Raw genomic sequence first — 57,671 nt, 5'->3', positions numbered from 1 at the left:
CCAGGCCCCGGCGCTTGATCTGGTCGATCAGCCGCGCCTCGAGGCCCGAATAGGAATTGCCAAGCGCATCCGTCTTGATCTCGATGTGGAGCTCGAGCGTGGTTTCGCTGAACACGTCGAGCACCTCGTCCAAGGTCGGAATGCACTCATCGCCCGCATCACGAAGACGCATTGCCGTCAAGCGTCGCAAGCTGCGCTCGCCCACCGGTCCGCTCTCGAATGTGGTGCGGTCGAGCAGCGGATCATGGATCACGACGACACCGCCATCCGTGCTCTGATGGACGTCGAACTCGACTGCGTCGACCCCTTCCCTGCACACATTGCGGAAGCCCGTCAGGCTGTTCTCCGGCCAAAGATTGCGTCCGCCGCGATGCCCGGCGATGAAAACCATGATCAGTCCCTATTTGCTGCTGTCGACAAGACCCTTGATGAACCAGCGCTGCAACAATAGGACGACCAACACCGGCGGCAACATCGTGAGGAGCGCACCACTCATGGCGATGTTCCAGGCCGGCTCGCTGTCGGAGCGCGGGATCAGGCCCTTCAACGCAATGACCGCCGTTGCCATGTCCTTGTCAGTCGTGAACAGCAAAGGCCAGAGATATTGATTCCAGCCGAACAGGAACAGGATGATGGCAAGTGCCACCATGTTCGGAACGGACAGCGGCAGCAGGATGCTCCAGAAGAAGTGCAGCGGCGAGGCGCCGTCCAGCCTCGCCGCCTCGCACAGCTCCTCCGGGATCGTCAGGAAGAATTGGCGAAAAAGGAACGTGGCAGTGGCTGAGGCAATCAGCGGAAGGATCAGCCCCGGATAGGTGTTGACCATGTTCCATTCGAGCGCGATCGCGACCTCGTGCCCGCTGATCCAGCGCCAGAGATCGGCGATATGCAGCGTATCCAACAGCCATTGCAGGGGCAGCGCCGCATTTGCCACGGCTTCGAAGGTCGGCACGATCCGGACCTCGATCGGCAGCATCAGCGACGTGAAGATCAGCCAGAATGCGAGCATTCGATAGCGGAATCGGAAGTAGGTGATGGCGAAGGCCGAGAGCAGCGATACCGCGATCTTGCCGGCCGTGATGCCGAGCGCCACGATAATCGAATTAGCGAAGGTGCGGCTGAAATTGCCCTTGCTCCAGGCCAGCTGCAGATTGTCGAAGAACTGGCCTCCCGGCAGCCATGGCAACGGAACTTTCTGCACCTCGGCCACCGTGAGCGAGCCGGCCACGAATGCGAAATACAGCGGTACGCAGACCATCAGCGCGCCGGCGATCAGGATCGCGTGGCAGAGCATGTTGAGGATCGGTGAGCGTTCCACCATGCGGCTAGACCCCGTAATTGACCTTGCGGTCGAAGTAGCGGAATTGCAGCAGCGTGCAGGTCAGCGCAAAGCTCATCAACAGAACCGACTGTGCAGCCGAAGAGCCAAGATCGAGATTGACGAAGCCGTCGACGAAGACCTTGTAGACCAGAATGTTGGTTGCACCGGCCGGGCCGCCCTTGGTCACGGCATCGATGATGGCGAAGGTTTCGAAGAAGCCATAGATGAAATTCATCACCGTGAGGAAGAAGATGGTGGGCCCGAGCATCGGCAACGCGATCGAGACGAAGCGGCGGATCGGTCCCGCGCCGTCCACGGCGGCAGCCTCCATCAGGGACACCGGCACCGCGAGCAACCCCACGACCAGAAAGATATAGTCGTAGCAGATGTGCTTCCATGACGCGGCCAGCGTCACCAGGATCAGCGCATCGGCCGGATTGAGGTTGGGGTCCCATGCAATACCGAGCCCGTGCAGCACCTGTGCGAGCGGGCCGACCGCCGGATTGAACAGGAAGGCCCACAGGATACCGGCGATCGCGGGCGCAATGGCATAGGGCAGCAGGATGATGGTGCGATAGGCGGAGCGGCCACGCACGATCCTGTCGGTGGCAAAGGCCAGCACGAGCGCGCTGCCCAACGTGAGCACATTCTGCGCCACCGTGAACCAGAACGTCACCGTGATCGACTGGCGGTAGTCGCTGCTCGCAAGCAGCGTCTTGAAATTGTCGAACCACACGAACTGAACGTTGGTGCCGAATGGATCGCTGAGCAGAACGGACTGCATCAGCGCCCGCAGCGACGGAATGAAGAAGAAGAACAGCAGGATCAGCAATTGCGGCAGCAAGAGCAGTGTCGGTAGGCCGGGACCGTCGCCGAAATTGGCGCGCTTCAGTCCGGCCTCCTCACGCGGTCGCGTTCTGCCCGACCGACGCGAGCCGCCGGCGACTGCCGCCGGCACGGCCTTGGACCCACCGCCCCCGTGCCTTCCCTGAAGCATGGGTGCGCGTGCCTCGCGCCACGGGATGGACAGGCGCAACGTCATGGACGCTCGGTTTCCGGAGTCTTCCCGGCATTCAGCTTTTCGAACTGCCGCAGGATCTCGTTACCCCGCTTGACTGCGTCATCCATGGCCTGCTGCGGCTGCTTCTGACCGGCAAACACCGCCTCGACCTCCTGGCGCTGGGCCAGCATCGTCTGCACGAAGTTGCCAAAGCGGAAGCCACGCGAATTCTCGTTCGGCGTGCCGCGCGAGAGCTGCAGCACCGCGATCTCCCTGGTCGGATGATCCTTGTAATAGCCCCGCTCCCGCGCGAGCGCATAGGCGCGATTAGTGGCGGGAACATAGCCGGTTGCGCCATGCCACCAGACCTGGGTTTCCGGCTGCGCGACGAAATCCAGGAAGGCCGCGACGGCCTCGTATCGCTCCGGCGTGTGGCCCTTCATGACCCAGATGGCCCCGCCCCCGATGGTACTGTTGAGCGGCGGATTGATGTCGCTCTCGTGCGGGAGGAAGGTGGCGCTCCAATTGATGGTCGCATTGCGCTCGATGTTGCCGTGCGAGGCGGTCGAATTGACGAAGGTGGAGCACCGCCCCGACGTGAACAATTGCTCCGGACTGAAGCCCTGACCCGCGATCTGCATCACGCCGTCGTCGAGCCATTTCTTGAGCCGCGCGACTTGCGACACCACCTTCGTCTTGTTGTAGACGAACTCGGTGCCGAGCCCGTCGAAGCCGTTCGCTAGCGTACCGTAGGGCTGGTTGTTGATGGCGCTGTAGTTCTCGAGCAGGCTCCAGTAGAAATCGCCGGGCAGCACCGTGCCGCACTCGCTGATTCCCTTGGACTTGATGGTGTAGAGCTGCTTCTCCAGCTCCTGCCAGGTGTCGGCCGGCTTGTCGAAGCCGGCCTTCTGGAAGTGATCCTTGTTGTACCAGAAGATCGGCGTCGACGAGTTGAAGGGCATCGCCGACATCCGGCCCTTGTAGCTCCAGAAGCTTGCGACGGGTTTGATGAAGTCCGAGAAGTCGATCTTGTAACCCTTCTGCTCCACCAAATCCTGCACGGGGACAATGGCCCCTGAAAGCAGCATCGTCATGTAACCGCGCTCGGCGATCTGCACCATCTCCGGCGGCCGCTTGGCACGATAGGCGGCGATCACCCCGTTGGTCACCTCGTCATAGTTCCCCTTGGCGACAGCGACGACCGTGTACTTGTCCTGCGACTTGTTGAACTTCTCGACCAGCTCATTGAGCCGGTCGCCGAGGACGCCACTCATGGCGTGCCACCACTGGACCTCGACCCGTGCCTGCGCCGGACCAACCAATGCCAACGCGCCGAACAAGGCCGCAATGAATGCGACTTTCCTACCCATGGGCAGCCCTCCCTCGCCGGGCAAAAAGACCGGGATATACATTTGTATTTTTATCATGACATATGTGTCGAGATGATGAAAGAGGGTCGAATGTCCTCTCCTACGCAGGCAGCGCCGACGTTGGATGCAAGCCGTGCCTGGGTACGCTCGGTCCGCCGGTAAAGGGGCTACGAAGCGCCTCGAATTGCCCGGCCGACCTTCTGCAGCGCTTCGAAGGCTCCAAAGCGCCGATCGGCCCAATTCGCCAGAGCGGCCTGGGGTTGATGGATGTCTCCCAGAACAGACATCGCCTGCATCGCCTCGCCGAGATTGGCATGGTCGCCCGATGCAACTGATCCAAGCATCGCGGAGCCGAGCAGGACGGCCTCCGGGGATGCCGACGCAGCCACCGTCAAACCCGTCGTATCGGCGAGGACTTGCCGCACAAGGCGGCTCTTTGCGGCGCCACCGCTGACCACGATCGTATCGACCGCGATGCCCTTGTCCTGCTGGGCGCGAACGATCTGCCTGGCCCCGCAACCGAGGCCGCACAGCCCGGCAAGATAAAGCGCCAGCAGGCTCTCCAGATCCGAGCGCATATCGAGCCCGGCAATCAGCCCACGCGCGGCAGGGTCCGCGAACGGCGCGCGATTGCCGAGGAATTCGGGAACGACGTGAACCTCGCCCACCAATTGCGGAATCATTCCGTCACCGCCGCGGGATTCGGTTTCCGAGGCAAGCCAATCGGCAAGCGTCTGCTGCTTCTGGCGTGCAGCCTGCGTCGCTTGCGCGGAATGCGGATGCATCTGCAACAGGTGTTCGATGGCAGCGCCGGCGGCCGACTGCCCGCCTTCATTGAGCCAAAGCCCGGGCACCATGGCGGAGAAATAGGGTCCCCACACGCCGGGGACGAAGGACGGATCCGGCGTGGTCGTCATGGTACAGGCGGACGTTCCGAACACATAGGCCATGCGCGTCAGCACCGTGCCCGCCGTGCCGCGCGCGCCCACCGTACCAACACCGCCGGCATGTGCATCGATGAGGCCGGCAGCGACCGGCGTACCCGTCGCGAGTCCGAGATTGGCCGCAGCCTCCCCCGTCAGGCCCGCCGCCAGCCTCGTTCCGCCGGGCACGATCTCGGTGCCGATCCTGCGGAACTGCTCGTCCGCCAGCACGCCGAGGCCGACCCTGCGGAAGAATTGATCGTCCCAGCGGTTTTCATGACCCAGATAGGTCCACTTGCAGGTCACGGTACAGATGGAGCGGGACAGGCTCCCCGTCGCGCGCCAGGTAAGAAAATCGGTCAAGTCCATGAACTGCCACGCACGGGAAAACGTGTCGGGCATGTTTTCGGCGAGCCACAAAAGTTTCGGCGTCTCCATCTCGGGTGAGATCGTTCCGCCGACATAATCGAGAACTTTTTCGCCCGTCTGGTTGATCCGGCGCGCCTGATCGGCGGCGCGGTGATCCATCCATACGATGACGTTGCGAGCAGGATCGCCGGACGGGCCGACCGGCAGCGGCGCGCCCCCTTCGCCAAGCACCACCAGCGAGCAGGTCGCATCGAAGCCGATGCCGGCGATGCTGTCCGGCGCGATGCCGGCCTGTGCCACCGCGCCACGCACGCTGCGGCATACGGCACGCCAGATGTCCTCGCTTGAGTGCTCGACGATGTCGCCGGCCTCCCGCCAAAGTGCGATGGGGGAGCTGTCACTCGCCATCAGCCTGCCGGAGCGGTCGAACACGCCGGCCCGTGCGCTGCCGGTGCCGACATCGATGCCAAGAAAATGGCGGTCATCGGATTGTTTCGTCATCTGGATCGCCAATCGGAGAATGCTACAGATCGTTGCTCTGCGGCAGAATGACGAGGTCGCGGATGGTGACGTTCCTCGGACGCGTCAACATGAAAAGCACCGCCTCTGCGACCTCCACCGGCTGCATCAAGCCACCTGCCGCCATTTCTTCCTCGATCTTTTCTTTGGGCCAGTCCTTGATAAGCGCGGTCACAACCGGACCTGGCGCAACGGCACCGACGCGCAAACCGTATTTGGCGACCTGTCGGCGCACGGTATGCACGAAAGCCTGCACGGCGTGCTTGGACGCAGTATAGATCGGCTCCCAGACGACAGGGACAAGACCGGCGATCGAACTGGTGACGATGATGTCGCCGCTCTTGCGCTCAACCATGTGCGGCAGCACCGCATGAATCGACCGGAACAGCGCATTGATGTTCAAATTGAGCATGCGATCCCAGGCGTCGGGATCGCCGGCGAGCACCTCGCCGCCGACATAGGCGCCTGCGTTCGCGTGGAAGATGTCCAGCTGTCCCGCCTTCTCCAGCAACTGAGGCATCATGGCTTGCATGCTCACGGGATCGGTGAGGTCGATGCGTAACGGAATCGCCTGATCGCCCAGCTCGACGCAGGCTTTGCTCAGCGCCTCCTCCGCCCGATCGATCAGCACCACCCGCGCACCCGCGCCGATCAAAGCTCTGGCGCACTCGAGACCGATGCCCGATGCGGCGCCGGTGATTGCGGCAACTTTTCCTGCAAGTTCCTGGGCCAAGGCTTGTCCTTTTCTTGTTCGAGTTATTCAAGCTCGGCCATGGGAGAGGCGTGAGCGTCGTGCCAGCGAATCGACGATGACCGCAATGGCAAGGACCGCGCCCGTAATCATGTACCGTAGCGACGAGGAGAGATCGAGCAGCGTCAGGCCGCTCGCGATGGACTGGATGACGATGACGCCGAGCAGTGCGGAATAGGCGCTCCCGCGACCGCCGAACAGGCTCGTGCCGCCGATGACCGCGGCGGCGATCGCGTTGAGATTTACATCCCCGGTCCCGGCCTGCTGGCTGGAAGATGCCAGCCGCGCCGCGGCAAGAATGCCGCCGGCCGCCGCCAGCGTGGAGCACAGCACGAACGCGGTCAGATAGACCCGGCGAACATTGATGCCGGCCCGGCGGGCCGCCTCGCGATTGCCGCCGACGGCAGACATCGAACGGCCCCATTTGGTCCGCGTCAACGCGTAGTTCATGACCACGCACAGGCCGACGAACAGACCGAACATCCACGGAATGCCGCGGCCGAGATTGAGATAATAGACGACGAATTCGAGCATGACGGTGACCAGCAGCGCCTTCAGCACCATGCGGCCGAGCGAACTGGCCGATAGCCCCGCCTGCCGCCGGCGCAACGCTGTGCGATAGCTGGTCACGAACATCACAAGGCTCGCAACCGCCGCCAGCACGTAGGACACGATTGGCGGCATGACGAGCATCTGCCCGAAATTGACCAGTGGCGATCCGTACGGAAGGTTGATCGAGCCCGAGGAGCCGAGCAGATACAGCTGCAGGCCGAGCCACCCCAGCAGGCCGGCCAGGGTCGAGACGAAGCTCGGCATCCCCAGGCGATTGAACAAAAATGCGTAGAGCGCGCCGATGGCAGCGCCCAGCACCAACGCCGTGACGATCGCCACGGCGACCGGCCAATCCTGACCGACCCAAAGCACGCCAACCAGCGCCGAAGCGAACCCGCTCACCGAACCGACCGAGAGGTCGATCTCGCCGACCATCAGGATACAGACGATGCCCAGCGAGATCACGCCCACCGTCGAACAATCGAACAGCAAATTGACCAGGTTGTTCGGCGCCAGGAAAACAGGGTTGAGACTCTCGAACGCCGTGCAGATGACAATGAGCCCGACGACCACCGGCAGCGAGCCGAGGTCGCCCGACCGCACGCGATCCACAAACGCGCTGAACATGTTCCCAAATGTGTCCGTGTGCTTGACGCGCTCGTCACTGCGATCGAGCGGCCGCGTCATCGAAACCCGTTGTGCGTCGTCGGTCATCGGCCAAGCTCCGGCGACTGATGGGCGCGGCGCCGGCTGGCGCGGCGCGAGACCGAGTTTTCGTCAGCACCGGTGATCGCGGTGACGAGATCCTGGTTGGAAGCGTCGGGCTCGAACTCGCCGTTGTTGCGGCCGAGGCGCAGCACCACGATTCGGTCCGCGACCGCGCGGACGTCCTCCATGTTGTGACTGATCATGATGACGCCGAGGCCGCGGGCGCGAACGCGCTCGACGAGGTCCAGCACCTCGGCGGTCTGGGCGACGCCAAGTGCGGCGGTGGGCTCGTCGAGCAGGATGAGCTTCGGCTCGGTGAGCAGCGAACGCGCGATCGCCACGGTCTGGCGCTGTCCGCCGGAGAGCGACGCAACCGGCTCGCGCACGCTCGGGATCCGCGCCGACAATTCGTTGAGCAGCGTCCAGGCGCGGAGCTCCATGGAGACCTCGTCGAGCCGCATCGGATTGAGCTCGCGGCCGAGGAAGATATTTGCGACCACATCGAGGTTTTCGCAGAGCGCCAGATCCTGGAAAACGGTGGCGATGCCGAGGCCGAGCGCGGTGGACGGATCGGACAGGACGACCGGCTCGCCGCCGAAGGCGATCGTTCCAGAGCTGGGCTGGTGCACGCCGGCAAGGATCTTCACCAGCGTGGATTTTCCAGCACCGTTGTCGCCCACGAGCGCCACGACCTCGCCGGCATGCACGTCGAGATCGACATTGGTCAGGGCGGACACGGCGCCGAAATGCTTGGAAATTCCGCGAAGACTCAAGACCGGCTTGCGCGGTCCACCCTGCGCGTGATCGACATCCGAGATCGTGGTCATGTCCCAGTCCGTCCTCTCGTCGTTCGTCCCGGCCGCCGCGAGCGGCCGGGACGAACGCAGTTACTGCGTGATGCCGAGCTTCTTACAGCCGGCGGCATAGCGGCCCGTGCAGAGTTGATCGGCCGTCTGGATCTTCTTGTCGATGATCTCCGCCTTCAGGTTCTCCTGAGTGACGACCGCCGGCACGAACAGCTTCGATGGCGCATTGAAGAGCGTGGTTTCCGCCTTGGGCGTCTCGCCGGAGAGGAACTTCACCGCCGCCTGGGCGGCCGCAGCGGCCACGATCTCGCTGGGCTTGGAGATCGTGTTGTACTGATCGCCGGCGATGACGAGCTGGAGCGCGGCAATCGTCGCATCGTTGCCCGTCACCGGCGGCACCGGATCGACGCCTGCGGCCTTGAAGGCGGCAATTGCGCCACCGCCCGTGCCATCATTGGCGGCCACGACGCCGAGGATCTTCTTGCCGAAGCGGGTGATCTGGCCGCTCGCCCACTGCTGCGCCTTCGGCGGCGCCCAGTCCGGCGTGTCGTATTCGGCAAGAATTGGATAGCCGCTCTTATCAAGACCCTCGTGGATGCCCTTCTTGATGAGCCCCGCGGCGGCATCGGTCGGCGATCCATTGATTTCGAGCACGCCCTCACCTTCCTTCGCCGTGACGTTGGCGGCCTTCAGATGCTTGATGAGCGAGTCGGAGATGGCCTTGCCGATGGCTTCGTTGTCGAAGGAGACGTAGAAATCGACCTTGGCGTCGGGGACCGGCCGGTCATAGGCAATGACCTTGATGCCCTGCGACTGTGCCATCTTGACCAGGGAGGCCGCGGCGGTCGAGTCGACGGGGTCGAGTACAATGACCTTGGCGCCCTGCGAGATCACCGAGTTGAATTGCTGTTGCTGCCGCGCCGCATCTGCGCTGGCGTTCTGGTAGATCACCTTGCAACTTGCGCAGAGCTTCTTCATCTCCGCAGCGAAGCCCGGATAGTCATGTTGTTCGTAGCGGGTGGACGCCTGATCCGGCATCAGGAAGGCAACGGTCGCATCCTTCACCTCTGCGGCCTGCGAGAACATGGCCGTTGTGCCGAGCAGCGAGAGGGCCAGCGCCAGTGTGCCCGTATGTTTCGGGGAGAACCTTTTCATTCGGACTTTCCTTTCCAGAACTAGAGTGATGTGGTTGATCCTTGAAGATGGGCCTTCGCGGCTCCCGTCCCCGGCGGCGATGAGTGCCGGTGCTCCGAAGCCGCGCGGAATTCCTGGACAAGCAATTCCTGTCGCGGGCTGCCATCGGCATGCCCGCGTCATTCTTCCCGTGGTGGTCTCCTCCTTTGCTTTTCGCCGGCTAGGCCGCGCGTGCCGTATTGATGTTCTGCGCGAGCAATCGCCTAAAGCGCGAAGGCGGCATGCCTTTCTCGGCCAAGAACTGCCGGTTGAAATTGGAGAGATTGTTGAAGCCGACCTCGAAGCAGATGTCGGTGATGGACGCCTGCTCGTCGCTCATCAGGATCTGGCAGGCGAGATTGATGCGCAGGCGCTTGACGTATTGCACCAGCGACATGCCCGTGTGCCGGCGGAAGGAGCGCGAAAACGCGCTCTGCGACTGGCCGGCGATGGCCGCAAGCTCGGCTTCACCGAAAGGCTGCGTCAGGTTTTTTCGGATGAAGGCGAGTGCCTTGTTCATGCCCGCAGACATATAGCCAGACGGGTCCGGCAGATATTTCGGGCTGGAGAGCGGACGCGCATTTCGCGCGCGACTAAGTGTCCCCAAGACCATCAAGAACAGCTCGATCCGACGCACGCCGTTCGCCGTCACGATCTCCTCCATGAGTGGGGCGACCGCTTCGCTCGTGCTGCGGGTGAAAAGCGCGCCGCGGCGGGAGAATTCCAGCAGCGAGGCAAGGCCCGAAAGCTCGGGCATGACCTTTATCAGGTCGCCTAGAAATTCTTCGCTGAACTGGAGGACGCGTCCCCGCAGCGGAATGGTGGTCCCCGCCGGCAGATCGCTCACCCAATTGTGCGGCAGGTTGGGGCCGGTAAGAACAAGATTGCCCGGCTCGAATTCGCCGATAAAGTCACCGACGAAATAGCGACCGCAGGTGGCTACAACCTGATGGAGCTCGTATTCGGGATGGAAATGCCAGCGGACCGTGTGGAATGGGTAGCCGTGCGACCACGCCTTGAACGACTCGCCGCGCCGTATCTGGACAACTTCCAGGTCCGGTTCCATGTCCGCTCCCTTCGGGCCGGTGCGGCTTGCAATGATCCGCCCCTGTTCCCTTATCGGCTGAATTTGCTCAGCGTTTCCTCTCGTCGGGAGAGTAGCGACCGGTACCTAGGCACGCCACCACCATTTCAATGTGCAACTGATACTTTTTTGATGTGCCCCAGGCAGTCCCGAGCCCCGCAACCGGGTCCGCACTCTCCGCGAAACGGGCATCTCACTACAGCGGCTCTACCGAAAGTGCGGTCTCGCGCACGGTCGGTTGCGCACAGCAGGTCACGATTGCGCGGACGGATTCCGGTGATTGCGGCTGTCTGTTACCACTCGCATTCAATCCACGGAATGAGCTGCGACAACCGCGGCCCTGCTCTTCAAAACGTACGCTCACAATGATCATGACTGGATTTTTGTGGATCTCTCGGTGCACACGCCGCGCACACGCAGCCATCTAACCAATTGAAAAAATTGAACTCTCGCTCCAATCCATCATGGGCGCCACGGAAAAGAGAAAGGCTTGCGAATTCAATTGGTTATTCTTTCATCGAACCGGCAGCATGGAGATGTCCTCGCGCACTCGAACCAGCAATTTGCGTGGCGCGCACATATCATTCGCCTGAATGGGCGTCTCGCGCATCTGCAACAACAAAGTGGTCCGGACAAGAGAAGCGACAATGATCCCGCATGGCATAGGGCCAGGCAGATCGGTCCGAGCTGGACACAGCTGATCCGGCGCTTCAACAGACGGTGAATAGCCGACCCAAATTGGACAAGGGTGCCATCCAGGGCCGCATCGGCGAGATCACGGTTGAGAATGCTCATTCGACAGTTCTTCCGCTCGATCCCGTTCCGTATGATCGGCTGTACGACAGACACGGCACAACAGGCTGCGCCTGATCAGATCAGACTCGACTTGCCACGGCTCAGCACCTCGCCCGCGCCTTTGTCGCCGACGATCCTGCCTTGGTCGTAGACGACCCGGCCGCGGGCAATGGTGGTGACGGGCCAACCCGTGACATCAAAGCCCTCCCAGGGCGTATAATCCGAACCGTGGTGCAAATCGGCCTGCCGGATCGGCTTTGTCAGCTTCGGATCCCACAGCACGACGTCCGCATCGAAGCCGACACCGATCGAGCCCTTGCGCGGGTAGAGCCCGTAGATGCGCGCGTGATTGGTCGCGGTCAGCTCGACGAATTTCTGCAAGCTGATACGTCCCTTCGTGACGCCCTCGGAGAACAGGATCGGCAGCCGCGTCTCGACCCCGGGGATGCCGTTCGGCACCCAGCGGAACGAGGTGCGCGCGTTCGGCGTCAGCTTGCCCTTGGGGTCATCGTAACGGAACGGACAGTGGTCGGACGAGAAGGTCTGGAACACACCGGTCGTGATGCCTTCCCAGATGGCCTGCTGGCTTTCGGCATCGCGCGGCGGCGGCGAGCAGACATATTTCGCGCCCGTGATGTCCATGTTCAAGCCCTTCATGTCGTCGGCCGTCAGCGTGATGTATTGCGGACAGGTCTCGGCATGAACCGGTAGTCCGCGCTGTTGCGCCCAGCGGACCTGCTCCATCGCCTCGCGCCCTGAGACGTGCACGATCATGATGGGAACGCCGATCACCTCGGCGTGGCTGATGGCGCGATGCGTGGCCTCGCGTTCGACGGCTTGGGGCCGCGACACGCCGTGGTAATAGGGCGCGATGTGGCCTTCGCGCTCCAGCCTGGTCGTGAGGAAGCGAATGGCGTCGTAGCCCTCGCAATGGACCATCACCAGCGCCTCCTCGCGGCGCGCGACGTCGAACACCTCCAGCAGTTGCTTGTCGCTGAGCACGAGATCGTCATAGGTCATGAACACCTTGAACGAGGTGTAGCCGTCCTTCACCAGCGCCGGCAGCTCCTGCCCGAGCACGACCGCGGTCGGGTCGGAGATGATGAGGTGGAAGGCGGTGTCGATATAGCACTCGCCCTCGGCAAGCTTGCGATAGTTCTCGACGCAGGTGCGGAGCGACGTGCCCTTCTCCTGGAGCGCGAAGGGTAGCACCATGGTATTGCCGCCGGCCGCGGCCGCACGCGTCGCCGAGGCAAAGTCGTCGGCCATGACCACGTCAGGACCGGAGGGCTGGGAGATGTGGACGTGGCTGTCGATGCCGCCCGGCAGTGCCAGCAGACCCGTCGCGTCGATCTCGCGCGCTGCGCCCTCGAGATGATCGGCAATGCTGACGATGCGCCCGTCGCGAATGCCGATATCGGCGCTAAACTCGTCGCTGGCCGTGACGATAGTGCCGCCGCGAATAACAAGATCGAGCTGGGTCACAGGCGTCTCCGTTACTTCATGACCGCTGATGTCTGGAAGATCTGGCCCCACGGCACAAGAGCTGTGATGTCGCCGCCGGCGAGCGTCAGCGTCCTCCACAGCGTCACCGCCACCGAATCCAGCACGGCGATGTTCAATTCCCGTTCGAGTGAGGCGGCAAGCGCGGCTCCGTCGAGATTGGTGCAGAGGATGACGATCGCGTCGGCGCCGTCCGCTGCCACCGCGCGGATCATGCCCGCGATGGTCGCAGGCGCAACCTCGCCGAAGGAAAAATTGTCGCGGAGGCCGAGATGCCGTTCGGCATGCGGCGCGATGCCCTCCTCGGCCCAGACGTCGCCGATTCGCCGCTGCACGTCGTCGGTGTAGGGCGAAACGAGGCCAACGCGCTTGACGCCGAGTGCGCGGGCAGCATCGATGCATGCAAGCGTGGACGTTGTCGCCGGGACGCCGGTGCGCGCCGTGATCGCTTCGCAAAGGCTCTTGTCGCGGCCGATGCCGAGCCAGCTCGCCGAGGTGCCGTTCCAGGCGATGGCATCGACTTTTGCGTCCGCCAGCAGGTCCGCCGCCGGCAGCATCACCGAGGCGTCGAACTGGTTCAGCGCCGCGGCGTGGAGCGCAATCTCGGTGACGCGGAAACGCGAGAAATGCGCGGTAACGCCCTTCACACCCGCCAGCATGGCGCTGGTGACGGGCTCGAGCACCGAGTTGGAGGACGGCGTGATCATGCCGAGACGTTTGCGCATGGCGGTACCTTACGACGCCTGCGCAAGGCGCGTCGACTCCTCCCGGATCAGGGACAGGATGTGGCGCTTTGCGTCGTTGAATTCGGGACTGGTGATGTCGCGCGGGCGCGGCAGGTCGAAATTGACGGCCTCGCGGATCCGGCCCGGCCGCTTGGTCATCACCACGATCTTGTTGCCGAGCACCAGCGCTTCGTCGACGCTGTGGGTGACGAATACGATGGTGCAGCGCCGTTTCTGCCAGATCGCGACCAGCTCTTCCTGCAGTTCGAGCTTGGTCTGGGCGTCCAGCGCCGCGAACGGCTCATCCATCAGGATGACGCTCGGGTTCATCAGCAGCGCACGTGCGATGCCGACGCGCTGGTTCATGCCGCCGGACATCTCGGAGGGATGATGATGCTCGAAGCCGCGCAAGCCGACGAGATCGATGAACTCCATGGCGCGCTGGTGCCGCTCGGCCTTGCCGACGCCCTTGAGCTTGAGGTGGAAGGCGATATTGTCGATCGCGGTCAGCCACGGCATCAGGGTCGGCTGCTGGAACACCACGCCGCGGTCCGAGCCGGGCCGCTCCACCTGCTTGCCATCGACCAGCGTCCGGCCGGAGGTCGCCTGTTCGAAGCCGGCGATGATGTTCAGGAGTGTCGACTTGCCGCAGCCGGAGGGGCCGAGCAGGCAGACGAAATCATTGGCCTCGATGTCGAGATTGACGTTGTCCAGCGTCAGCAGGTCGCGGCCGCGCCGCTTGTCGGAAAACACTTTTACGATGTTGCGAAGCTCGATAGCCGCCATCAGCCCGCCCTGCCCTGCACCGTGGTCGTCTGCTGCCAGCGCAGCGTCCGCGCCATGATCGCCTTGATGCCGAGGTCGGAGAGATAGCCGAGCAGCCCGATCGAGATCATCGCCGCCAGCACGATGTCGTAGCGCAGGAAGTAATAGGAATCCCACAAGACGTAACCGAGGCCGCTTTTCACCGCGACCATCTCGGCCGTGACCGTCAGCATCCAGGCCGATCCGACCGCGATGCGCAGGCCTGCGAAGATCGAGGGCAGCGCCGCCGGCAGCACGATGTCGGTCAGCATCTGCCGCCCGTTCGCGCCCATCATCGCACCGGCACGGACGAGATTGTGGTCCACGGTCTTCACGCCGTGGATTGCGTTCATTAGCACGGGGAAGAAGGCACCGAGGAAAACGAGGAAGATCGCCGGCTTGTCGGCGATGCCGAACCAGATGATGGCGAGCGGAATCCAGGACACGGGCGGGATTGGGCGCAGCATCTGCAGCGTCGGCTCCAGCGTCTTCTCGAACAGGCGCGACCAGCCGATCGCGACCCCGGCGAGGATGCCGAGGAGGCTCGCCAGCGCAAAGCCGCCGAACACGCGAAGCGCGCTGGCGAGCGCATCGCGCAGCCAGTGCCCGGAATAGGTCTGCGTGGTCTCGTCGAAGCCGAACACCCAGTCGCCTAGCGCATGCAGCACCGCGCTCGGCGCCGGCAGCAGCGCGGGCGGCAGCACGCCACTGCGGGCAAAGGCCTCCCAGCCCGCGACCAGCAACGCGGGCACGACGAGGCGTTCGAGCCCCTGGAACGCCCGCGTCAGCCTAAAGGCCGTCCTTGCGGGCGAGACGTCAATAACCGAGGTCATTCTTGGCCTTTCCGGTGGCTTGCGCCAGGAACGAGTAGTCCATGTTCTTCTCCGCTTCCGCGGACACGTCCGTCGAGATGTATTTGAGGTCGCGCATCATCGCGGCGATCGCGAGCGTCTGCGACCGATGGATCGCCGGATCGGGCGAAGCGTTCTTCAGCGCTTCCGTCGCCACATTCTTGTCAAGACCGGTGAGCTTGTTGATGACCTCGATCCACGGCGCCTTGTCGGCAATCAACTTGTTGTCGAGCTCGACCACGGCGCTGACGACGCCCTGCACACCGGCGCGTTGGCTGGCGATCACGTCGGAGCGGGTAACGATGAGATTGGTGAGATTGCCGGCGGCCTGGTCATAGGGCAGCACAAAATGCTTGCCGGCGCCCGCAAGCCGGATCTGCGAGGCGAACGGCTCGACCGAGCAGATCATGTCGACCTCACCGCGCTGCAGGGCCGCGAGATGGTCGGACGGATTGGGGATGTTGATGAACTGGATGTCCTTGTTGGGATCGACGCCCTGCTTGAGGAATGCGCCGCGCATGTGGATGTCCTGCGCATTGCCGCGCGACGCCGCGACCTTCAGCGGCTGACCGTCGCTCTTCGCCTTCAGAGCGGTCGCCTTGAACGTGGCCCAGTCCTCAGGGGGAAGGTTCAGCTTCGCGGAGGAGAGACATTCAGAGCCGCCGTTGATCTGGCCGGATACGGCAACGACGTCAAAACCTTTATCGAGCGCGGTGATGTAATGGAGATACGTCACCTGCGCGACGTCGATGCTCTTGGAGATCAGCGCGGTGAGCACGTCATTGCCCGAGTTGAAGCCGGTGGCCTCGACCTCGATGCCCTTGGCCATGCCCGGGATCAGCGACATCGGCAAGCAGTGCGCACATTTGGCGTAGCCGAGCTTGATCTTCGGGGCTTGCGCGGAGGCAAAATCGCCAGCCCCCAACATCGCCGCCATCATCACGAGGCCCAGGCGCAAACTCGTCCGCATCGTTCACTCCGTTTCGAAGGCGCGAGATCTCGCGCGTCTCGCGAGATCATCCGTCGGCCTTCGCGGCAGCGCAACGGGGATTCTGCATGCTGCATACAATTTGCGCGCTATGCCATTGTTTTCAGCTACATGCGTCGGTATTTTGGGCAAGCCAAAGGGCCGGAAACGGCTAGGATGAACTGAAGCAACGAGGCGCGCGTGCAGCAGAAGTCGGAAACCCCGAAGGGCAGAAAGTCGCACAAACTCAAGAGGATGGGCCTGCACGAGCGCGCCGCCGCGCGGATGCGAACGATGATCATTCGCGGCGAGCTGGCGCCGGGATCGCAGACCCAGGAGACCAGGCTGTCGAAGGAGCTGGGCGTGTCGCGCACGCCGCTGCGCGAGGCCATGAAGGTACTCGCGGCCGAAGGGTTGATCGAGCTTCGCCCCAATCGCAGCCCGCGCATCGCCGACATCGCAGTCTCCGGCATCTCGGAACTGTTCGAGGCCCTCGCCGGCATCGAACGGCTGGCCGCAGAGCTCGCTGCGGAGCGCGCGACCGAACGCGACCTCGCCCGCCTGCGCACGCTGCAGACCCGGATGGAGGGTCATCACCGCAACGGCAAGCTCGATGAGTACTTCGCCATCAATGGCGAAATCCACAACACCATCGTTCGCATGGCCCGCAACACGCCGCTGCGCGAGGCGCACGAGACTCTGATCTCCCGCGCCGAGCGCGCACGCTATCTCGCGCTGGGTGCCGACAAGCGCTGGAGCAATTCGGTCGACGAGCACGCCGGCATCCTCGCGGCCCTCGAGACGCGAGACAGCGAGGCCGCAGGACGCCTACTCGGCGCCCATGTCCGCCAGACCGGCACCGCGCTGCTCGAGACTCTTGCTCCCAAGCCCAAACTGACGGCGGCGTGACCATGAAGCTGCTGCTGCTCAACCCCAACACTAGTGCCGCGGTCACACAATTAATGACCGATGTCGGACAGCGCGCGGCGGCGCCCGGCACTGAGCTGGTCCCCTGCACCGCGACCCGCGGCGTGCCCTATATCGCCACGCGCACCGAGGCGCAGATCGGCGGCGCCATTGCGTTGGAGATGCTGGCCGAGCAGCACATGAAGGTGGATGCCGCGATCATCGCCGCCTTCGGCGACCCCGGCCTGTTCGCCGCACGCGAGACGTTCGATATTCCCGTGGTCGGCATGGCGGAAGCGGCGATGCTGACGGCCTGTATGGCCGGGCGCCGCTTCGCGATCGTCACCTTCGCGCAGGCGCTGGGCCCCTGGTACGAGGAATGCGTCCGCGCCCACGGGCTGTGGGAACGCTGCGCCGGCATTCGCACGCTCGATACCCCGTTCAAGGCGATTTCGGAGGTCGGCACCGAAAAGGAGGATCTGCTCGTCGAACTCGCCCAGCGCGCGATCGCCGATGACGAGGCCGATGTGCTGATTTTTGCCGGCGCGCCCCTCTCCGGCCTTGCCGAGCGCGTTGCGGACCGAATTCCCGTCCCCGTCGTCGATCAGGTGATCGCCTCGGTGAAGCAAGCCGAAGCGCTTCATGCGCTACGCCTGCGCAAGGCGAGCGCGGGCACGTACCGCCGGCCCGCAGCAAAGCCCACCATCGGCCTTCCCGGAGCGCTCGCCGCCCGGCTCGAGCATCGCGACAGCTAGGGGAGCTTCGTCCGGCGATGCGAAAATCCCAATTCGTTTTCGATGGCACGGCCGAAAGCAAACAGGCGGGATTCGCAGCCCGGCGGCGCGATGATTTGGATGCCGAAGGGCAGCTCATTCTCCCCTCGCCGAACCGGCAAGGTCAGGACCGGAAAGCCGACCAGCGACACGATGAAGGTGACGGCGAGATAGTCGATCGGCGTCTCCAGCGCTACGCCGTCGATCGCGGTGACATCACTGATCTCGTTCGGCCAAGGGAAGACCGAGGCTGCGGGCGCGATCAGGAAATCGGCACGCGCGAACAGCGCGCGAAAGCTGCGGTAGATCGCGGTGCGGCGGCGCTCGGCGTTGAGATAATATTCGGCGGAAAGCTCTGCGCCCGCCTCGATGTTCCAGATCACGGTAGGTGTGAGCTCGGTGCGGCGCGTCCGCAGCAGCTCGCCATAGCTGTTGGCGATGTGTGCGGCGCGGAGCGTGCGGAAGGTCTCCATCGCACCGCTGCAATCAGGCGAAAACGGCAGCAGATCGGCAACGCCGGCGAGGACGTCGCAGGCGGCGGCAAAACGCGTACGAACGTCGCGCGAAACCGGCGCAACGCCAAAGTCGGGCGTGACGGCGATCCGGGGGCGTCCTGCGAGCGGCCGATCGTCATTGCAAACGCCGGTCGAGAGCGGATCCTTCGCGTCGTCACCAGCACAGACCGACAGCGCGAGCGCGAGGTCATCGACGCCGCGGGCAAGAAAACCGTGGGTCGCCAGCATATCCCAGCCGAGCGGGCGGCGCGGCGACGGGATGCGGCCGGGCGTCGGACGGATGGAGGCGACATCGCAGAAGCCGGCGGGCGTGCGCATCGAGCCACCGAAATCGGTACCGTGCGCCAGCGGCACCATGCCGGCTGCGACCGCGACGGCAGAGCCGCCGGACGATCCACCGGAGGTCAGCGCGGGATCGAACGGATTACGCGTCGGCCCCAACAATCTGTTGGTGCAGACCGCGCCAAAGCCAAACTCCGGCGTGTTGGTCTTGCCCAGAATGATGGCGCCGGCGCGCCGCAGTCGCGCTACGACGAGATCGTCCTCGGCCGGAACGTGGTTGCGGAACAGAACCGATCCGTAGGTGGTGGTGAGCCCGGCGGTATCGGTAAGGTCCTTGATCCCTACGGGCACGCCATGCAGCGGGCCGATCGGCGCGGGTGCCGCGTCGCAGACGTCCGCGGCATCGCGGGCACCCTCGGTATCGACAGTGACGAACGCCGCCAATTGCGGGTCCTGATCCGCGATCCGCACGAGGTGCGCCTCGACGACATCGCGCGAGGTGAGCTCCCCAGAGGCAATGGCGCGCGCAAGGGCTGCAGCAGACAGGTCGCAGATCGATGGCTTCGATGTCATCGCCCCACAATGCCAAACCTCGCATCGAAAGGCGAGCGCCGCGGGCACGAGACTTGCTTTCTCCTTTCGGGCAACGGGAGGCAACATCATGGCTGAAGCGCAAGGCGGCCGTTCGCTCGTCGTCGATGCGGTCACCCACCGCTATCCGAGTGGCGCGCTCGCGGTCGAGAACATCAATCTCGACATCAAGGGCGGCGAGATCATCGCCCTGCTCGGCCCGTCCGGCTGCGGCAAGACCACCCTATTGCGGATCATCGCCGGCTTCATCGCGCAGAGCCAGGGGCGCATCATCATCGGCGATGACATTGTCGATGCGCTGCCGCCGAACCGCCGCGCCGTCGGCATCGTGTTCCAGAACTACGCGCTGTTCCCGCATCTGTCGATCAGCGAGAACGTCTCCTACGGCCTCGCCGCGCGCGGCGTCGACAAGGCCGCGCGCCAGCGCGAGGCACAGCGCCTCCTGGAGCTGGTGCAGCTGCCTGCGATGGCCGAGCGGCTGCCGCGGCAGCTCTCCGGCGGCCAGCAGCAGCGCGTCGCGCTCGCCCGCGCGCTCGCGATCAAGCCCTCGATCCTGCTGCTCGACGAGCCCTTTGCCGCGCTCGACAAGAATTTGCGGCTCGACATGCAGATCGAGGTCAAGCGGCTGCAGCGTGTCTCCGGCATCACCACGCTGATCGTGACGCATGACCAGGAAGAGGCGTTGTCGATGGCCGACCGCGTCGCGGTGCTGAGCCATGGCAAGCTCGAGCAGTTCGGAACGCCGTCGGACGTCTATGACCGGCCGCAGACCCTGTTCGTGAACACGTTCGTCGGCTCCAGTAACCGCATGCCCGGTGTCGTGATATCGGCGGACCGCACCGCTGCAAAAGTGCGCCTCGATGCCGGCGCGGAGATCATTGCGCGGCCCGCGGCAGGCGCCCTCACCGAAGGCGGCCGCGTCACCGTGTGCATCCGGCCCGAGCACCTGCAATTCGTCGGCGACGAGACCGGCTTTGCCGGCGTGGTCGGCATGTCGCTGCCGCTGGGTGCCACCGTCGTTCACGAGGTCACGACGGCCGACGGCTCCGGCGTCAAGATCTCCCAGGCGCGCATCGGCGAGACGCGCGCACTGGAGAGCGGCGCCGCCGTGCGCCTCGCACCGCTCGCCCCATCGCTCGCCAACGCATTTCCCGCAACGCTTTAGATCCAGTCTTTGTCCAGAGGGAGTTCGACCATGATCATGAACCGCCGCAGCCTGATGACGACCGCCCTCACGCTCGGGGCCATGAAGGCGTTTCCCGGACTGAGCTTCGCCCAGGCCCGCCCGCTGGTGTTTGCGACCTTCACCGGAAGCTGGGAGGAAGCGCACAAGGCCGTGCTCGTGCCGGCCTTCCGCAAGGCCAACGCCGATGCCGCAATGGTGCTCGATCCCATGCTCTCGGTCGACCAGATCGCGAAGGTTAACGCCGCCAAGGCCAATCCGCCGATCGACGTCATGCTGCACGATCCGGGTCCGGCGCTCGTCGCGATCGGCCAGGATCTGGTCGAGCCCTATCCGGTCGAAAAGAGCGCCTATTACAAGGACCTGATCGGCGAGGCACAGGAGCCGATGGGCCCCGCCCCGTTCTTCCAGGTCGTCGGCCTCACCTACAATCCGGAAGCCGTCAAGACGCCGCCGACCTCATGGGCCGATCTCTGGAAGCCCGAGTTCAAGGGCCGCGTCGGCATTACCAACCTCAACTCGACGCTCGGCACCGGCTGGCTGGTCGAGATCGCCAAGATGCGCGGCGGCTCGGAAGCCAATGTCGATCCCGCCTTCAAGGCGCTGGAGGAGCTGAAGCCCAACCTCGCCGCGGTCGCCGCCAACCCCGGCGCGCTCGCGACCCTGTTCCAGCAGGGCCAGATCGATATCTCGCCCGGCAATTTCAACGCCATCCAGATCCTCAAAGTCCGCGGCGTGCCGGTCGAATTCGTGGCGCCGAAGGAAGGCGCCATCGCCTTCAAAACCACGATCCACATCGTCAAGAACTCGCCAAACCGCGAGCTTGCCTTCAAGCTGATCGAGGCGGCGCTGACGCCGGAGGTGCAGACCGCGCTGATGAACCCGCCTTATCTGATCGTGCCGACCAACTCCAAGGTGACGATGGGCGGCGAGATCGCGCGCGTACTGGCCAAGGACACCGCCGAGCTGAAGAAGAAGTTCGTGTTCCAGGACTGGAAGAAGATCAACGAGCAACGCTCGGCCTGGATCGACCGATTCAACCGCGAGATCAAGATCTGAACGATGGGCGCAGCACCGGCATCGCGGGACGTCATCTCCTACGGCATGGGATTGGCAGCGCCGCTGGCGCTGTTCTTCCTGCTGTTCTTCGTCGCACCGCTGCTGCAACTGTTCTGGCTCTCCCTGCACAACGACACGGCCGGGCTCCATTGGGGGCTCGGCCAGTACCTGCACTTCCTCACCGACCCCTTCAGCCTCAGCGTGCTCAGCTCGACACTGCTGCTGGGCGCCGAGGTGACGGCGGTCTGCCTCGTGCTCGGCTTTCCCATCGCCTGGCTCTATCAGCGGGTCGGACCCAAGCTTCAGACCATCATCATCCTGATCGTGCTACTGCCGCTCCTGACCAGCGTGGTGGTGCGCACCTTCGCCTGGATCGTCATCCTGGGCCGCCAGGGCATCATCAATGCAACACTGCAGTCCCTGGGGATCATCGATACGCCGATAAAACTGCTCTACACCCAGTTCGGTGTGGTGATCGCACTGGCGCAGGTGCAGATGCCGCTGATGACATTGCCGCTGATCACCGCGCTCGGCCGGATCGACCCCAATCTCGACGATGCCTCCTGCTCGCTGGGGGCCGGGAGCTGGCGCACCTTCTTCAAAATCGTGCTGCCGCTGTCGCTGCCCGGCGTGATCGCCGGATGCACGCTGACTTATGCCGCCGCGATCACGGCTTTCATCACCCAGTCGCTGGTCGGGGGCGGGCAGATGCTGTTCATGCCGATGTATCTCTATCAGCAGGCTTCGACGCTGCAGAACTGGCCGTTTGCGGCCGCGATCTCGATCATCTTCCTGCTGGCCGTGCTCGCGGTCGTCTCGGTCTTCACCACGCTCGGCCGCATGTCTCGCGGCTATGGAGGCGTGTGATGAGCGGACGCAAGCGCACCCTGGAGGCGTTCAGCTTCGAGCTGGTCATGACCGTGATCGCGATCATCGCGCTGATCTTGATCATCGCGCCATCGCTCGTGGTCCTGATCGTCTCCTTCACCAGCGGCTTCTCGCTACGCTTTCCGCCACCGGGCTATTCGCTGCGCTGGTACGCCGAGCTCTGGAATGCGTGGCAGCTGCACTTCGCGGCCAAGAACAGCTTGATCGTCGCGTTGTGGGCCACGGGCCTCTCCGTCGTGCTCGGCGTTGCGGCTGCGCTCGCGATCTCGCGGTCGCGGGCGCTGTCGGCGCGGCTGCTGGATTCCCTCTTCATGTCGCCGTTGGTGCTCCCCGCACTCGCCTTCGGCCTTGCGGCCTTGATGCTGTTCTCACTGGTCGGCCTGCCGGTGTCGCCGCTGACGCTGGTGATCGGCCACACTGTGGTTTGCGTGCCCTATGTCGTGCGCAACACGGTCGCCGCGCTTGCCCAGTTGGAGCCGACCCTGCTCGAAAGCTCGGCGGTGCTGGGCGCGAGCCGCCTCTACACGTTCCGGCGGATCGTGTTGCCGCTGATCCGGCCGGGCGTTATCGCGGGCGCCTTCATAGCCTTCATGTCGTCGTTCGACAATGTGCCGGTCTCGCTGTTCCTGCGCGATGCCGCAACCGATATGCTGCCGATCCGGATGTGGCAGGATCTCGAGGGCAAGCTCGATGTCACCATCGCCGCGTTGTCGGGCGTGCTGATCATCGCCACCGTCGCACTGGTCGCCGTCATGGAGCGCATCACCGGCCTGTCGCGGCGGCTGACCAGCTGATCAGGCCCCACGAAACAGCGAATAACCCCAGCGCGTGAATTTCAGCGGCAGATGAAAATGTTCATCGACGTTCTTGATGCGGAAGCGGAACGGCGCCACGGTCAGGAAGCCGTCGCTGTCGCCGAAGAATTCGCCGAGATGAAACAGGACCTCATACTCACCGGCCGTCACGCCTGCACCTTGCGCGCCGGAATGATCGAGCACGCCATTTGCGCCGAGCCGCCCGTCGGCGATGCGGAGCGAATCCGGATCGATCCGCCAGATCTCGACGCGCAGGCCCTGTGCCGGCCGGCCGCTCGCCACGTCGACTGCGTGAATGGAAATACCGCCTGCCACCATGTTCCTCCCGTGAGTGCAACTGCATGGTAGACGCAAACGGTACCGTTCGGCCAGCGCCCGCACTGCTGTCTGCCCTGGGGGCTATGACCTCGCTCCAGGCGCTGGTGGCGCTCGCGCTGTTCGCGCCGGGCGTGGTCGCGCCGCGCGCCCATATCGAGGTGTGGCAGCTCTCGATGTTCTCCTGCGCGGTGTTCGCCGTCGGCATCCCCGCATCGTTCTGGGGCGGCGGTTTTATCGCGCGCCTGGGCTCGCTCCGGATTGCCAGCCTCTGCGCGGCGGCGATCGTCCTCAGCATGGCGCTGGCCTCGCTCGGCTCGACGGCCGCACTGCTTGCCGCCGGCCTCTGCCTCGGCCTTGCATTCGGGCCGGAGACGCCGGCGAGCGCGGCGCTGCTGGCGCGGCTCGTGACGGTCGAACAGCGCGCCTTCGTGTTCTCGGTCCGCCAGACCGGCAACCAGATCGGCGCCGTCTGCGGCTCGCTGGTTCTGCCCGCCATCGCCATCTCGCTCGGACCCGCCTGGTGCTATGCGGCGGTGGGCACCTGTGCGCTGTTGGCGATCCTGATGTTCGAGCGGCTGCGGCCGGCCTATACCGGCAAGGCGCCCCCTCCTCCGGAACTCAGTCTCCGCGCACGGCTGGCCCTCGTCACCGCGGACCGGCGCATCGCGATGCTGGCGCTGGCCTCGATGCCGTTCAGCGCGATGCAGGTGTCGCTCAACACGGTCTTCGTCACGCTCGGCACGCGCGAGCTTGGCCTCAGCCATATCGAGGCCGGGATGGCGCTCGCCTGCGCGCAGACCGGCGGCCTGGTCGGCCGGCTCGGCTGGGGCTATGTCGCCATGCGCCTCAACGCTTCCCGCGCAGTGCTCGTCGTCATCGGCCTCGGCATGGCGTTCTGCGCTGCGCTGCTCGGCCTCGACGGCGCATCGCTGAGCCGTACCGGACAGTTCGCGATTGCCGCGCTGTTCGGCCTGACGGCCTCGGGCTGGAACGGCGTCTTCATCGCCGAGATCGCCCACCTCGCGCCACAGGACCGGATCGGCGAGACCACGGGCGCGGTGCTGACCGCATCCTATGCGGGCCTATTGGCCGCGCCGGCACTGATCTCAATGCTGGACGCCACGGCCAGTCTTGGCGCGGCGTTCGTTGCCTTGGCCTGCCTTGTGCTCTGCGGCACATTGGCGTTGATCTGGGGAGGCCATGACAAAACCAGTCAATAGCGCGCGCGGGATCGCCGCCGACGTCACGGCCGGGCGGACGAGCGCCGTCGAGACCGCCGAAGCCGCGCTCGCGCGCATCGAGGCCGCCAAGGCGCTCAACGCGGTGGTGACGATCGATCCCGCGCGAACGCTTGCCGATGCCGCGAGGGTCGACGATCGCCTGTGCGCCGGCGAGACGATGTCGCTCGCCGGCGTGCCCATCGTCGTCAAAGACAACATCTGGGCCAGTGGCTGGCGCGTGACGCAGGGCTCGCGCCTGTTCGCCGATTTCGTCGCGCCGCAAGATGCGGTTGCGATCGAGCGACTGCGCAAGGCCGGTGCTGTCATCGTCGGCATCGGCGCGACGTCGGAATTCGCCTGCAAGGGCGTCACGACCTCACAGCTCTACGGACCCACGCGCCATCCGCTCGATCCCGCGTTGACACCGGGCGGCTCGTCCGGCGGTCCCGCCGCTGCGGTCGCAGCCGGCCTCGTGCCGCTCGCGATCGGCACGGATGCCGGCGGCTCCAGCCGCAGGCCGCCGGCCCATGTCGGCGTCGCCGGCTTCAAGCCGTCGTACGGCGCGATTCCATATGGGCCCGGTTTCGCCGAGCCGTTCTTCGGTCTTTCCGTCATTGCACCGATCGCATCTGATGTGGCCGATATCGCATTGGCGTTCGAGGCCATGGCCGGCGCCGATCCGCGCGACCCGGATTCCGCCCTCTTTGCACGGCAGGCGGAAGACATCGACGGAATGCGCATGGCATTCTCGCCGCGACTTGGCTTAGACGTCGCGGTCGACGACATCGTTGCGAATGCCCTCGCCTCCACTGTTGACCGCCTCTCCGCGGCAGGCTTGCGCATCACGCGACGCGATCCCGTCTGGCCGACGGGCGCGACCGAAGACGCCATCATGCCACTCCAACATGCCGGTCTCGCTGCGCTCTATGGGGACGCGTTCCGCAAGGACCCGACCATATTTGATCCCGATGTCGCCAAGCAGATCGAGCGAGGTCTCTCCTGGTCGGGCGCCGAGGTTGCTGGAGCTCTGGTCGCGAGCGCCGCGATCGCCAATGCTTTCGCGGCCTTCCTCACCGACGTGGACCTGCTGCTGACCCCAACTGTCCCCTGCGTCGCTTGGTCGCTGACGCAGCTTGGTCCCGACATGATCGGCGGAAAGCCCGCGAGCCCACGGGGGCACGCGGTGTTTACTCCTTTTGTCAATCATGCCCGCCTGCCGGCGATCTCGATTCCGTGCGGAACAGATCCGCGCGGACTTCCATTCGGCCTGCAAATCATCGCGAGGCGCGGGCAGGACCGGACACTGCTTGGCGCCGCACACCAGATCGAGGCCATGCTGCAAGCGTGTTGAAGCCGGCTTGGCTCGTCACTATGAGCACGGGGCAGCACGCGCTAGCATGGAACTTGCATAAATTCTGGGCGACATGGACGCCGCATGAACCTCATCAGTCTCGACATCCGCATGCTCCGGTCGCTGATCTCGGTGGTCGAGACCGGCAGCATCACCGAGACCGCCCGACGGTTGGGCCGCACCCAGCCGGCGATTACCCTGCAACTGCAGCGGCTAGAGGAGCTGACAGGCAAGCAATTGTTCGAGCACGCCGGCCGCCGGCTGACGCTGACCGATGACGGCACCACCGTCCTCACCTACGCCAAATCCATCCTAAGGTTGCATGACGAGCTGATCTCGCAACTGGCGTCGCAGGAGATCGAGGGCCAGGTCGTGCTCGGCACGCCCGACCTCTATGCTGCCTTCATGCTGCCGCAGATCCTCAGCGTGTTCCGAAAATCCTTTCCGCGCGTGCAGGTCGAGCTCAATTGCGCGCTGTCGACGCCACTGGTCGGCCTCGTCAAGCGCGGCGACGTCGACATCGCGCTCGTCACCCGCATGAACGATTTCACCGGCGGCCAGGTGGTGCGGCGCGAGCAACTGGTCTGGATGACCGGTGATCAATCGGTCGCGCACCAGGAGCGCCCGATTCCGCTGGCGCTGCTGCCGCCCGGAAACATCTATCGCGACTACGCCATAGACACTCTGGAGCGTGCCAATCTGCGCTGGCGCATCGCTTGCGTCAGTGAAAGCGTCGGAGGTCTCCAGGCCGCGGCCTTCGCCGGCATGGCCGTTACCGTGCTCGGCCGCAGCGCGCTGGTGCCTGCGATGCGTGAAATCGGACCGAACGAGGGCCTCCCGCCGCTGCCGAAGATCGAGCTGCTGCTCTACAAGTCCAGCGGCGCGACCTCGAAGGCCGCGACTGCGCTACACGACTACCTCGCGCATTATCTGCGCCTCGACGAGGAGCTCAGCGGCCGCGGCGCACCGATCGAGCTGGGCTAGGCCCACAAAAACGCGAAAACAACCCCATGCACCGTAGAACGGCCTTAGTTTGCAAAGGGTTTTTCGTGCGTCACTTTACGGAGCACCGAGCCCACGATTCCGGACCGTGCCTGAGCGATCTGACACGTCGGGCAAAACACCTGCACGATCGTATCATGGCCCCTTCACCCCTTGGCGCGCTCCCCACCCGCCTGGCGTAACGCCAGCTGTGGCCAGAATTTCGCCCAGGGCTGCGCCTGCTCGAACGCCGCGGCGATGCGGAAGATCGTGGGCTCGTCGAGCCAGGGCGCGACAATCTGAAGACCGATCGGCATCCCGTCACGATCGAAGCCGCAAGGCAGTGTTGCCGCCGGAAGACCGGCGAGATTGACCGGCCAGGTAAACGGCGACCAGCCGAGATGCGGATCGACCTTGCGGCCATCGATGGTGTCGACTCCGATCCGGCCAGCTTCGAACGCAGTGACCGCGACCGTCGGCGTCACCAACACATCGACGCGTTCGAACAATTTGACGAAGGCACTGCGCGTCTGGCCGCGGCGGTAACTCGCTTCGATGTAATCCGTGCCGCTGTAGCGCCGGCCGGCGCTGACGACATTGCGATAGTCGGCCTCCGAGCTTGCAAGATCGGTTGCGGACTTGCTCGCAACCGCCGCCGCCTGTTCGGTAAAGGCGATCGGCTTCAGCGTGTGCTCCAAAATGCCGGGATCGAGACCAGGCCCGTCCATGGTGACCTGCGCACCGCAGGAATCGAGAATGGCAAGCGCCTTGCCAAATGCCGCGCACACGTCAGGGCTGACGGCGGCGTAGCCGAGATCGGCGCTGGCTCCGATACGAATGCCGTCCAGGCGCCCAGCATGCGTATTGAAGCGGCGTGCGGACGCGGGAAGGCTCGCGGCATCACGCACATCGTAGCCGGCTATGATCTCCAGCGTCAGCGCAGCATCCGCGACCGTGCGCGTGATCGGGCCGGTATGGGCGAGCGAGGCCCAGGATGGCGGCGAGAAGCCGGGCGAGCGCGGTACGAGACCAAAGGTCGGCTTCAGACCGAACACGCCGCAGAAGGAGGATGGCACCCGGATCGAGCCGACGCCGTCGGTGCCGATCGCGATCGGGCCGCAGCCGGCAGCGACACTCGCCGCCGCGCCGCCGCTCGACCCGCCGCTGGTGCGACCCGGGTTCCAGGGATTGCGCGTGATGCCGGTGACGGGGCTGTCGGCTGTCAGCTTGTAGCCGGACTCGCAGGTCGTGGTCTTGCAGGTGATGATCGCGCCGGATGCCTTCAGGGCCGAGACCACGGCAGCGTCGGCCTCAGGCACGAAACCCTTGTTCATCGGCGAGCCCGCATAGGCTGGCACGCCCGCAACGAAGACGAGATCCTTGATCGTGATGGGGACGCCCGCGAGCGATCCCTTGACCTCGCCCACACGGATCTCCCTGGTGAGCCGGTCGGCGTCCGCCCTCGCCTGCTCGTACATCGGCGTCACCACCGCGTTGCAGGTCTCGTCCGCCGCCTCCAGCGCGGCGATGGTGTCGTCAATGACATCGCGCGGGGTGAACGCCTTGCGCCGGTAACCGGCCATGATCTCGGTTGCAGAAAGCGCGCCAAGGCCAGTGGGCGCCGGCGGAAAGGCCGTTCGGCCGGAACCATCAGTCATCATCAACCCTAAGGAGCTAGTTGAGCGCCGCGTCGACGGCGCGCTTAGCCATGACCGTGACGAGATGCGCGCGGTAATCGGCTTCGGCATGGATATCGGAGGTGAGACCGTCGGTGTCGATCTTGATCGCCGCGATCGCGGACGGATCGAAATTGCCCGACAGCGCCGCCTCCATCTGCGGCACGCGGAACACGCCGGGACCCGCGCCGGTGACCGCGACGCGGACCCCATCGGCGAATTTAGCGACGAACACGCCGACCAGTGCATAACGCGACGCCGGCGCCTTGAACTTTGCGTAGCCCGCTTTCTGCGGCACGGGAAAACGGATCGCCGTAATGATCTCGCCGGGTTCAAGCGCGGTTTCGAACAGACCGAGGAAGAACTTGTCGGCGGCGATCTCGCGCGTGGTGGTTACGATGGTGGCACCGAGACCGAGCACGCCGGCGGGATAATCCGCGGCAGGATCGTTGTTGGCGACGGAGCCACCGATGGTGCCGCGGCTGCGCACAGCGGGATCGCCGATCATCGAAGCCAGCGCCGCGAGCCCGGGGATTTTCTGCTGCACCAACTTTGAAGCTCCGACCACCGCATGCGGCGTCATCGCGCCGATCGTGACAGTGGCACCGTCGTCGGCGATGCCCTTGAGATTTCCGAGCTTTGAAAGATCGACCAGCGCCGGCGGATTGGCCAGCCGCTGCTTCAGCGTCGGGATCAGCGTCATGCCGCCCGCAACAAGCTTGCTGTCTTCGATCGAGGTCAGAAGCTTAGCCGCATCTGGAATCTGGTGAGGCTGGTGATAGGCAAATGGTCTCATTGTTGTCCTCCCTATTCCGCGGCAACCGGCAACGACGCGTTTTGCAGCAAGCGCCAAATCCGGTTCGGCGTCGCCGGCATGTCAACATGGGTGACGCCCAGGTGCGACAGCGCATCGACCACCGCGTTGATGACGGCGGCGGGCGAGCCGATGGTGCCGACCTCGCCGCAGCCCTTCACACCCATCGGCGTATGCGTGCAGAGCGTGGAATGGGTTGCCACTTTCATCATCGGCAGATGGTCGGCGCGCGGCATGCAGTAATCCATCAGCGAGCCCGACAGAAGCTGGCCCGAGCCTTCGTCATAGACCGCGCTCTCGAACAGCGCCTGGCCGACGCCCTGCACGATGCCGCCATGCAGCTGGCCCTCCACGATCATCGGGTTGATGACCGTGCCGACGTCGTCCACCGCGGTGTAGTTGACCAGCGTCACCGTGCCCGTCTCGGGATCGACCTCGACTTCAGCGATGTGGCAGCCGCCGGGATAGGTGAAGTTGACGGGGTCGTAATAAGCCTGCTCTTCCAACCCCGGCTCCAATATTTCGAGCGGATAATCGTGCGGCACGTAGGCAGCGCCCGCGATCTCCTCGAACGTCTTGGCGCGATCCGTGCCCGCAACCGAGAATTTGCCGCTCTCGAACTGAATATCGACCTCAGCCGCCTCGAGCAGATGGGCCGCGATCTTCTTGCCCTTGGCGATGACCTTGTCCGTCGCCTTCGACAGTGCCGCACCGCCGACCACCAGGGAGCGCGAGCCATAGGTGCCCATGCCGAACTGCACGCGGTCGGTATCGCCGAACACGATGTCGACATTCTCGAAGGCGACCCCGAGCTTGTCCGACACGATCTGAGCAAACGTCGTCTCGTGGCCCTGGCCGTGATTGTGGGTTCCGATCATGACCGTCACCTGGCCGGTCGGATGCACGCGCACCGTGGCGCTTTCGTACAGACCGCCGCGCGCGCCCAATCTCCCGGCGAAGCGCGACGGCGCAAGGCCGCAGGCCTCGACGTAGGTGGAATAACCGAGCCCGCGGAATTTGCCCTTGCTGGCAGATGCCGCCTTGCGGATGCCGAAATTGTTGACGTTGGCCGCGACGAGGGCTCCGTCGAGGCATCCCATGGGATCGCCGGAATCATACTGCACCAGCACCGGCGTCTGATACGGATAGGCCTCTTTCGGGATCATGTTGCGGCGGCGGATCTCGACGCGGTCGATCCCCATCTCGCTGGCCGCGACATCGACGATGCGCTCCAGCACGAAGGTCGCCTCCGGCCGGCCCGCGCCGCGATAGGCGTCGACCGGTACCGTGTTGGTGAAGACCACCTTCACGTTGCAGTAGATCGCAGGCGTCGTGTAGACGCCGCCGAGCAGCGGCCCATAGAGATTGGTCGGGATGTTCGGCCCAAAGGTCGAGAGATAGCCGCCCATATTGGCGAGCGTATTGACGCGGAAGGCCAGGAACTTGCCGGTCTCGTCGAGCGCGAGCTCGGCCTCCGTGACGTGATCGCGGCCGTGACGATCGGAGATGTAACCTTCCGAGCGGCTCGCGACCCATTTCACCGGCCGTTTCACGCGTTTGGCGGCCCAGGTGATCACGGCCTCCTCGCCGTAATGGAACTGTTTCACGCCAAAGCCACCCCCGACATCGGGCGCTACCACGCGCAGCTTGTGCTGCGGGATGTTCAGCACCAGCGCGCCCATCAGGAAGCGTACGACATGCGGGAATTGGCTCGTGGTCCACAGCGTGAAGCGGTCCGTGCCTGGCTCGTATTCCGCGATCGCCGCACGCGGCTCCATCGGATTGCCGATCAGGCGGTTGTTGACGAGGCTCAGCTTTGCGACATGCGCAGCTTTCCGGAACGCGGTCTCGACGGCAGCCTTGTCACCGAGCTCCCAGTCGCAACAGATGTTGTTCGGGACGTCGTCGAACAATTGCGGCGCGCCGGGCCGGACGGCTTCGAGCACGCCGACGACTGAAGGCAGCACTTCGTAGTCGATCGCGAGCAATTCGGCTGCAGCATTCGCCTGCTCCGGCGTCTCCGCCACGACGAAGGCCACCATGTCACCGACGAAGCGCACCTTGCCCTGCGCCAGCATCGGAAACGGCGGCTCCTTCATCGGCACGCCCTTCGCATCCGAGATACCCCAGCCGCAAGGCAGTGATCCCAGGCCATCGGCCTTGACGTCGTCGCCAGTCAACACGGCAATCACGCCTGATGATGCCAGCGCCGCACTCTTGTCGATGCCGCGCAGCAGCGCATGGCCATGCGGAGAGCGCACGAACACGCCGGCCGCCATGCCTGGGCGCTTGATATCGGAGACGTAATTGCCGCGGCCGGTGAGGAAGCGCTGATCTTCTTTTCGCTTCGGTGCGGCGCCGATGCCGATGACATTGCCCATGGTCACTCTCCCTTGGCGGCGTTCATGGCGGCAGCGCCCGCCAGCACCGAAACGACGATGTTCTGGTAGCCGGTGCAGCGGCAGATGTTGCCTTCGAGGCCATGGCGGACATCGGCCTCTGTCAGGTCTGGCTTCTCCGCGGCGAGCGCGACCGCGGTCATCAACATGCCGGGCGTGCAGAACCCGCATTGCAGCCCGTGGTGCTCACGAAAGGCCTCCTGCATGGGATGCATTTGGCTCGAGCTCGGCGCGCCTTGCAGACCTTCAATGGTGAGCAGCGTCGCGCCATCGAGCGCCGGGGCCAGCAGCGTGCAGCTCTTCACCGGCAAACCGTCGAGATGCACTACGCAGGCGCCGCACTGGCTGGTGTCGCAGCCGATATGGGTGCCCGTGAGATGGAGCTGCTCGCGCAGCAGCTCGGCGACGAGCGTCGCCGGTTCGACGTCCACAGTGGTTGGCCGGCCGTTGAGTGTGAAGGATATCTGCACGGTCATACTCCTGTGCGCGATTGGTCTTTAGGCGAGAGGCAAGGCGCTGCCGGTGGCCCATGTGGCCATCACGACATCGCCGACTGTGAAGGGGTCCGCAAAGAAGGTCTTTTCCGGCACATAGGCGACGAACTCGTCGTCCGGTACGGTGTCGAGCATCACCTTGACGAAGTAGCCCTGATATTCGATCGCGAGCACCCGACTCGGCAGCGACGTGGTGCACCCGGGCGGCAGATCCCTGCCCGGCCGCACCAGCGCAACATCATCGCGGCGCACGGCGATATCGACCTTGTCGCCGACGTTGACGGTGGGGCGCGCCAGAAGCGGCACCTCGATGCCGTCAGGCGCAGCCTGCGCAAGCGTAAAGCTTGCGCCATTAACCTTCTCGACCCGGCCGGACAGCACGTTCTGCCCGCCCATGAACTCGGCGACGTAGCGGTCATGCGGATGGGCGTAGACGTCCCGCGCCGCGCCCGCCTGCTTGATCTTGCCCTGCTCCATCACCACGACAAGATCGGCGAGCGCGATCGCCTCGAGCTGGGTGTGGGTCACGTGGATGAAGGTGATGCCGAGCTCCTGCTGCATCCGCCTGAGTTCCTGGCGCATCTGCACACGCAGCTGCTCGTCGAGCGCCGACAGCGGTTCGTCCAGCAGCAGCACCCGCGGCTCGGTGATCGCCGCACGCGCCAGCGCCACGCGCTGCTGCTGGCCGCCGGAGAGCTGGGCCGGCAAGCGGTCGGCGAATTGCGTCAACCGTACCTTCTCGATCATGGCATCGGCTGCGCGCAGGCGATCGGCCTTGGATTGGCCTCGCACCCGCAAGGCAAAGGCAATGTTCTCACGCACCGTCAGATGCGGGAACAGCGCGTAGGACTGGAACATCATCGCGGTGCGGCGCTGCACCGGCGCCAGCCCGACCACGTTCTGCCCCCCGATGACGATCTCGCCTGCGGTCGGATCATCGTGACCGGCGATCATGCGCAGGATCGTGGTCTTGCCGCAGCCGGACGGGCCGATGAAGCAGCAATAGGCGCCGTCCGAGATCCTAAGATTGACGCCGTCAACCACGTAGGTCGCGCCGTCAAAACTCTTGCAGACACCCGCCAGTTCGATATCGCCGCGATCGTTCTTCATTTCCCAGCTCAACCCTTTGCGCTGCTGCCGCGCTTCTTCTGAATCAGCACGATGCTGCCTAGGCTCGCGCCGATGACGATGAAGGAGACGATGGTAGTCACGGTGCCGAGCGCATAAAGCGAGGGCGAAGTGACGTTCAGCGTCATGCTCCAGATTTCCAGCGGCAGTGTGTTTAGCGAGCCAGCGGTCTGGAGGCTGCGCGCAAACTCATCATACGACAGCGTGAAACCGAACAGGGCGACCGCGACGAGGCCGGGTGCAAGCACCGGGATCATCACCAGCCGAATCGACTGCCAACGGCTGGCGCCGAGGTCGTAGGCTGCCTCCTCCCAGACATGGTTGAAGCGCGACATCACCGCGAACATCACGAGCACGCCGAACGGTAGCGTCCAGGACAACTGCGCACCGAGCGCCGAGGTGTACCAGCTCGCATTCAGCCCGAGTGCCTGGAACAGGAGACCCGTGCCGAGACCGAGCACGAGGCCGGGCGCGACCAGGCTGCCGATCATCATGTAGAAGACGAAGGTGTCGCCTCCGAAGCGTTTGCGGAAGCCGAGGCCGGCAAGAAACGAGACCACCACAGTGATGACGGTGACGATGACCGCGAGCTTGATCGAGCGGTCGAACGAGCCCTTGACGTCCCCAGTCCGGACCTGGGTGACGAGGTCCGCGAACCAGTGCAGCGAATGCCCCTTCATCGGGAACACGAGGCCGCCGCGAATATCCTGGAAGGACAGGATGTAGATGCAAAACATCGGGCCGTAGAGCGCGATGACGTAGGCAGCGAACAGCGTCGCCAGCACGTAAAAGGTCCAGGGCCTGCGGCCCGTGCGCGGCGCGATCGCCTTGGTGGCCGCAGGCGCGACGGTCTTGGACGTTTCGGTCTTGGGCATGTCGGTCTTGGGCATGTCGGCGAGAACCGCGCTCATCGCGTGATCTCCTGCCGGATGTCGACGGTGCGCAAGATCAGCGAGACGATCGCAACCAGCACCAGGGTCAGCAGCACCGCGCTCGCCGCCGCGGTCGGATATTGCAGCACGCCGACGTCCTCGTAGAACGCGCTGACCACCGAGGCCGAACCGCCGCCGGACATCACCTTCACCACGAAGAAGTCACCCATCACGATCGAGACCACGAAGATGGTGCCGAGCGCGATGCCGCTCTTGGACATCGGCACCACGATCAGGCGCATGATATCGAACCGGCTGGCGCCGGCATCGATCGCGGCCTCGATCAGCTTCTTGTCGATCCGCGCCATGGAATTGAAGATCGGCACGATCATGAAGATCGTGAGCTGATGGACGTAGGCGATAACGACGGCGAGGTCGGAGAACAGCAGCACTTCGAGAGGCTGCCGGATCACGCCCAACCCCAGCAGCGCCTGGTTGATCAGGCCTTCCTTGCCGAGCAGCGGGATCCACGAGATCATCCGGATGATGTTCGAGGTCCAGAACGGCACCGTGCAGAGCAGGAACAGGCCGATTGCCAGGAGTTGATTGCGAACGTGGAACACCAGGAAGTACGCGACGAAGAAGCCGATGATCAGGGTGAATATCCAGGTCAGCGCCGTGAACTTGATCGTCGCCAGATACAATTTCAGCGTCAGCGCCGAATGCAGCACCTCGACGTAGCTGGCCAGCGTAAAGCCCGGCGTCAGTCCGCCGAAGCCGTCGGTCGCAAAGAAGCTCGCGGCCAGCACAACCAGGATCGGCGCGACGAAGAACGGCACGAGCACCAGCACCAGCGGCGACACGTAGAGCCAGCCGGCGAGATTCGCGCGTGGTGACTTTTGAGCTGGACTAGACCTTGGCTGCATGTCGGCGAACGCCTCGAAGTCTTCTTCTCGCACCGGCGCAGTTCACGCGCCGGTGCTTCGCTTAAGTCAGGGAAAGCAGGTTTCAGGCCACCTTGAAGTCGTTCCAGCGCTTGTTCATGTAGGCGGCTTCATCCATCAGCGTGTTCCAGCACGAGATGTTCTTGACGCGATCGAGGAACGAGCCGCCGTCACGCTTGGTGCCGGCCTTCTCCATCGGCACACCGTAGGGATCATTGATGACCTCCGGCGCCGGCTGGCCGTCGTACCAGAAATCCCATTCGGCAGCGGTCAGGAATTTCTTCGCCGTCGACGGCACCGGGCTGTAATAGCCGTAGCGGCCGACGAAGCCCCCCTGCCAGCCCGAGAGGTACCAGTTGAGATATTCGTAGGCGGCATCTAACTTTTTGCCGGAGAGATGCTTCATCAGGCCCATGCCGTTGCACCAGCCGCGATAGCCCTCCTTGCCGTTCTTGACGTTGACCGGCGCGTAGACGCAGGGAATCTCTTTGACGCGGACAGCTGCGACCGCCGGCGACCACATCGACTGGATGACCACCTCGCCCGCCGCCATCAGCTGCACCGACTGGTCGAAGGTGGTCCAGGTCGCCCGGAACTGGCCCTGCTTCTTCAGCTCGATCAGCTTGTTGCAGGTGAAGTCGATCTCCTCCTTGGTCATGTTGCCCTTGTTGCCGTACTTGATCAGCCCGGCACTTTCGAAGCACAACGCGGCATCCATGATGCCGATCGCGGGCACGTCGAGGATCGCGGCCTTGCCCTTGAATTTCGGATCTATCAGGTCCTTCCACTCGGTGACTTCGTGGCCGACGAGGTCAGGCCGGTAGCCGATGGAGTCGGCGTTGTAGACCTGCGGCAGGAAGGTCGCCCATTCGGTCACGCCGTCGTGCAGATCGGTCGAGTCGGGCTTGGAGATGTACATGGCTTCATAAGGCGAGATGCCCTGGCGCGGGATCTTGTGGCCGTCGATCTCGCCCTTGGTGAAGATCGGCAGGATGTTGTCGAACTCCTTGATCTTCTTGACCTCGATGCCCTGGATCACCCCGCGCTTGGCGGCAAGCTTGGCCTGCCAGCCCTCGAGGTCGGCGATATCGACCGTATTGGGCTGGCTTATGAAACGGTTGATGGCGGCGGAGGTGTCGAGGTTCTGCATCGTCACCTTGAAGCCGAGATCCTTGGCGGCTTGGTCGCCGATCGCCTTCACCACCGAATAGGAGACGCCGACATGGCGCAGCTCGATGTCCTTGATCTCCTGCGCCCAGATGGTCGGGAATCCGCGGATCGCATCCGATCCTGCGGCTGCGCCCGCAACTGCGGCCGCCCGCTTCAACAGCATGCGCCGGCTCAGCTTTTTCGACGATCTCGCTTCCGTCCCCGCCGGATTGGAAGTGGACGTCTCCTTAGCCCCATCAGACATGGCAACCCTCGTTGGTTACGATGAACGCTCGCGCCGGACGCCATTGACCGGCCGCGGATGTGATCAGTTGCGCGCGAGGCTAGAGGCAGGATTCTGCGAAGTAAAATTGGAAGTAGCAATTCACGGCATAAGCGCCACTAATGGCTCAACTCTCTGCACGTCATCGCGGCATGCGGCTTAGGAAGGCAGCAGGCCGACGTGCCGATCGCGGGGAATAGGAGCTTCTCCGGTCCGTCGTTTTCTCGAACTGTTCGGGATCAGGAGCGCAGCACTTACGGGCGCACGAGAAACGGTGCACTCGGCTGGCCTGCGCCTTCGCTCGATCTCATCACGCTCACAGTTAGCGCTCGATCGTCACACGACATACGACGCTGGCGTGAAAGCCTTCAAGTCAGCTTTGCGGCGGCACCCGTCTCGCGTCAGCACCTCCGGCACATCGGCACCAAGCGCAACCGGCTTTTGGAACGCGGATCGATCACCGACGTCCCACCCCACTTGAAAAGCCTTGCTCATCTCGGCTATCGCGAGAATTTTCTAGATCTCTCGATGCACACGTCGCGCACACGCCACGTTCTATGCCATTGGAGAATTTGAATTCTCACTCCAATCCATCATCGGGGCAACAGAAGAGCGATGGTTCTGCGATTCCAATGATTTACCCCAATCTCTCAATGGGATGAAGCACGAACGTGTGCACTCCAAACTAGACGAAATTGCACACGTTTCTACCCGTTTTGACCTCTCAGTATACACGCGCGAACTCTCACGCAGCCATCGGCGGACGTCTATGGCGATACAGACACCCAGCGTCGTCCGCCGGCAGCTTGGATGCCTTGGTCGAAGCGCGAGGGCAGGCGTCAGGCGAGGCGCCAACGGATCCTGCCTCGGGATGAGCATCCGCAACCGCCATATTCCGCAAAAGATGCTCACCGAAAGTGACAGCATTCGTCGCCATGTTGATGGAGGAGCACAAGCGGAAGGAAGCAGAGCCGACCCGATGACGCCGGATGCGATCGGCTGATTGCCAGGCTACTTCATCAACCTGAAGCGCCCCGCTTCCACCTTGATCAGAAACGCCGAGCGCTCGTCAAGCGATGTGATGTCAGCGGCTGACGTGCCACAGCGCGATCCAGCCCTCTTTCCGATAGTGCTTAGCGGGCATAAACCAGTGATTGCGAGAAAACGTCTACAGACGATCCGCGCCGCTTCTTCGCGGTGCTTTGGCAGCTCCAGCTTAGGCTGGGCACACCTGCCCGTTTGTGGCAGATTCAGAGCTTAGGAAAGCACCTCCTCACCCAGCACTGGGTCACTTGGAGGCTTCCGGTTGAACCCCATCGTTTTCGGTTCGACGCGCATGGACAACAGGTTCCAAGTGCTATGGGAGGACGATGCCCGCATCTTTTGCCGGGCTTTGTGTCCGGATTCCGATACCACCTGCAGAGCTGTATTGGCGGTACGTCCCAAGGCGAAGCACGCTTCGTCCGGCATCCTCGATCGGCTCGCTCACGAGTTCGAACTGAAGGACCAGCTGGATGGCGCGTGGGCAGTGCGGCCGCTCGGGCTGGAGTACGACGGTGGTCTCCCTGTTCTGCTGCTTGAATATCCTGGCGGCCAGCCGCTCGAGCAGTTGCTTGGTGCGCCCATGGACATCGAGCCCTTTTTGCGACTAGCAATCGAGATCGCGAGCGCCTTGAACAAGGTGCATCAGCGCGGCCTCGTTCACAAGGACGTTAAACCGGCGCATATACTGGTAAACTGCGACGACGAACGGATCCGGTTCACCGGCTTCGGTATCGCTTCGCGCCTGGTTCGGGAGCGACGCACGCCCGGGCCGCCCGAGTTCATCGTGGGCACGCTCCCTTACATGGCACCCGAACAGACCGGCTGGATGAACCGGTCGATCGATTTCCGTAGCGACCTCTACTCGCTTGGTGTGACGCTCTATCAAATGCTGACCGGCTCGCTGCCGTTCACCGCGGCACATTCGATGGAGTGGGTACATTGCCATATCGCGCGAAAGCCCGTACCGCCGAGCGAACGCCTGAGCACTGTACCGACTGCAATCTCGGCCGTAGTACTCAAGCTGCTCGCCAAGTCCGCAGAGGAGCGTTATCAGAGCGCGCCGGGCCTTGAGCATGATCTACGCCGCTGCCTGCATGAATGGGAAAACGGACGTCGGATCGAAAACTTTGCACTCGGGCAATATGACACGCCCGACCGACTGCTGATCCCCGAAAGGCTCTATGGAAGAGACCGCGAGATTGAAATCTTGCTGGGCGCGTTCGACCGCATGCTCAAGAGCGGCGCTCCGGAATTGGTGCTGGTTTCCGGCTATTCCGGCGTGGGCAAGTCCTCGGTGGTCAATGAGCTCCATCATCGGCTTGTTCCGTCGCACGGACTGTTCGCATCGGGCAAGTTCGATCAGTACAAACGCGAGATTCCGTATTCGATGCTGGTCGAGGCATTTCGGAGCCTCGCGAGGTCTCTTCTAAGCAAGAATGACGTCGAACTCGCGAACTGGCGCCAAGCCTTTCAAAATGCGCTGGGCGCAAATGGCCAGCTTGTTGCCAACCTGATTCCTGAATTGCGGCTGATCATAGGAGAGCAGCCTCCCGTTCCTGATCTCCCGCCACCGCAGGCACAAAACCGCTTTCATCACGTACTGCGGCGCTTCATAGGGGTATTCGCACGTTCCGAGCATCCGTTGGTACTTTTCCTCGACGATCTTCAATGGGTCGACGCCGCCACGTTGGATCTCATTGAGGACCTGTTGACCCGGACCGATCTGCAATACCTGATGCTGATCGGGTCCTTTCGGGACAACGAGGTCACCGCCGCCCATCCGTTACGGCGTCGGCTTGAAGCCATAGAGAACGCTGGCGCAAACCTACAACAGATCATCCTTGCGCCGCTTGCCGGCGAACACATTGCGCACCTGATTTCTGATGCTCTAGGCTGCGATTTGCTGCATGCGGCGCCGCTCGCGCATTTGATCCACGATAAAACGGCCGGCAATCCATTCTTCGTGAATCAGTTCCTCCACGTACTTGCGGCAGAAGGCCTCGTCCGCTTTGATCATGATGCGAGGTGCTGGTGCTGGGATCTGGATCGCATTCACGCTAAGGGGCACACCGACAACGTCGTGGATTTGATGATCGCAAAGCTGGCACAGTTGCCAGCTGACACACAGAACACGCTGCGGGAGTTGGCCTGTCTCGGAAATTTCGCCGAAACCACGACACTCTCGGTCGTCCTCGGGCTCTCCGAGCAGCAGGTTCATGCGGCGCTCTGGGAGGCGGTCCGCCAGGAATTGATCGAGCAACAGGCTGACGCCTACAGGTTTGTCCACGACCGCGTGCAAGAAGCCTGCTATTCGCTGATCCCGGAGCATCAACGCGCGGCGCTCCATCTGCGAATCGGGCGGCAATTGCTGGCGCAGACATTCGGGGAGAAGCGCGAGAAGGCGATCTTCGCAATCGTCAATCAGCTCAACCGCGGCGCGGCCTTGATCACCTCGCGAGATGAACGTGTGCAGTTTGCGGAGCTCAATCTGACAGCCAGCCTGCGCGCGCAAGCGTCGGCGGCCTACGCGGCATCGCTCAATTACGCCGTAACTGGTGCGGCATTGTTACCGCACGACCGTTGGGAGCGCTTCCAGCGGCTTGCTTTTTCGCTCGAGTTGCATCGCGCCGAATGCGAGTTCGTGACCGGCGCTGTCGTTGAGGCGGAACAGCGCTTACAGGAACTGACGACGCGAATCTCGAGTGCAACTGACCTTGCAGTCGTCGCACGCCGGTTGGTGGATTTGTTTACGGCGCTAAGCAAGCCAGACCGCGCTGTGGGCGCCGGCCTCAGCTGTCTGGAGCAACTCGGGATTCGATGGCTGGCCCACCCGAGCGATGATCACGTCCGACAGGAATACGAGCGCGTCCGATCTCGCCTCGGAGACCAAGCCATCGAGGAGGTGTTGGATCTGCCGCTGATGACCGACCCGCTCGCACTGGCCATGTTGGATCTTTTGACGGCCCTCATGCCGCCTGCTTTCTTCACCGATACGAACCTTCGCTCGCTGGTGGTCATCAAAGCGGTGGATTTCAGCCTGGAGTGGGGGAACAACGATGCTTCGTGCGTTCCCTACGTCATGTTCGGCGCCATTGCCGGCGCGCGCTTCGACGACTATGAGGCGGGGCTTCGATTGAGCCGTATCGGCACTGACCTGGTCGAGCGGCGCGGATTTTCCCTCGTTCAAGCGAGGACCTACCTGAACTATGGCAACCTTGTCCTTTCATGGACAAAGCCCCTCCGGCACGCGCGAGACGCGTTTCGACGCGCGTTTGAGGCGGCGAGCAACAGTGGCGATATCACGTTCGCTGCCTTCAGCTGCGCCAGCCTGAATACAAATTTCCTTGCGGCGGGCGATCCGCTTGCAGACGCACAACGCGAAGCCGAGCACGGATTGCGGTTGACCGAGAAGGCGAAATTTGCGCTGATCGGCGACATCATAAAGCCGCAACTCGGGCTCATCCGGATGCTGCGTGGTCTGACGCGGCGGTTCGGCGCTCTTCATGACAACCAGTCCGACGAGCTTCGGTTCGAGCGGCATTTGGCTGCTGATCGGGCGCTCGCATTACCTGAGAGCTGGTACTGGATACGCAAGCTGCAAGCGTGCTTCTTTGCCGGCGACTATGTGTCGGCCGCTGCCGCCGCAGCCAGGGCTCGGAGCCTACCGTGGTCACCACCTCAGCTATTCGAAACGGCGGAATACGAGTTCTATGCAGCATTGGCCCACGCTGCATGCTGGGATTTGGCGCCCCCTGAAGAACAGCAAAGGCACTTTGAAGCGCTGACGGTCCACCAGCAGCAGCTCGAATTGTGGGCGCAAAATTGCCCTGAGAGCTTCACGAATCGCGCTGTACTCGCTGGCGCAGAAATCGCCCGCCTCCAAGGCAGAGAACTCGACGCGGAGCGTCTCTATGAACAAGCCATCCGCTCCGCCCGCGGCAACGGCTTCGTCCACCACGAGGGAATCGCTTACGAAATGGCCGCCCGCTTTTACGGCACGCGTGGCTTCGAAGAGTTTGCTCGCATCTATCTGCAAAATGCGCGCGATTGCTACGTTCGTTGGGGGGCGGACGGCAAGGTGCGGCAACTTGAGGAGATCCATCCGCACCTCAAGGAGGTGAGATCAGAGCCCGGCCCGATGAGTACCATCGGGGCGCCGGTCGAGCACCTCGACCTCACTACGGTGATCAAGGTGTCTGAAGCGGTATCAGGCGAGATGGTCTTGGAAAAGCTCATCAAGACGCTGATGCACACGGCCATTGAACAAGCAGGCGCTGAACGGGGTCTGTTGATCCTGTCGCACGAGAACGACGAGCCGCGCATCGAGGCGGAAGCCACGACAACCGGCGAGAGAGTGACCGTCGAACTGTGCGATGCAGCGGTGACCGAGGCTCTGGTTCCGGAATCTGTTCTCTATTACGTCATGCGGACCAGCGAGTGCGCTGTTCTCGAGGATGCCGCCTGCCAACCTCCTTTTGCTACGGACCCCTACCTTGGTCAGCGCAAGCCTCGTTCCATTCTTTGCTTGCCTCTCATCCACCATGGGAAGCTTATCGGGGTGCTCTACCTTGAGAATACACTGACGCCCCACGTTTTCGCACCTGCGAGAGTTGCTGTTCTAAAACTGCTCGCCTCACAAGCGGCAATCGCGCTGGAAAATGCGGCTCTGTATCGCGATGTCAGAGAACGCGAAGCGAAGATCCGCCGCCTTGTCGACGCCAACATCGTTGGGATCATCATCTGGGAGCTTGAAGGTCCCATTCTGGAGGCCAATGACGCGTTTCTGCGCATCGTGGGCTACGACCGTGAGGATCTCGCCTCTGGTCGCCTGCTCTGGACTGCCCTGACACCGCCGGAATGGCTCGATCGGCACGAACGATGGTGGATCCCAGAACTCAAGAAGATGGGGAGCGTACAGCCGTTCGAGAAGGAGTATTTCCGTAAGGACGGAAGCCGCGTGCCGGTCTTGATCGGAATGGCTGCGTTCGACGAGCAACGGGACCAAGGTGTCTCCTTTGTCGTCGACCTGACGGAGCGTAAACAGTCCGAAGAGGCTCTGCGGGAGAGCGAAGAGCGTTTTCGTACTCTCGTACAGTTCTCTTTCGACGTGTACTGGGAATCAGATGCGGACCATCGCTTCATCCGCCAGGAGTTCGCCGAAACCGTTGCTGACGCTCCCACATCGAGCTCTGAACTTGGTAAAACGCGCTGGGAAGTGCCCTACTTGGAGCCCGACGAGGAGGCTTGGCGCATGCATCGGGAGACGCTCGATGCCCACCTGCCGTTCCGTGACTTCGAGCTCGCGCGCCCTACGGCCGACGGCCGCAAGCGCTACGTCTCCGTCTCCGGGATGCCGGTTTTCGACAAGTCCGGCCAGTTCATCGGCTATCGCGGCGTGGGACGCCACATCACCGAACAGAAGCGCGCCACGGAGGCCCTGCGCGAGATGCAGAGGGAGTTGGCGCATGCCAACCGCCTCGCCACCATGGGCGAACTCACGGCCTCGATCGCCCACGAAGTAAGCCAGCCGGTCGCCGCGGCATCCATGAATGCTGGTGCGGCCGCGCGGTTCCTTGATAGAGACCCACCCGATCTCGAGAGGGTCAGGCAATCACTGGACTGGGTTATTAACGATACTGCGCTCGCCAGCGACATCATCCAGCGAATTCGCGATCTCATCAAGAAAGCACCGCCCCGGAAGGAAAAATTGGATATTAACGAAGCGATCCGGGACGTGATTGAGCTTACCCGCGGCGAAGCGATGAAGAACGGCGTCTCGGTGCAAGCGGAATTTGCAGACAGCTTACCGCTTGTGGAGGGCGATCGTGTCCAATTGCAGCAAGTGGTCCTTAATTTGATTGTCAATGCAGTCCAGGCAATGGGCACCGTGGCGGACGACGCCAGAAGGGTGCTTATCACCACCGGTGAGGTCGGCCCGGATCGTGTTCTTGTCGAGGTGCAGGACTCGGGACCGGGGTTGGCAGTGGAAAATCTCGAGCACGTCTTCACCCCCTTTTACACGACGAAGCCGAACGGGCTCGGGGTAGGACTGTCCATCTGCCGTTCGATTATCGAAGCTCATGCCGGGCGCTTGTGGGTGACGCCTAACCGGCCCCGCGGAGCGACTTTTCACTTCACCGTGCCGGTCCGTCCCGCAGACGCTTCCTGATCATCGCCTGCCCGCGCTTCTCCACGATAGGACGAGTCCGACTTCCCCAGGCGGCGAGCACTCGCAGCAGGGCGGCGTCTGGAGAGTGAAGTTATGAATCCGGCCGCAATCAGGGTCGCAACGCAGGGCTGAGCGCGTATGTTGCACGCGGACGCCATGATCGGGGAACGGCAAACGAAAGAGCAGTGTCGAATGGTGACGAATCGGATTTCGACACCTCTATCCGATAGGGCTTCTTTTCGACCTGACGCAATTGGTGCGTTGGCGAATGCGCAAGTGAAGTGCAGCGAACGTGGTCGAATTCCACGAAAAGCGCAGGAAAATCAACGAATCTGATCCATACCCCGCCGCTCATAACTGTGTGGTTGCAGGTTCGAGTGCCGCCGGTGCGGCAGAGGCGCTTAGTTGCTTTCACTGCTGGGCAGCCGCTTCATATTTATGGGGTCATGCCCCTCAGGAGTTTTATTCCGTGCCGCAAGCTATCTTATCCGCGCAGAGTCGGCCTCTACGTTCGCCTGCCGAGCTATCCTCCATCATCACAACCGTCTATGAGCGCATCGAACGGGACCGGCACCGCAACTGCTGGATCTATGTGCGGCCCATAGAAGAAGCGCTGGCCGAGGCTGATGCCCTTGTACAGCGAGCGGAGAAGGGTGAAGTCCTGCCGCTCTTTGGCGTGCCATTCGGCGTCAAGGACAATATTGACGTTGAGGACATGCCAACAACAGCAGCCTGTCCGTCATTCGAGTATGTGGCTGCGCGATCGGCCAGATGCGTCGAGAGTTTGACGGCCGCAGGTGCGATCTGTCTCGGTAAGACCAACCTGGATCAGTTCGCAACCGGACTGTCCGGCACCCGCTCCCCCTATGGCGCCTGTTCCAGCGCGGCCAACGATCTGTTTATCTCCGGCGGCTCGAGTTCCGGTTCGGCTGCGGCCGTAGCATCCGGCCATGTTGCCTTCGCTCTCGGCACAGATACCGGCGGCTCGGGCCGGATTCCCGCAGGCTTTAATGGGATCATCGGGATCAAGCCAACCGTCGGCCTCGTCTCATCCCGGGGGCTTGTGCCGAACTGTCCGACGCTCGACTGTCCCTCGATCTTCTGCAATTCCATTGCCGAAGGTCGACTTCTGCTCGAGTTGATCGAAGGATTCGACGATACCGATCCTTTTAGCCGCCAACGGATTTCCTCGTCCTCCCCATCACCTCGCAAATTCCGATTCGGCCAGGTCTCTGTCGGTCATCTGAATTCATTCGGCATGCCGGAATGCAATGAACTGTACGGGCAGGCCTGCGCGAGACTTTCGGGACTGGGAGGCCAAGCCAGGCAAATTGACTTCGCGCCTTTCGCCGAAGCCGGTGAAATGCTCTTTTCAGGGCCGTGGATTGCCGAACGTCATGCGGCGATCAGCAAGCTCCTGGACGTCGATCATGGAGACCTGCTTGACGTCATCCGCAACGTGCTGGGCGCAGCGGCCCGGTTTTCCGCAATAGATGCGTTCGCAGCGCTACATCGACTTTTGAAGCTGCGACGCCAGATCCAATCGATTTTCGAGGAGATCGATGTCCTGGTGGTACCTACCGCGCCACGCCCCTTCACGATCTCGGAGATGATGGAAGATCCCGTCACGCTCAACAGCCGCCTCGGTTACTACTCCTATTTTGCCAACCTCGTGGACTTGTGCGCGGTGGCAGTTCCCAACGCAACGCTCGGCAACGGCATGCCGATGGGCATCACTTTGCTAGCGCCTGCGTGGCGTGACCATGCTCTTCTCGACCTTGCCGAGCGATGGCTGCCCGATGGGAAGGCTGCGCTGTTCGATCTAAAAGTATATCCGAAGGCTGCGTCCTAACGCGCGATGCGATTAGGATGAATCGTCATCGCGGCTTAGGTTGTTGTTTAAGCATGATCTTTTCGGAAAACCGCTGCACACTTTTCCGGATCATGCTTTAGACGACTTCGAGATCGAGAGCGCGCATATTGAGGATCACAATCAGGCCCCGGTGATAACGGATGACGCCCCTTGCCTGCATACGGGAAAGCTGCACCGTCACCCATTGGCGAGTTGAGCCGATCAGATTGGCGAGATCACCATGTGTGAACGGGATCCCGATCACGATCTCACGGCCTTGCTGCGAGCCGTAGATATTCGAGAGAAAAACCAGCAGACGATGCAACCGCTCGGTCACCGAGCGGGTCCCCAGCATTTGCGCCATGGCCGAGTAGCACCGTGCCTTGAAGGCGAGCGCATCCAACAGCGCGACCGCGATACTTGCTGATTGATGCGCCAGCGCGCGCAAGGCTGGGCCGGGTAAGAACGTCACCCGACTCCGTTCCACTGCAACCGAAGACCATACGTGGGCACCAGTACCGAACAGATCCGGGCCGCCGACGAAATTGCCGGCGAACCAGTAGGCCAGCGTCACCTCGCGTCCGGAAGGAGCCGCGTAGTAGCTGCGAATACGACCTTCTTCGATCAGATAAATGCCGTTCTGCAGATCGCCCTGACGCCAGACGTGCTTGCCTGCTGGCAGGACCTCCTCACGGCCGATGGCGAGGACACGACGCCGGTCAGTCTCACACAACGGATCCAACAAGCCGGGCAGCGACCCGACCAGAGCATCCGATCCCGCCAGCATGATGCCTGTCGTATTCCTGAGACTTGCTACTGACATCTGCTCGCTCCCTTGCCGCTGGAAGGGAAAACCATTCAAGAGCCATGCCAGATCTTTCGTCAGGCGCTTACATCCTGATTTCCATTTGCTCGAAAGCCCGTCGGCCTTCCGAGCGGATCAGGTCAAGGCAATCCCGCTTGAGGGCGAGATAGGCAGCCTCCGCAACGATGGCGCTGGAGCGCGGTCGCGGCAGGCTCACCTGAAGATCCTTGAGGATGCGGCCAGGTCCCGCACTCATGATCAGCACACGGTCAGAAAGAAGGATCGCTTCATCGATGTCGTGTGTGACGAAGACGATGGTTGCGTTGATCCGCTCGCGGAGCTCGAGCAGATTGTCCTGCATGACCGCCCGGGTCTGGGCATCCAGCGCTCCGAACGGCTCGTCCATCAATAGCACGCGCGGCTGATTGGCGAGGGCACGGGCAATCGCAACCCGCTGCTGCATGCCTCCCGATAGCGTGTGCGGATATGCCGACGCAAATCTGGTCAGTCCGATCATCTCGATGAGGTCGTCGGCAATCCGCAGCGCCTCCGCTTTCGGCTTGCCGAGGGCGCGGGGCCCGTGCGCGATGTTCCGGCGCACCGATTTCCACGGAAACAGATGTGGCTGCTGGAAGACCATCCCAATCTCGGGCCGTGGCTTGCGCATTGCTTCGCCGGCGATCAGCACCTGGCCTTCGAACGGCCGCTCGAGGCCGGCCATTGCATTCAGGAGCGTGGACTTGCCGCAGCCGGATGGACCGACGATCGAGACGAATTCTCCCTGAGCTACCGCCAGGGATACGCGGTCGACCGCGATGACCTGTCCGCTCGGCGCATCGAAGACGATGCTCAAATCCTCGACCCGGATGATCGCCTGACGGGCCGGGGCGGATGGCGGGTACGTATCCACGAGCCTGAGCGGCTGGTCTGGACGAAGCAAGCTCGGGGTCATCGCCACCACACGGCACGTTCGGCAAGAGTCGCAAAGGAACGGTCAGCGATGAAGGAGAGCAGGCCGAGTGCCGCCAACCCGCCCATCACCTGACCCGTTTGCATGTTCTGTTGCGCAATTTCGATACGATAAACGATACCGGCGAACGCTCCCGCCAACTCGGCGGCGACCAGTGTGTAGAAGGAGATGCTCACCGCGGTCCGAAGACCGACCGTGATATAGGGCAGCGCGCCAAGAAGGACGATCTCCCACAACATCTGCGGCTGCGGTGTGCCGAGCATCTGGGCGGCACGGATAAGTCCGTGGTCGACTTTCTGCACCCCTATGTGGGTCGCGAGCCATACCGTGAAGAACACGCCCCAAACGACCAGGAAAAGCTTGCCTGTCTCCGAGAGGCCAAACCAAAGGATGACGATCGGCACGAAAGCTATGGGAGGAATTGGGCGAAGGATGTGGAACAAGGGTGAAAGCAGGCTGGACACCAGCTGGAACCGGCCAGTCAGGACGCCGAGCACGATCCCGCCCGCGGCCCCGATCGCAAATCCCGCGGCCACGCGCGAGAGGCTCGCCATCAGGTCGGCGAAGAATTGTCCGCTGCGAATCCATTCGAGAATGGCGACAGCGACGGTCGATGGCGGCGGAAACAGCACGGTGTTCACAATGCCGGAGCGAGCAACCAGCTCCCACACGCCTGTGAAGATAGGCACCGAGAGGACGGCGACCAGTACGCTCAGCCGTGCAGTCGCGCTAGCACTGCTACGTCTGCCGACGCTCACGGGCGCGCCTCCAGTGTGACGCGGGCCGGATCGACCGCCTTGAGCGGCGCCGTCACCAAGACTTTCGAGAAATCGGGCATGGTCGCTCCAGGGGGATGATTGCCGGTCTCGAGCCGCCAGGTGGCATGGGTTTTCAGAGTCGCGAGAAGCCTGTCGTCGAGGCGCACACGGTAAACATAGTCCGGCCAGATCGCAGCCAACTCGTCGCGTTTCATCCCGGTCGCTGCGGCGATGACGTCGATCGCTTCATCCGGATGCGCCTTGAGCCAGCCCTCGGCTTCGATGAGGGACGCCAGGAACTTACTGACGATCGCCGGATTGGCCGCGAGGTAAGATTGCGTAACGACAATGTTGAAGGTCTCCGAGTAGAGACCTTTGGTCTCAAGTGGGGTCGCGCCTTCGCCAAGAGCCTTCTTCGCATTCGCGACGTGCGGCTCCCAGGTATCGAACGCATCGATGCTCCCGGCCGCCATGGCGGGAAGCATCTCCTGCGGTCGCAGGTTGACGAGCGTCACGTCCTTCGACGTCAGGCCCGCCGCTTTCAACAGAACCGACGTGTAAACTTCGCTGCCGGTTCCAGCCGTAAAGGCAATTCGCTTTCCACGCAAATCAGCCTTCGTCTTGATGCCGGCAGAAGCCGCGGTCATGGTCTTAAGATCCGAATATTCCATCCCCGCCACGAAGGCGATGGGCTGTTGCGCCATCGCGGCCGCCGTGACCGGCGCCTCGGCGGTTGTCGCGATATCCGCCCCTCCCCCAAGCACCGTATCGAGGCACTGCTTCCCGCTGGTGAAATTGGAGACCGAGATGTCGAGCCCCTGCTTGGCGAAAATGCCTTTCGCATTCGCGACGATCGCCAGTCCCGAGATCGGCCCGAGATTCTGGGCGAGCCGCGCCTTCAGCAATTCTTCGGCTGTCGCGCACTCGGGCGTCGCAAACAAGAAGGACGCAGATAGGACAAACGCGGCAAAGCGAAGAGCGGTTGTTGATCGCATGCCAAACCTCTGTGATGCCGGCGATCGGAGTGATCGACCGTGACGACAGGGTCGCCTGAAGACGGGAGACCGTGAAGCAATTAATCGACAAGGCTCGACGCTGTCCAATTTTCCCGCAAGTAGGCCAGCTCCCGGACTGTGCCAGGGCAATAAATTCATCACGCTGCCCACACCTTGGGCGCATCGTGGCTGAGGCTGATCTGTTCGGGCCCGGAGCCGCCTCCCGAGATGCGGAGAAGGCGCCTGGTGGGACCCGTGTTCGCAGTGCGGGCGGCATTTCGGCGCCGCCGGCTGCGGCAACGGCACCCTGCTGCCTTTTCATGAAGCCGCGATCCCGGTTCAATCAGAACCGATGGGACTTTCGATGCCGTTGCGTGCGCGGCGAAACCAGGCCCACGTCTGCCGCGTCACTGCGATGTAGCCTGGGCCCCGGTAGACGATCTGATCGGCGACGATCCGGTTCAGTTTCGGCAGTGCATGGAACGGAATCGAAGGATAAGCATGATGCTCGACATGATAGGGCATGTTCCATGCAAACCAGCGCACGAACATGGCGGTATAGGTGGTGCGCGTATTCTGGAAGGCGCTGCGCGTGCGATCGCAACCGGTGTGTTCGGCAAGAAGATACGGACGCAGAAACAATTGACCGATGATCACGGGAATGACCCAGACCCACAACAGGATCAAGGTGTGCAGCGCGACCGATGCCAGCAGCAGCGCAACGTAACCTGCCAGATGGAAGCGAGCTTCCGTCACGACGATGTGGCGCTTGCTTTCCGGAATCCAGGGCGACGTGGCGTTTCCGGTCAACGCGTGGCGAAGCATCAGCCGCACCCGGAAGGCAACCTGCCGCAAGCCGCTGTAGACCATCACTAGTTGCGCGTCCGAGGTCGGGGTCGGAACCGACAGCAGTTCCGGATCCCTCTTTGGATCCTGCGTATAGCGGTGATGATCCCAGTGGAACAGGCAGTAGTATTCGTAAGGCAAGCCGACTGCGAACGAGGAGAGGTGACCGAAGGCGAGATTAAGTGCGCGGCTACGAAACGCCGTTTTGTGGGCGGTCTCGTGTACCACCATGAACAGGAATGCGACAAAGTAGCCTTGGACGACGACCAGCGGCAACGCCCAGACTATTCCGTATCGCGACGAGGCCAGCCAGATCAGCGCGCCGACAACGACAATGATGCCGTAGTGGCTGGCCGCACGGACCAGGCCTTGCCAATCGGACCGCACGGACAAATCGCGCAGCATAGCTGGAGTCAGTGGCTTTTCTCCGGTGGCAGTGATCGCGTTGCTCATGATCGTAGCCGCCTCCTTCCGGGGTGATCGCGCTCGTGCAAACGCTGGAATTCGTCAAGCACATACTGACCCTAGGGAGCGACGCCGCAATGCAGAAGCAATTAATTTCGCGGGCGTTGGTCACCGGCATTCGAGATTGCGGCCCTCGCCTCACCGCATTGGCCGTCACAAGATATTTGTTGATCTCTCGGTGCACATGTCGTGCACACGCAGCCTTCTAACCGATTGATAAACTTGAACTCTCACTCCAATCCATCATGGGCACTACAGGCAAATCTGATCGCTCGTCGGGAAGCGCAAGGCGGCTTCTCATGAACGGCAAGAAACGGAGAACAGGCTCGCCTTCGGAAGATTGATCCGAGACTCGATAGAGTGTGGACCGCCGGCTCAAATCGGACACGCTACGATTGCATCGATCAATAGCGATGCAGCTTCAAATCAGCAAGTCATGAGGCGCGGCGTGATGCGGAACGTTATGAACGGGGGCGACCGCGTGTTCGTCCAGTGCATTAGGGATCGATTTGCCGATGGTGTGGAGGTCCACTTCCCGACCGGGCGAAACGTGCGGACCGAGCGGGCTATCAAGTTCAACTACCGAGCCGAATGTGGGAGGAGTCGCATAGCTATCGAAGCGAAACGCCAATTCCGCGCCGCCAATCTCAGAGGCAATTTTAGCCGGCTGTACGGGTTCCAACGCGGTTGCAGCCTGCGGCCAGTTTCCGGCCTTACTGCCATTTGCGGCGCTCGGTTCGACCATCTCGGCTGCTTCGGGTGCCTCTTTAGAGCCATGTGAATCGTGCCCTGAGTTGCCATGCTTCACGACGGTCGGTTCTTCCCCAGCTGATGCGCCCGCAACATCCAAGACCGGAGCGCGATGCTCGGCGCCATTTCCCGGTGCGAAGCCAGCTTCAGTCAACTCCGCGGCTGCCGCCTTTGGAGGCCCTGGCTCTGAAACCTGCTCTGAGTCACCGCGGCCCGCGCTACCGGCCGTGGCGATGCCCGGCTCACCGATCTCAGCTGCTTCAGGTGCGCCTGAAAAACTTGAGTGCCCGGAATTGCCGCGTTCCACGCCATCTGCTTCAGCCGTCTTCGCCGAACTTGGCGAAGCATCCGAAGCCGGGAAATGATGCTCGTTGTCGTTACCGAGACTGTGCCCTTGCATAGAACCAGATTCAGCCAACCCCGTGACTGCCGCCTTTGCAGACCCCGGCTCCGAATTGTGCTGTGAGTTATCGCGGCCCGCGCTACCGAGGCCTGGCGCACCAGGGTCGGCTGCTTCCGATGGTTTTGCAGGGGTTGAGTGCCCCGAATTGCCGCGCTCCACGCCATCTGCGTCTGCCGTCTTCGCCGAACCTGGCGAAGCATCCGAAGCCGGGAAATGATGCTCGTTGTCGTTACCGAGACTGTGCCCTTGCACAGAACCAGAGTCAGCCAACTCCGTGACTGCCGCCTTTGCAGACCCTGGCTCCGAATTGTGCTGTGAGGTATCGCGGCCCGGGCTACCAAGGCCTGGCCCACCAGGGTCGGCTGCCTCCGGTGGTTTTGCAGAGGTTGAGTGTCCCGAATTGCCGTGTTCCACACCATTGGCTTCTGCCATCTTCGCTGCCCCTCGCGAAGCCTCCGAAGCGGGCGGATGATGCTCGTTGTCATTGCCGACGCCATTCCCCCGCATGAAGCCGGCTTCGGTCAACTCCGCTGCCGCCTTTGCAGACCCTTTCTCCGAAGCGTGCTCTTTCTCGAAAGCGTGCTGTAAGTTACCGCCGCCCGCGCTGCCGGCCTTTACGACGCCTGGCTCACCAGGGTCGGCTGCCTCCGGTGGTTTTGCAGAGGTTGAGTGCCCCGAATTACCGTGTTCCACGCCATCGGCTTCTGCCGTCTTCGCTGACCCTCGCGAAGCGTCTGAAGCGGGGGGATGATGCTCATTGTCATTGCCGACGCCATTCCCCCGTATGAAGCCGGCTTCGGTCAACTCCGCTGCCGCCTTTGCAGACCCTTTCTCCGAAGCGTGCTGTTTCTCCGAAGCGTGCTGTGAGTTACCGCCGCCCGCGCTACCGGCCTTTGCAACGCCTGGCTCACCAGGGTCGGCTGCTTCTCGTGGCTTTGCAGAGGTTGAGTGCCCCGAATTGCCGTGTTCCACGCCATCGGCTTCTGCCGTCTTCGCAGACCCTCGCGAAGCCTCCGAAGCGGCGGGATGATTCTCGTTGTCATTGCCGACGCCATTCCCCTGCATGAAGCCGGCTTCAGTCGATTCCGCTGCCGCCCTTGCAGACCCTGGCTCCGAAGCGTGCTGTGAGTTATCGCCCGCCGCGATGCTAGAGCCAGCCCCCCCATTGATCGGCTCATTCTTCGATGTGAGATTTTCAACTGCCGTGACCGTCGTGCTATGAGAAAGCGCGACCGGTGATACATGAGCCGACCCACCGGACTCATCATCGCTCTGATCCGTTGTACCCACCGAATCGCTAGTGAAGGTTCTGAACCTGGTCGCTCCCCCTGAGCCGGTCCGAGCCTGCCCGAATTCGAACGTCAAGCCGTTGTCGGCCAGAGTGTTCCAAACTGCAGCGGTCCCGAGTGTGCTCTCGCTCGTCCCGATAACTGTATGGGCACTATCCGCACTCAGAACAGCTTCGGTTGCGGTCGCCGATGTCAGCGCTTCGAGCTGCTCCAGGGCGATCGCGACAGCCGCGCCTTCCGGCTGCCCGACGAAATCCGACTCCGCAATGGAGACAATCCCCTGCAGATGGATTTCCAGCAGGCCCCGGTCCCCGACATCAAGACTCCGATCGGTCGGATTCACGTAGACGATCGTTTCGTTGGTTGCGGGATTGTAGATCCAGGCGAGGGTGTGCGGCGGTACGGACTTGCTTGCTGCTGTCATATGGAGCCAGGCAAGCGCTCCGAAAGCTGCAAGATTGATCCTGCTCGATCCAGATGCGAAATCGAATCCAGAGTGGGAAGAGGTCGAATTGGAATCGATCGGGGAGCGATGAACAACGTTTTCGCCAACGTCGCCGCCCATCCGTTGATCGCGGCCATCTCCACCAATACCGGCATCGCGACCAGAGCCCGGTGAGCCATGGGGTTCTTGCAGGTTGTCGTCCGCAGCACCATGACTCATTTGGTTCGAAGCGCCTTCTCCAGCGACGCGTTCGTTGCCGGTGGTCACAAGCGCGGCAGGCAGGCGCAAATCGTGCAAAGGGAAAGCCGGGGGAAAGCCGTCTACATCATTGGTATCGGCATCGGTTATCGCGGCCAGTTTTGTGGTCGTATTCTCGCCGGTGACCACCACGAAGCTGTCGATCGGCGCTTTGCCCGGGTCATGCGATTGCACGGCAAGATGGGGGTCGTTCAGTGCGTAGATCAACGCACCGGTCAGAGTGGCGAAGGTGCCATACCCTCCGTGAATCGACGTCGGAGTGGAAGCAAGCCGCGGGAATTGATGTTCCGCGGTCGAGTCTCCAACGATCTGTGTGTCGCTGGTGCCCCGCAGTAATGGCGTAGGAAGATTGGGCGTGCTCGATCCAACCGGGCCGTAGTCCTTCGTTTTCGAGCCTACGGATTGCTCTGTCGGGCGCAGCTCTTCTATTGCCGCCGCCGGGTTCGTGACCAGGCTCGCCTTGGCAAAGAAGTCCCTCTGGGTGGACGTCTCGCCGGATTCCCAGACCACGAGGTGTCGGAGAATGGCTCTTTTCCAGGGCTCATATTCGGCATGCTCTCCCGCGCGACCGGCGCTGTCGTCATCCGGGTCCACGTCGTTCGCTTCCGACGCCTTGAGTTCGTCCGCAATTGCAAACGCCAGAAACGCCAGCGCAAGCAGGCCCAAGCCGGACGGTCGCTGCAACAACGCAAGGGTAGCGAGCACAGTTCTGTTGGTAATTTCAAGCTTCTGAAATATGTTGTACAGGTGTACTTTGACTGTCCCTGGGGAAACGTTTAGCTGGCGCGCAATCTCCTTGTTTGACATTCCTTCTGAGACCAGTCGTACAATTTGAAGTTCCCGGTGCGTCAACAGCTCCAGCATCGTTTCCACTTTGCCGCCGCCGTCAGCTCCCTGGCCGGCTGGCAAGAGATCGGATTGCTCGCGCGACACGCTGCGCTCTGTCATCAGGCGCAGTAATCGCAGCATAGTGTCCGAGGAAGCATGCTTCGAGATTACGCTGGAGGCGCCAGCAGCAATAGCAGCGGCTAGATCGTGATCTGCTTCGGATTCGGTAAACAACACCAAGCGCGTGGAAAGATTCTCAGCTTTCGCAATCGCGAGGATCTCGGGGACCGTCAGATCTGGCAGGTTGTCAGCAACAAGCGTGACGTCGGGTGTCAAATTCCGAATTGCTTCGAGACACCTTGTCCCATCGCTGCACGATGCGACAACGTCGAAGTCCTGCTGTGCCCCGAGTACCGACTTCAGCCCCTGTAGAACGATCGGTTGTCGATCTACGATCAGAAGCCGGATCCGTCTCTGCTTCACAGATACGTCTAACATGGACTCTGCCTCGGCCCGGCCATCTATGTACTTCGGCATATGGCCGAGGCCAAGCGGGATTATTAAAATACAATTAATAGAATAGGGAAAAAGAGGCTTCGCGGGCTAAAAAATGTCTTAAATCGCAAGCTTTTATGGCATTTAGGTAAGAAAATATATCAGTTGACCCGATGGCCATTGCGATTGCCGATGGCCATTGCGATTGACTGGCTCGATGCTTACCGCGCGGGCGACATCGAGGCGATCTTGGGAATGTATGCCGAAGGTGCCGTGGTTTGCTGCGGCTGCGGGGGCGTCAAGACCATTACCTGCCACGAGGCACTTCGTGCCTATTGGATTGTGCCTATTGGATTGATTGCCTCCTAGAATATCCGGCGGGCACGTTGGACGATCTCAATCCCTGGCACGAGGGGGCCATTATCTCGTACGTCACCAAGAGCAGCGTCATGAGTGCGCTTTTCTCGTTTGACGTTACCGGGAGGATCAAGGAGCTAGGCTGCAGTCGCTGCCACTGGACCTTGGCGCGATCCGAGCCCGCGTTGGGTCACGTGTTGGCCTTGCGGGGCGCAGCCGGCGTTCCCGTACGAACGCGTCGTTGCGAGCCCGTTGCGTGCCACTCGTTAGCGAAAGCATGTCGAAGGACGATACGCCTCCAGCAGAGATGTTAAGGAGGCTTCCCAGCTTGCTGCACCGCCAATGCGGCGCGAACGCGTGAAGGCGCTGGAGGCTCGGCTTCAGCTTGAAGCGATGCCGCCCCAACTCGTCTTCAACACGGATACTAGCGGGCCATATACCTACGACGCGGCATGCGAGTGTCGGGCCACGGGAACCATATCTGTGGTGGTCGGTTGGCTTGCTGTTGAGCTGGTACGCCGCAGAGCAGCTCGACACATCGGCATGAGTTCTAGTGCCGAGTATCCGTCGGGAGCCAATCCCATGATGGACCATGCGACTAGAACTGGTAATCGTCTGTTAGCAGCGTTGCCGCCAGCGGATTTTGCTTTGCTTGCGCCTCATCTCCGGAAAGTCGTGATCGAACGCAATTCCGTGCTCATCCGATCGGGCGATCGGATCGAACATCTTCTCTTCCCCCTCAGCGGTGCCATCGCCGCGATCACGGAGCTGCCGAACGGGCAAACAGTTGCCACGGCGATCATCGGGCATGAGGGCGCCGTGGGTTTGACGTCAGCGTTTGGCGCATCCGCCGCGCCTGCGACCGCGGTCGCCCGCCTATCCGGGGCCGCGCTGCAGATCTCACCTGCGCAATTCCTGGCAGCCCAACATCGCAGCCCCGCAATCGCATCCATGGTGCAGGTCTTTACGATGTCGTTGTTGACGCAACTCCAGCACGTGGCAGCCTGCAATGCACTGCATTCCGTCGAAGCGCGCTTAGCGCGCTGGCTTCTTCACATCCATGATCGTGCGAATGAAGGGGACCTGCTCCCGCTGACGCAAGAAACATTGTCGGAGTTGCTCGGCGTTCGCCGCACCACGGTCACGCATGTCGTGTGCACAATGCGCGCGTCAAGAGCGCTGAAATCCAGTCGGCGCGGCCAGCTCGAGATTGATCGGCCGCGGCTCGAAGCCGTGGCATGCGAGTGCTACAAGGTCATGAGCCGCAGAATCGATCGGATAGTCTCGCACGGCGCGGTCGGGCTCATCCCTGGGGCTCCAGCGCGCCCCCCCTCCCGTTCGCCCGGTAGCCGAATAGCCGGGACAGGCTCGTAGGCCGGTTCGCTGTCGCGAACCATCCGCACGCACCCTTTCGGTCGTCCATTCGCTTTGGGACGCTCGTTACACCGCGATTTATTGCAACCGAGCAGCACGGGCATGAGCTTCGCCTGTGCGAAGCTGGAACGACTGCCGGCGGTCTGAGCTCAGGCATGGGGGACCGTCCGCCTTGCGCAGCTTGCGCTGACGATTCTCTTCTCGACCTACCCGGTCTCTGAGCTTCTCGAGTTCTGCGAGCCGGGCGACAAGCGCTTCGAGACGCTCTCGAAGAAGGGCCGCAGGACTCTCCGCTCGAATGCGGGTATTCACGACACGCCTCCTGTCCGAGTCTCCCGGGAGGCCGCTCGGCTGGCCAGATATGCTTTCGGCCTCGCGTTTGATCTGTCGGAGCAAAAGGCCCCGGCCCGGCTTGGCCGCACGGCAGCCCATCGGGCTCCTTCGTGGGCTGAGAAGATCTTACCGGCTGGATTGGGTTGCGCTGGAAATCCGAGTACTAGCTCCGGGGCAATCGGCCCTGCGCTTTTCCTCGTTCTCTTCGTCTGCGCAATCGACCCCACCATCTGCACTTGGAATTCCAGAGCCGCCGCCGGTTGCGAAGGGCCCTTTTGCATTGCCTCCGCCAGCACCGGCCCCGCCGCTACCGCCAGCCCCGCCGCCGGATGTCCCTCCGGCATGAGAAGATCCGGCAGGGAGACCACCAGGT

General features: G+C 62.7%; 45 protein-coding genes (1 of these 45 running past the window's edge). 14 read left to right on the top strand and 31 right to left on the bottom strand.

Going from position 1 to position 57,671, the window contains the following annotated elements:
* The 15 genes from CV770_RS09515 to CV770_RS09445 all read right to left on the bottom strand — a co-directional run.
* On the bottom strand, window positions 1–391 hold the 5' portion of the coding sequence (locus CV770_RS09515; RefSeq protein ID WP_104462125.1) for a glycerophosphodiester phosphodiesterase family protein. The gene continues 371 nt to the left of window position 1, outside the view; the window shows 391 of its 762 coding nt (coding positions 1–391); the start codon lies at window positions 389–391; the stop codon falls past the left edge of the window.
* Between the two features lie 9 nt (window positions 392–400).
* Window positions 401–1,321 carry an ABC transporter permease subunit gene (locus CV770_RS09510; RefSeq protein ID WP_091952270.1) on the bottom strand — a complete coding sequence of 307 codons (921 nt, stop codon included), beginning with the start codon at window positions 1,319–1,321 and terminating at the stop codon, window positions 401–403.
* 4 nt (window positions 1,322–1,325) lie between these two features.
* Window positions 1,326–2,318, bottom strand: coding sequence for an ABC transporter permease subunit (locus CV770_RS09505; protein ID WP_104462160.1), 993 nt, complete (start codon window positions 2,316–2,318; stop codon window positions 1,326–1,328).
* A 41-nt stretch (window positions 2,319–2,359) separates the two neighbouring features.
* Window positions 2,360–3,691, bottom strand: a complete 1,332-nt coding sequence (locus tag CV770_RS09500) for an extracellular solute-binding protein (RefSeq protein WP_104462159.1) — start codon at window positions 3,689–3,691, stop codon at window positions 2,360–2,362.
* 167 nt (window positions 3,692–3,858) lie between these two features.
* A complete protein-coding gene (locus tag CV770_RS09495) occupies window positions 3,859–5,484 on the bottom strand; it encodes an FGGY-family carbohydrate kinase (RefSeq protein ID WP_104462158.1) in 1,626 nt (541 codons plus the stop codon).
* A 22-nt stretch (window positions 5,485–5,506) separates the two neighbouring features.
* Window positions 5,507–6,235 (bottom strand): SDR family oxidoreductase, encoded by a 729-nt coding sequence (locus CV770_RS09490; RefSeq protein ID WP_091952277.1) that lies wholly within the window; start codon window positions 6,233–6,235, stop codon window positions 5,507–5,509.
* Between the two features lie 27 nt (window positions 6,236–6,262).
* Window positions 6,263–7,519, bottom strand: coding sequence for a sugar ABC transporter permease (locus tag CV770_RS09485; RefSeq protein WP_091952280.1), 1,257 nt, complete (start codon window positions 7,517–7,519; stop codon window positions 6,263–6,265).
* Window positions 7,516–8,340 carry an ATP-binding cassette domain-containing protein gene (locus CV770_RS09480; RefSeq protein ID WP_104462124.1) on the bottom strand — a complete coding sequence of 275 codons (825 nt, stop codon included), beginning with the start codon at window positions 8,338–8,340 and terminating at the stop codon, window positions 7,516–7,518. Before CV770_RS09480 ends, CV770_RS09485 begins: the two co-directional genes overlap by 4 nt.
* Window positions 8,341–8,400: 60 nt before the next feature.
* Window positions 8,401–9,474 carry an ABC transporter substrate-binding protein gene (locus CV770_RS09475; protein ID WP_104462123.1) on the bottom strand — a complete coding sequence of 358 codons (1,074 nt, stop codon included), beginning with the start codon at window positions 9,472–9,474 and terminating at the stop codon, window positions 8,401–8,403.
* A 199-nt stretch (window positions 9,475–9,673) separates the two neighbouring features.
* On the bottom strand, window positions 9,674–10,558 hold the full coding sequence (locus tag CV770_RS09470; protein ID WP_104462122.1) for an AraC family transcriptional regulator: 885 nt from the start codon (window positions 10,556–10,558) through the stop codon (window positions 9,674–9,676).
* Window positions 10,559–11,446: 888 nt separating this feature from the next.
* The gene (gene hydA, locus CV770_RS09465; protein WP_201759779.1) at window positions 11,447–12,856 is read right to left on the bottom strand and encodes a dihydropyrimidinase; all 1,410 of its coding nucleotides are present in this window, start codon (window positions 12,854–12,856) and stop codon (window positions 11,447–11,449) included.
* An 11-nt stretch (window positions 12,857–12,867) separates the two neighbouring features.
* Window positions 12,868–13,599: a maleate cis-trans isomerase family protein gene (locus CV770_RS09460; RefSeq protein WP_104462120.1), complete on the bottom strand. Its 732-nt coding sequence runs from the start codon at window positions 13,597–13,599 to the stop codon at window positions 12,868–12,870.
* Between the two features lie 9 nt (window positions 13,600–13,608).
* Window positions 13,609–14,385, bottom strand: coding sequence for an ABC transporter ATP-binding protein (locus CV770_RS09455; protein WP_104462119.1), 777 nt, complete (start codon window positions 14,383–14,385; stop codon window positions 13,609–13,611).
* Window positions 14,385–15,236: an ABC transporter permease gene (locus CV770_RS09450; RefSeq protein WP_091952295.1), complete on the bottom strand. Its 852-nt coding sequence runs from the start codon at window positions 15,234–15,236 to the stop codon at window positions 14,385–14,387. The genes CV770_RS09455 and CV770_RS09450 overlap by 1 nt, the downstream gene beginning before the upstream one ends.
* Complete coding sequence (locus CV770_RS09445) at window positions 15,220–16,224, bottom strand: ABC transporter substrate-binding protein (RefSeq protein ID WP_104462118.1); 1,005 nt, start codon at window positions 16,222–16,224, stop codon at window positions 15,220–15,222. The genes CV770_RS09450 and CV770_RS09445 overlap by 17 nt, the downstream gene beginning before the upstream one ends.
* Window positions 16,225–16,515: 291 nt before the next feature.
* Here CV770_RS09445 and CV770_RS09440 point away from each other — a divergent pair, with 291 nt between their 5' ends.
* Window positions 16,516–17,130 carry a GntR family transcriptional regulator gene (locus CV770_RS09440; protein WP_245453711.1) on the top strand — a complete coding sequence of 205 codons (615 nt, stop codon included), beginning with the start codon at window positions 16,516–16,518 and terminating at the stop codon, window positions 17,128–17,130.
* A gap of 2 nt (window positions 17,131–17,132) precedes the next feature.
* Window positions 17,133–17,882 (top strand): aspartate/glutamate racemase family protein, encoded by a 750-nt coding sequence (locus tag CV770_RS09435; RefSeq protein ID WP_201759778.1) that lies wholly within the window; start codon window positions 17,133–17,135, stop codon window positions 17,880–17,882.
* On the opposite strand, the gene CV770_RS09430 is transcribed toward CV770_RS09435, so the two are convergent.
* Window positions 17,879–19,270 (bottom strand): amidase, encoded by a 1,392-nt coding sequence (locus CV770_RS09430; RefSeq protein WP_104462115.1) that lies wholly within the window; start codon window positions 19,268–19,270, stop codon window positions 17,879–17,881. The two genes, CV770_RS09435 and CV770_RS09430, sit on opposite strands and share 4 nt — an antisense overlap.
* Before the next feature lie 88 nt (window positions 19,271–19,358).
* On the opposite strand from CV770_RS09430, the gene CV770_RS09425 reads away from it, so the two are divergent.
* From CV770_RS09425 to CV770_RS09410, 4 genes are read left to right on the top strand one after another with little or no spacing between them, the layout of a single operon-like run.
* Entirely contained in the window at window positions 19,359–20,453 is a 1,095-nt protein-coding gene (locus CV770_RS09425; protein WP_104462114.1) for an ABC transporter ATP-binding protein, read from the top strand.
* A gap of 30 nt (window positions 20,454–20,483) precedes the next feature.
* Complete coding sequence (locus tag CV770_RS09420; RefSeq protein ID WP_104462113.1) at window positions 20,484–21,530, top strand: ABC transporter substrate-binding protein; 1,047 nt, start codon at window positions 20,484–20,486, stop codon at window positions 21,528–21,530.
* Between the two features lie 3 nt (window positions 21,531–21,533).
* A complete protein-coding gene (locus CV770_RS09415; RefSeq protein ID WP_104462112.1) occupies window positions 21,534–22,397 on the top strand; it encodes an ABC transporter permease in 864 nt (287 codons plus the stop codon).
* Window positions 22,397–23,212, top strand: a complete 816-nt coding sequence (locus CV770_RS09410; protein WP_201759777.1) for an ABC transporter permease — start codon at window positions 22,397–22,399, stop codon at window positions 23,210–23,212. The genes CV770_RS09415 and CV770_RS09410 overlap by 1 nt, the downstream gene beginning before the upstream one ends.
* Here the strand turns inward: CV770_RS09410 and CV770_RS09405 are convergent, their stop codons facing one another.
* The gene (locus CV770_RS09405; RefSeq protein WP_201759776.1) at window positions 23,213–23,548 is read right to left on the bottom strand and encodes a hydroxyisourate hydrolase; all 336 of its coding nucleotides are present in this window, start codon (window positions 23,546–23,548) and stop codon (window positions 23,213–23,215) included.
* Between the two features lie 26 nt (window positions 23,549–23,574).
* Here CV770_RS09405 and CV770_RS09400 point away from each other — a divergent pair, with 26 nt between their 5' ends.
* From CV770_RS09400 to CV770_RS09390, 3 genes are all read left to right on the top strand, one after another.
* Window positions 23,575–24,771 carry an MFS transporter gene (locus tag CV770_RS09400; RefSeq protein WP_104462109.1) on the top strand — a complete coding sequence of 399 codons (1,197 nt, stop codon included), beginning with the start codon at window positions 23,575–23,577 and terminating at the stop codon, window positions 24,769–24,771.
* Window positions 24,752–26,122 (top strand): amidase, encoded by a 1,371-nt coding sequence (locus CV770_RS09395; RefSeq protein ID WP_104462108.1) that lies wholly within the window; start codon window positions 24,752–24,754, stop codon window positions 26,120–26,122. The genes CV770_RS09400 and CV770_RS09395 overlap by 20 nt, the downstream gene beginning before the upstream one ends.
* A gap of 84 nt (window positions 26,123–26,206) precedes the next feature.
* Window positions 26,207–27,106 (top strand): LysR substrate-binding domain-containing protein, encoded by a 900-nt coding sequence (locus CV770_RS09390; RefSeq protein ID WP_104462107.1) that lies wholly within the window; start codon window positions 26,207–26,209, stop codon window positions 27,104–27,106.
* Between the two features lie 164 nt (window positions 27,107–27,270).
* Here the strand turns inward: CV770_RS09390 and CV770_RS09385 are convergent, their stop codons facing one another.
* The 8 genes from CV770_RS09385 to CV770_RS09350 form a co-directional block, all read right to left on the bottom strand.
* Window positions 27,271–28,761: an amidase gene (locus CV770_RS09385; protein WP_104462157.1), complete on the bottom strand. Its 1,491-nt coding sequence runs from the start codon at window positions 28,759–28,761 to the stop codon at window positions 27,271–27,273.
* A 16-nt stretch (window positions 28,762–28,777) separates the two neighbouring features.
* Window positions 28,778–29,575 carry an FAD binding domain-containing protein gene (locus tag CV770_RS09380; protein ID WP_104462106.1) on the bottom strand — a complete coding sequence of 266 codons (798 nt, stop codon included), beginning with the start codon at window positions 29,573–29,575 and terminating at the stop codon, window positions 28,778–28,780.
* Between the two features lie 11 nt (window positions 29,576–29,586).
* Complete coding sequence (locus tag CV770_RS09375) at window positions 29,587–31,974, bottom strand: xanthine dehydrogenase family protein molybdopterin-binding subunit (RefSeq protein ID WP_104462105.1); 2,388 nt, start codon at window positions 31,972–31,974, stop codon at window positions 29,587–29,589.
* A gap of 2 nt (window positions 31,975–31,976) precedes the next feature.
* Complete coding sequence (locus tag CV770_RS09370; protein ID WP_201759775.1) at window positions 31,977–32,468, bottom strand: (2Fe-2S)-binding protein; 492 nt, start codon at window positions 32,466–32,468, stop codon at window positions 31,977–31,979.
* A gap of 21 nt (window positions 32,469–32,489) precedes the next feature.
* Window positions 32,490–33,596: an ABC transporter ATP-binding protein gene (locus tag CV770_RS09365; RefSeq protein WP_104462155.1), complete on the bottom strand. Its 1,107-nt coding sequence runs from the start codon at window positions 33,594–33,596 to the stop codon at window positions 32,490–32,492.
* A gap of 8 nt (window positions 33,597–33,604) precedes the next feature.
* The gene (locus tag CV770_RS09360) at window positions 33,605–34,525 is read right to left on the bottom strand and encodes an ABC transporter permease (RefSeq protein WP_104462104.1); all 921 of its coding nucleotides are present in this window, start codon (window positions 34,523–34,525) and stop codon (window positions 33,605–33,607) included.
* Window positions 34,522–35,412, bottom strand: a complete 891-nt coding sequence (locus CV770_RS09355; protein WP_091953806.1) for an ABC transporter permease — start codon at window positions 35,410–35,412, stop codon at window positions 34,522–34,524. The genes CV770_RS09360 and CV770_RS09355 overlap by 4 nt, the downstream gene beginning before the upstream one ends.
* A gap of 82 nt (window positions 35,413–35,494) precedes the next feature.
* Window positions 35,495–36,844, bottom strand: a complete 1,350-nt coding sequence (locus CV770_RS09350; RefSeq protein WP_091952331.1) for an ABC transporter substrate-binding protein — start codon at window positions 36,842–36,844, stop codon at window positions 35,495–35,497.
* Between the two features lie 889 nt (window positions 36,845–37,733).
* On the opposite strand from CV770_RS09350, the gene CV770_RS43860 reads away from it, so the two are divergent.
* From CV770_RS43860 to atzF, 3 genes are all read left to right on the top strand, one after another.
* On the top strand, window positions 37,734–37,865 hold the full coding sequence (locus tag CV770_RS43860; RefSeq protein WP_283807975.1) for a hypothetical protein: 132 nt from the start codon (window positions 37,734–37,736) through the stop codon (window positions 37,863–37,865).
* A 333-nt stretch (window positions 37,866–38,198) separates the two neighbouring features.
* Window positions 38,199–44,075, top strand: a complete 5,877-nt coding sequence (locus tag CV770_RS09345) for an AAA family ATPase (RefSeq protein ID WP_104462103.1) — start codon at window positions 38,199–38,201, stop codon at window positions 44,073–44,075.
* A 469-nt stretch (window positions 44,076–44,544) separates the two neighbouring features.
* A complete protein-coding gene (atzF, locus tag CV770_RS09340; RefSeq protein ID WP_245453710.1) occupies window positions 44,545–45,927 on the top strand; it encodes an allophanate hydrolase in 1,383 nt (460 codons plus the stop codon).
* Window positions 45,928–46,024: 97 nt separating this feature from the next.
* Here atzF and CV770_RS09335 read toward each other — a convergent pair whose 3' ends face one another.
* From CV770_RS09335 to CV770_RS09310, 6 genes are all read right to left on the bottom strand, one after another.
* Window positions 46,025–46,750: a Crp/Fnr family transcriptional regulator gene (locus tag CV770_RS09335; protein ID WP_091952337.1), complete on the bottom strand. Its 726-nt coding sequence runs from the start codon at window positions 46,748–46,750 to the stop codon at window positions 46,025–46,027.
* A gap of 67 nt (window positions 46,751–46,817) precedes the next feature.
* The gene (locus CV770_RS09330) at window positions 46,818–47,684 is read right to left on the bottom strand and encodes an ABC transporter ATP-binding protein (RefSeq protein ID WP_246786059.1); all 867 of its coding nucleotides are present in this window, start codon (window positions 47,682–47,684) and stop codon (window positions 46,818–46,820) included.
* The gene (locus tag CV770_RS09325) at window positions 47,681–48,460 is read right to left on the bottom strand and encodes an ABC transporter permease (protein WP_245323115.1); all 780 of its coding nucleotides are present in this window, start codon (window positions 48,458–48,460) and stop codon (window positions 47,681–47,683) included. Before CV770_RS09325 ends, CV770_RS09330 begins: the two co-directional genes overlap by 4 nt.
* Window positions 48,457–49,401, bottom strand: coding sequence for an ABC transporter substrate-binding protein (locus CV770_RS09320; RefSeq protein ID WP_245453709.1), 945 nt, complete (start codon window positions 49,399–49,401; stop codon window positions 48,457–48,459). The genes CV770_RS09325 and CV770_RS09320 overlap by 4 nt, the downstream gene beginning before the upstream one ends.
* Window positions 49,402–49,794: 393 nt before the next feature.
* Window positions 49,795–50,754 (bottom strand): fatty acid desaturase, encoded by a 960-nt coding sequence (locus CV770_RS09315; protein WP_104462100.1) that lies wholly within the window; start codon window positions 50,752–50,754, stop codon window positions 49,795–49,797.
* 433 nt (window positions 50,755–51,187) lie between these two features.
* A complete protein-coding gene (locus tag CV770_RS09310) occupies window positions 51,188–55,237 on the bottom strand; it encodes a LuxR C-terminal-related transcriptional regulator (RefSeq protein ID WP_104462153.1) in 4,050 nt (1,349 codons plus the stop codon).
* 189 nt (window positions 55,238–55,426) lie between these two features.
* On the opposite strand from CV770_RS09310, the gene CV770_RS43200 reads away from it, so the two are divergent.
* Together CV770_RS43200 and CV770_RS09300 are read left to right on the top strand one after the other, a co-directional pair.
* Window positions 55,427–55,603 (top strand): Cif family virulence factor, encoded by a 177-nt coding sequence (locus CV770_RS43200; RefSeq protein ID WP_245453708.1) that lies wholly within the window; start codon window positions 55,427–55,429, stop codon window positions 55,601–55,603.
* Window positions 55,604–56,173: 570 nt separating this feature from the next.
* Entirely contained in the window at window positions 56,174–56,965 is a 792-nt protein-coding gene (locus CV770_RS09300; protein ID WP_049806418.1) for a Crp/Fnr family transcriptional regulator, read from the top strand.
* The last annotated feature ends 706 nt before the right edge of the window (window positions 56,966–57,671 follow it).

Origin of the sequence: Bradyrhizobium sp. AC87j1 (assembly GCF_002936975.1) — a bacterium.
Lineage (GTDB): Bacteria > Pseudomonadota > Alphaproteobacteria > Rhizobiales > Xanthobacteraceae > Bradyrhizobium > Bradyrhizobium shewense.
Note: the sequence above shows the minus strand (reverse complement) of the source record. Positions and strands in the feature narration are given on the sequence as shown.

What these genes read in the sequence shown, in the direction of transcription:
- CV770_RS09510 (WP_091952270.1), bottom strand. Translation starts at nt 1,321, where the DNA reads ATGGTGGAACGCTCACCGATCCTCAACATGCTCTGCCACGCGATCCTG.
- CV770_RS09505 (WP_104462160.1), bottom strand. Translation starts at nt 2,318, where the DNA reads ATGCTTCAGGGAAGGCACGGGGGCGGTGGGTCCAAGGCCGTGCCGGCG.
- CV770_RS09500 (WP_104462159.1), bottom strand. Translation starts at nt 3,691, where the DNA reads ATGGGTAGGAAAGTCGCATTCATTGCGGCCTTGTTCGGCGCGTTGGCA.
- CV770_RS09495 (WP_104462158.1), bottom strand. Translation starts at nt 5,484, where the DNA reads ATGACGAAACAATCCGATGACCGCCATTTTCTTGGCATCGATGTCGGC.
- CV770_RS09485 (WP_091952280.1), bottom strand. Translation starts at nt 7,519, where the DNA reads ATGACCGACGACGCACAACGGGTTTCGATGACGCGGCCGCTCGATCGC.
- CV770_RS09480 (WP_104462124.1), bottom strand. Translation starts at nt 8,340, where the DNA reads ATGACCACGATCTCGGATGTCGATCACGCGCAGGGTGGACCGCGCAAG.
- CV770_RS09475 (WP_104462123.1), bottom strand. Translation starts at nt 9,474, where the DNA reads ATGAAAAGGTTCTCCCCGAAACATACGGGCACACTGGCGCTGGCCCTC.
- CV770_RS09470 (WP_104462122.1), bottom strand. Translation starts at nt 10,558, where the DNA reads ATGGAACCGGACCTGGAAGTTGTCCAGATACGGCGCGGCGAGTCGTTC.
- CV770_RS09460 (WP_104462120.1), bottom strand. Translation starts at nt 13,599, where the DNA reads ATGCGCAAACGTCTCGGCATGATCACGCCGTCCTCCAACTCGGTGCTC.
- CV770_RS09455 (WP_104462119.1), bottom strand. Translation starts at nt 14,385, where the DNA reads ATGGCGGCTATCGAGCTTCGCAACATCGTAAAAGTGTTTTCCGACAAG.
- CV770_RS09450 (WP_091952295.1), bottom strand. Translation starts at nt 15,236, where the DNA reads ATGACCTCGGTTATTGACGTCTCGCCCGCAAGGACGGCCTTTAGGCTG.
- CV770_RS09445 (WP_104462118.1), bottom strand. Translation starts at nt 16,224, where the DNA reads ATGCGGACGAGTTTGCGCCTGGGCCTCGTGATGATGGCGGCGATGTTG.
- CV770_RS09440 (WP_245453711.1), top strand. Translation starts at nt 16,516, where the DNA reads ATGATCATTCGCGGCGAGCTGGCGCCGGGATCGCAGACCCAGGAGACC.
- CV770_RS09435 (WP_201759778.1), top strand. Translation starts at nt 17,133, where the DNA reads ATGAAGCTGCTGCTGCTCAACCCCAACACTAGTGCCGCGGTCACACAA.
- CV770_RS09430 (WP_104462115.1), bottom strand. Translation starts at nt 19,270, where the DNA reads ATGACATCGAAGCCATCGATCTGCGACCTGTCTGCTGCAGCCCTTGCG.
- CV770_RS09425 (WP_104462114.1), top strand. Translation starts at nt 19,359, where the DNA reads ATGGCTGAAGCGCAAGGCGGCCGTTCGCTCGTCGTCGATGCGGTCACC.
- CV770_RS09420 (WP_104462113.1), top strand. Translation starts at nt 20,484, where the DNA reads ATGATCATGAACCGCCGCAGCCTGATGACGACCGCCCTCACGCTCGGG.
- CV770_RS09415 (WP_104462112.1), top strand. Translation starts at nt 21,534, where the DNA reads ATGGGCGCAGCACCGGCATCGCGGGACGTCATCTCCTACGGCATGGGA.
- CV770_RS09410 (WP_201759777.1), top strand. Translation starts at nt 22,397, where the DNA reads ATGAGCGGACGCAAGCGCACCCTGGAGGCGTTCAGCTTCGAGCTGGTC.
- CV770_RS09400 (WP_104462109.1), top strand. Translation starts at nt 23,575, where the DNA reads ATGGTAGACGCAAACGGTACCGTTCGGCCAGCGCCCGCACTGCTGTCT.
- CV770_RS09395 (WP_104462108.1), top strand. Translation starts at nt 24,752, where the DNA reads ATGACAAAACCAGTCAATAGCGCGCGCGGGATCGCCGCCGACGTCACG.
- CV770_RS09390 (WP_104462107.1), top strand. Translation starts at nt 26,207, where the DNA reads ATGAACCTCATCAGTCTCGACATCCGCATGCTCCGGTCGCTGATCTCG.
- CV770_RS09385 (WP_104462157.1), bottom strand. Translation starts at nt 28,761, where the DNA reads ATGACTGATGGTTCCGGCCGAACGGCCTTTCCGCCGGCGCCCACTGGC.
- CV770_RS09380 (WP_104462106.1), bottom strand. Translation starts at nt 29,575, where the DNA reads ATGAGACCATTTGCCTATCACCAGCCTCACCAGATTCCAGATGCGGCT.
- CV770_RS09375 (WP_104462105.1), bottom strand. Translation starts at nt 31,974, where the DNA reads ATGGGCAATGTCATCGGCATCGGCGCCGCACCGAAGCGAAAAGAAGAT.
- CV770_RS09370 (WP_201759775.1), bottom strand. Translation starts at nt 32,468, where the DNA reads ATGACCGTGCAGATATCCTTCACACTCAACGGCCGGCCAACCACTGTG.
- CV770_RS09365 (WP_104462155.1), bottom strand. Translation starts at nt 33,596, where the DNA reads ATGAAGAACGATCGCGGCGATATCGAACTGGCGGGTGTCTGCAAGAGT.
- CV770_RS09360 (WP_104462104.1), bottom strand. Translation starts at nt 34,525, where the DNA reads ATGAGCGCGGTTCTCGCCGACATGCCCAAGACCGACATGCCCAAGACC.
- CV770_RS09355 (WP_091953806.1), bottom strand. Translation starts at nt 35,412, where the DNA reads ATGCAGCCAAGGTCTAGTCCAGCTCAAAAGTCACCACGCGCGAATCTC.
- CV770_RS09350 (WP_091952331.1), bottom strand. Translation starts at nt 36,844, where the DNA reads ATGTCTGATGGGGCTAAGGAGACGTCCACTTCCAATCCGGCGGGGACG.
- CV770_RS43860 (WP_283807975.1), top strand. Translation starts at nt 37,734, where the DNA reads ATGAGCATCCGCAACCGCCATATTCCGCAAAAGATGCTCACCGAAAGT.
- CV770_RS09345 (WP_104462103.1), top strand. Translation starts at nt 38,199, where the DNA reads ATGGACAACAGGTTCCAAGTGCTATGGGAGGACGATGCCCGCATCTTT.
- CV770_RS09335 (WP_091952337.1), bottom strand. Translation starts at nt 46,750, where the DNA reads ATGTCAGTAGCAAGTCTCAGGAATACGACAGGCATCATGCTGGCGGGA.
- CV770_RS09330 (WP_246786059.1), bottom strand. Translation starts at nt 47,684, where the DNA reads ATGACCCCGAGCTTGCTTCGTCCAGACCAGCCGCTCAGGCTCGTGGAT.
- CV770_RS09315 (WP_104462100.1), bottom strand. Translation starts at nt 50,754, where the DNA reads ATGAGCAACGCGATCACTGCCACCGGAGAAAAGCCACTGACTCCAGCT.
- CV770_RS09310 (WP_104462153.1), bottom strand. Translation starts at nt 55,237, where the DNA reads ATGTTAGACGTATCTGTGAAGCAGAGACGGATCCGGCTTCTGATCGTA.
- CV770_RS43200 (WP_245453708.1), top strand. Translation starts at nt 55,427, where the DNA reads ATGGCCATTGCGATTGACTGGCTCGATGCTTACCGCGCGGGCGACATC.
- CV770_RS09300 (WP_049806418.1), top strand. Translation starts at nt 56,174, where the DNA reads ATGATGGACCATGCGACTAGAACTGGTAATCGTCTGTTAGCAGCGTTG.